The organism is Herbiconiux sp. (genome assembly GCF_004297105.1).
Taxonomy (GTDB): Bacteria; Actinomycetota; Actinomycetes; order Actinomycetales; family Microbacteriaceae; genus Herbiconiux.
In genome coordinates this window covers 564,439-620,722 of sequence record NZ_SCVE01000012.1, presented here as the reverse complement: position 1 = coordinate 620,722, position 56,284 = coordinate 564,439, and the positions used below count along the sequence as shown (strand labels likewise).

Genomic DNA, 56,284 nt, shown 5'->3' with positions numbered 1-56,284 from the left:
GGCTCCGCCACCGTGGTGGGGAGGTCGGGCGGGGTCTCGTTGATCTGAGCCATGGCGATGGCCACCTGCGACTCGCCCGTGAAGGGGCGCTTGCCGGCGAGGCACTCGTAGGCCACGATTCCGAGCGAGTAGATGTCGGTGGTGGGCGAGGCGGCCTGGCCGCTGGCCTGCTCGGGCGACAGGTACTGCACGGTGCCCATGACCTGACCCGTGGCCGTGAGGGGCACCTGGTCGGCGATACGGGCGATGCCGAAGTCGGTGATCTTCACCCGGCCATCCGGAGTGATCAGCAGGTTGCCCGGCTTGATGTCGCGGTGCACGAGACCGGCGGCGTGCGCGGCCTGCAGGGCCAGGGCGGTCTGGGCCACGATGTCGAGCACGCGGTCGGTGGAGAGAACGTGCTCGCGCTCGAGGATCGTGGAGAGCGCCTCGCCGGGCACGAGCTCCATCACGAGGTAGGCGCTGCCCTCTTCTTCGCCGTAGTCGAAGACGTTCGCGATGCCCTCGTGGTTGACGAGGGCGGCGTGCCGGGCTTCGGCGCGGAAGCGCTCGAGGAAGCCGGGGTCGCCGAGGTACTCGTCTTTCAGGATCTTGATGGCGACGGTGCGCCCGATCACGAGGTCTGTGGCTTGCCAGACCTCGCCCATGCCGCCGATCGCGATGCGATTGGACAGCTCGTACCGGCCACCGAAGGTCACCCCTGCTGTGGGTCTCATTTACTCAGCACCGCCTCTAGTACTCGTTGTGCGATCGGTGCGGCCACCTGGTTTCCCGAACCGGATTGACCCAACCCTCCGCCATTCTCCACGACCACTGCGACGGCAACCCGGGGGTTGTCTGCGGGAGCGAAACCGGTGAACCACAGGGTGTAGGGATCGCCCTCCCCGTTCTCCGCAGTACCCGTCTTACCGGCCACACTGACCCCGTCTATTCTTGCATTAGTCGCCGCGCCGCTCTCGACCGCTTCGACCATCAGCTGCGAAAGTGTCGAAGCTGTTACAGAAGTCAGCGGAGTGCTGAACTCCTTGGCCTCGAAGCTCTGCAGAACGCTCAGATCGGGCGCTCTGATCTCGTCCACCAGTGTGGGCGTCATCAGCTTTCCTCCGTTCGCGACCGCGGCGGAGAGCATCGCGATCTGGATGGGCGTGGCCACGTCGCTGCCCTGCCCGAAGGCCGACAGTGCGACCTGGGCGTCGTCGAGGCCTCGCGGATACACGCTCTGCGAGACATCCATCGGCACGGAGAGATCGGTGCCGAAGCCGAACGCCTTCGCCATGTCGCCGAGCGCGCCCTCGCCGATCTCCATGCCGAGTTCGGCCATCGGGATGTTGCAGGAGAGCACGAAGGCGGTCTGGATGGTGGTGGTGTCGCCCCCGCCGCAGGTGCCGCCGCCGGAGTTGCTCACGGTGGAATCGCTGCCGGGAAGAGGGAGACGGGCGAGGTTCGGCTCGGTGTGATCGATGCCGAGGCCGGCGTTCTGCAGCGCCGCCGCCGTGGTGACGATCTTGAACGTCGAACCGGGAGGGTTCAGGTCGTTGATGGTCTTGTTGATGAGCGGATCGCCGTCGGCCCCTAGCAGTGTCTCGTAGGTGTCGAGCACCTGCTGGCTGTCGTGCACCGCCAGGGCGTTCGGGTCGTAGTCGGGCTTAGAGACCATGGCCAGGATCTTGCCGGTGGAGGGCTCGATGGCGATCACGGCCCCTTGCTGGTCGCCGAGGGCGTCATACGCCGCCTGCTGCACCACGGGGTCGATCGTGGTCTCGATCGAGGCACCCTGCGGGTTCTGGCCCGTGACGAGGCGGTTGAGGTAGTCGAGGAATTGGGAGTTGCTCGTGCCCGAGAGGTAGTCATTCATGGCCTGCTCGAGCTGGCTCGAGCCCTGACCCAGCGTGTAGTAGCCGGTGACCGCGCTGTAGAGCGCACCCTGCGGGTAGGTGCGCTGGTACTTGAATTCGTCGGTGGTCGGCACCGATACGGCGATCGGCTGGCCGTCGACGAGGATGGGGCCGCGCTCGGTGTCGTAGCTGGCGTAGATGGTGCGGGCGTTACGGGCGTCGTCGGCGAGGTTTCCGGCCTGGAAGAACTGGATGATGGTGGTCGACACGAGCAGTGTCGCGAACATGAGGATCACGACCACGGTCACGCGTTTGAGTTCACGGGTCACGGGTCTAGATCACCAGCCTTGGCTGATTGCGCACTGTGTCCGACAGCCGGAGCAGGAGCGCCACGATGATCCAGTTCGCCACGAGCGAGGATCCGCCGGCCGCGAGGAAGGGTGTGGTGAGACCGGTGAGGGGGATGACGCGGGTGACGCCGCCGATCACGATGAAGCACTGCAGCGCCACCGTGAACGACAGGCCCACACCGAGCAGACGACCGAAATCGTCTTGCCCCGCGAAGCTGATGCGGAAGCCGCGCGCGATGAACAGAAGGTAGAGAGCCAGGATGGCGAACATCCCGGCCAGGCCGAGTTCCTCGCCGATCGACGCGATGATGTAGTCGCTCTGCGCCAGTGGCGTGATGTCGGGCCGGCCCTGACCGAGACCCGTGCCGATGAGTCCGCCGTTGGCGAGCCCGAACAGACCCTGCACCAACTGGTAGCTGCCGCCGTCGGCGTTGTAGATGTCGGGGTTGAAGGCATCGAGCCAGTTGGTGAAGCGGTCGTTGACGTAGACCAGCACCTGGCCCGCGATCACGGCGCCGGCGAGGAACAGTCCGACGCCGAGCACCACCCAGCTGGCACGACCGGTGGCCACGTAGATCATCACGACGAAGAGACCGAAGTACAGGAGCGCCGTGCCCAGGTCGCGCTGGAAGATGATGATCGACATCGACAGGGCCCACAGCACGAGGATGGGGCCGAGGTCGCGGGCGCGGGGGAACCGCATGCCGAGGACCGTGCGGCCCACCATCGAGAGGCTGTCGCGGCGCGACACGAGGTAGCCGGCGAAGAACACCGCCAGGGCGATCTTCGCCACCTCGCCGGGCTGGAACGAGAAGGCGCCGATGTGGATCCAGACGCGGGCGCCGTAGATCTCCTGTCCGATGCCGGGCAGCATCGGCAGGAGCAGCAGGATGGCGGCCACGAGCATGGCCACGTAGGTGTAGCGCTGCAGCACGCGGTGGTTGCGGATGACGAGGATCACGATGATGGCGATCGCGACGGCGAGACCCGTCCACACCACCTGGCGCACGGCCGTGCTCTCCCAGCCGGTGAGGTTCTCGGCGATGTCGATGCGGTAGATCATGGCGATGCCGATACCGTTCAGCAGCGCCGCGATGGGCAGGATGAACGGATCGGCGTTGGTGGCGACGAACCGCAGGGCGATGTGCATGCCGATCACGAGCACGGAGAGGCCCGCGCCGAGCGTGATGATGGTGCCGATGTCGGCCGCGCCGAGCGCACCGAACTGCACGAGCACCACGGCGAAGGCGTTCACGGCGCAGACGATCACGAGGAGGAAGAGCTCGAGGTTGCGGAGCTTCTGCGGTACGCGGATTCGCCGGATGCCGCGACCCGGGGTGGGTGCGGGCGCTCCGGCCTCGGCGATGGCGGCGGCGTTTCCTGACATCAGGGGGCCGTTCCGTCGGCGGGTGGTGCCGCAGGGTCGGCGGGGGTGGGAGTCGGGGTCGCGGTAGCGTCAGTGGCTCCTGTGCCGGCATCCGTGCCCGTGCTCGCGGCGGCGGAGTCGCTCAGCCGTTTGACGATCTCGAGTGCCGCGGTGACGGAGTCGGCACTGATGGTGTTCTGCACCTGGCGCTGCTCGTAGGGGGTGAGGTCGTCGGTGGCGAGATCCGTCTCCTGGAAGACGTGCGAGAGCGCGATGGGTCCGACGGTCTGCTGCACGCCCTGGTAGATGGCGACGTTGCCGTTCGAAGCGCCCACGTAGAAGCGGGTCTGGGTCCAGCGGTAGCCGGCGTAGAGTCCGGCGGCGATGAGGGCGAGAACCACGAGGGTGCCCACGAGCCAGGTGACCTTGCGGCGGCGGCTTCGGCGGCGGTCTTCCTCGATGAGCTCGTCGAGGTAGTCCTCCGAGCCGGGCTCGAAGTGGCTCGGTTCGGTGCTCGCCGGCCCGCGGGGGTGCAGGCGGAGGCCCGGGATGCGCGACGTGCGACGGCCCACCGGCTGTTCGAAGGCGATCGGCTGCGCCGCCGATCCGACGACCACCGGCTCGACCTTCGGCTCGTCGAACGACTGGTGCACATCCACGACGACGACGGTGACGTTGTCGGGCGCCCCGTGGTCGAGGCTCTCCTTGATGAGGGAATTGGCCGCATCTCGCGGAGCGATCGAGTTCTTCAGGATCTTCTCGATGTCGTCGTGCTCGACGACACCCGAGAGGCCGTCGGAGCAGAGCATCCAGCGGTCGCCGGGTCGCGTGTCCATCACCTGGAGGTCGACCTCGGGTGCGGCGTCGACGTCGCCGAGCACCCGCATGAGCACGGAGCGCCGCGGGTGGGTCTTCGCCTCTTCGGGCGTGATCCGGCCGGAGTCGACGAGGCGCTGCACGAAGGTGTGGTCGATGGTGATCTGCGTGAGCACCTCGTCGCGCAGGCGATAGACCCGGGAATCGCCGATGTGTGCGAGCGCGACGCTCTGGCCCACCCGCACCAGCGCACTGAGCGTCGTGCCCATGCCGGTGAGCTCCGGATGCTCGTACACCGTCTCCGTGAGCACGGCGTTCGCGGCCACGATGGCCTCCTGCAAGGCGAACTCCGCGTCGACCGCGGAGTTGTACTGCCCGTCGATCTCCGCCAGGCGCTTCAGGGCGAGGGCGCTGGCGACGTCGCCGCCGGCGTGGCCGCCCATGCCGTCGGCGACCGCGAAGAGCGTCTCACCGGCGTAGCCCGAGTCCTGGTTGTTGGAGCGGATCTTGCCGACGTGGGAGACGGCCGCGCTCACGGTCACGATGGCCACAGGCTACCGTCGCAGCTCGAAGCTCGTGGCGCCGATTCGGATCGTGGTGTTCAGCGGAATGTGAACGGGTGCGGTGACGCGGTTGCCGTCGAGGAATGTGCCGTTCGTGGAGTCGAGGTCTTGGATGACCCATTCGTCGCCCCAGATCATGAGGCGGGCGTGGTGGGTGGAGGTGTAGTCGTCGCGGATGACGACGCTCGAGTCGGAGGAGCGGCCGATCGTGAGGGGCTCGGTGCCGAGGGGGATCTCGCTGCCCGATTTGGTGCCGGACGTGATGACGAGTCGGCTCGCGTTGGCGGTGGTGGCGCGGGGTGGCCCGCTGAGCTCGGTGCCGGGGGCGGGGACGAAGGTGGGCACCTTCGGGGCTGGGGGCGGAGGGGCGGCTGGGGCTGCGCCCCCGGCTGCGGCGGTGCCGGCCGCGGCGGCGGCGGCCATGGCGGCGGGGTTCGCGCCCGGGGAGGCCGCTGCGCCGGCGCCGGCGCCTGCGCCTGCGCCTGCTGTCGCGGGAGCGCCATCCTTCAGCTTGCGCACGCGCTGGCCGAACAGATCGGACCGCATCGCGTACACGACGATGAAGATGAACACCCAGAGCAGCGCCAGGAACGCCAGCTGCAGGATGAGGAGGGTCAGTTCGCTCATGTCGCCGCCTACCGCCAGAATCCGCCGGGATCGAGCGGTGGGCGACCGCCTTGACCCTCGACCTGTCCGTACGCCTGGTTCGACTGGTTCGGCGCGGGGGGCTGCGCGGACGCACGGCGGCTCGAGGATGAGGAGGGGGTGGACTGCGGCACGATCCGGAACACGATGTTGGTTCGGCCGATCTGGATGACGGAGTCGGGCTCGAGGTTGGCCCGTTGGAAGGCGCGGCCGTTCAGCTGGGAGCCGTTCGTGGAGCCGAGATCGCGGGCCTGGGCGTGCGATCCGTCCCAGAGGATCTCGACGTGCTTGCGGCTGGTGCCGGTGTCGTCGATGGTGATGTCGGCATCGCTGCCGCGACCGATGACGGTGCGGGACTTGGTGATGGGGTGACGCGTGCCCGCGACATCCAGAACCGGGGTCCAGGTGACTTCGCTCTTGATGTTGGAGGAGTCGATCTGCACGACGCCCGTGGTGAGCTTCGTGTCGTTCACGAGGTCGATGGTGACGCCGCCCGCGAACTGGAAGCCTTGCTGCGAGGCGTGCTGCTGCACGATCTGGTTCAGGTCGTCGATGAGGGTCGGACCGATGCCCGTCATGCGCTGGTAGTCGCTCGGAGCGAGCAGCACGCGGAAGCTGTTGGGTACGAGGATGCGGTCGCGCGAGACGACGGCAGCCTTCGTGTCGAGTTCGCGCTTCAGCGCGGAAGAGATCTCGACCGGCTGGAGCCCCGAGCGGAAGGTCTTCGCGAAAGCGCCGTTGACGGCGCGCTCGAGACCTTTCTCGAAGTTGTCCAGTATTCCCACGTCTCTCCGTTCCCTTTCTCACAGCACCCGTCGGCTCATCGTGCAGGGGGAGTCGGCGTGGTGTCGTTCGAGGCTTCGCGCAGGCGGCGCGTGCTCATTAAGGCGTGAATGCTAGGTAGATGTTACTTGCCTTGCGTGTTAATGCACTCTCAGGGGCATCGCCCGGCGTGGATCTCGAACTGTGCTAATCTCTCCTAGTTCGCGCGAGTGGCGGAATTGGCAGACGCGCTGGCTTCAGGTGCCAGTGCCCGCAAGGGCGTGGGGGTTCAAGTCCCCCCTCGCGCACGAACGATCGGTGCCGGTCAGTCGGGATTCTCTCCCGAGGGGCCGGCATTCGTCGTTTCCGGCATTGTTCTCAGTTGCGGATGAACCGGACGAGCGCTGCGGTGAGCTCGTCTTTCACCGTGGTGTCACTCACGGTTGACGTGCCATCTCCGGGTTGCATTCCGTAGTCGCCGAACTGCGCGTGGTTCGCGCCCTCGATCACCACGAACTCGGTGTCGGCGGGCAGGTCGGCCTTGGACGCCTCGATCTTCGCCGGCGTGCTGAGGCCGTCGTTGCTCGCCGAGATCGAGAGCACGGGTTTGCCCAGGTCGGCGATGTCGCCGGCGCAGTAGGAGCCGAACAAGATGAGCCCGCTGACGGCGTCGTCGCTCGCGTACTGGCACGCCTTCACGCCGCCGAGCGAGTGGCCGCCCACGAACCAATCGGTGACATCGGGCGCGAGGGCTGTGAAGGCACTGAACGGACGGAACTCGAAGATGGCGAAGTTCAGCACAGGGCGCACGATCACCACGGTGGTGCCCGCCTCGACGAGGCCGCTCAGCTTGTCGGCGTAGGCCAGCGGATCGACCTTCGCTCCGGCGAGGAACACCAGTCCGGTTCCCGTGGAATCGCCGGTGGGAGTCATCACCACGTCGCCGTAGCTCCAGCTGGTGTGCACCGCGGAATCGGCGGCGACCTGCTGCACGGGATCGCGCTCGGCGGGGTAGGTGATCTGAGCCATCACGACGAAGCCGACGACCACCAGTACCACTACGCTGAGGCCGGCCACCAGGGCCACGCCCGCCCGCGGGTGCCGCCGCCGCGGGCGACGCGGCGCTGCCGCCTGCCGTGGCATCGGGGTCTCCTCAGGATGGGTCATGCTCGACCTTAACCCGCTCCGGCGCGCTCGCCATCAGATCGCTCCTCCTCGCTCGGCGGGCGGCGTGGGAGGAGGCTGAGCCCTGCGCTCGACGTACCGTGTTGCGGTTCTCGCCGACGAGACGGCGGCCACCTTCGTGTCGACGAAGCCGCGGGACCGCATGATCTGGCGGATGGCGCCGTCGCCGATCCAGGCGCCGCGGCCCTTGCGGTGAACCAACCAGAGAGACGCGCCGGGCGGCAGTTCTTCGAGCGCGCTGTCGAGATCGCGCTCGTCGTCGACTTCGGCGATGGCGATGAGGCTCGACACGTCGGGCTCGCGGCCGAAGGCGTCGCCGTCGCGCGCGCCCGGATCGGAGTGTGGCGAGGCGGAGGTTGGCCGGGTCGGGGTCGCCGCGACATCCGTGATCGCCAGGTGGAGTTCGGGATCGGTGACGTGACCGATGAGGTGAGGTGGGTTGTGGGCGGAGAGCCCCAGCTTCTCGGCGAGGGTCGGAGGCGGTGTCAGGATCTTCTCGGCCCAGCGGCGGGCGACGGCGGGTGGCAGTTCGATCTCGATCCGCTCGTCGGCGGCGCGCACCCGGAGGAGGTCAGCGGTGGCCGAGACCTCCTGCAGCTCGCCGAGGGCATAGCGTCGCCGGAGCGGACCGCGAAGGATCAGTTCGGTCGGCTCGAGCAGCACATGCACATCGTCGGCGCTCTCGAGCGTGCGCCCTGCGGCGTCGGTGATGGTGACCGGTGCGGTCGTCTCTCGTCCCATGCAGAGAGTATGGAATGGGCGACGGCGTGTTGTCACCCGGTCGTGGGCTGTGGTGGAGAACTGCTGCCGGGCGGGCAGGTGTGCAGGAGAGGTCAGGGCTGGGTGTCACTCGTGCGCGCCGCGGAGGTCGTAGCGGGCGAGGGCGTCGGCATCCGTGGCCAGGGTGGCGGCGCGGCGGGCGCCGTCGAGGGCTGCCACGGGGTCGGACTCCTGCTCGGCCAGCTCGAGTTCGCGGCGGGCGGCGGCCAGGCGGGTGCGCGCATCCGGACCCACCCGGCCCCGGCCGCTGCCGATCGCGTCGTCGGCGGTGCCGATGTGGCTCCGGGCGATCGCGGTGGCGCCCACGAGGGCGTGGCGCGCGGAGTCGAGGCGTTGTTGCGCGCTGCGGGCGACGGCGAGCGTCGCGTCGAGGGCGGCGGATGCCGCGTCGAGGGCGTCGATGTCGGCGATCGGGTCGCCGGGGGTGCTCTCGGAGGTGATGCGCCCGATCAACTGTTCGAGCTGGCTCTGGCCGGCGACGATGCGGGCGACGGCGTCGGCGTCTTCGACCCGTGCGCGCAGGTGGGTCGCCTCGGCGAGGCGGGTGCGCGCGGCGTCGAGTGCCGACATCCGGGTTGCTTCGGCTGTCGCGAGGGAATCGCGGGCGCGGGCTATGGCGTCGAGTCGGGCTCGGCCCTCGCGCACGGCGGCATCGGCCTGCTGCACCGACCGGGCTATCGGAGTGATGGCGCTGTTCGCGAGATCGGACTCAGCGGCGGCGAGGGCGCTGTCGGCCCGGTCGAAGAGCTCCTCGGCGCTGTCGGGATTGTCGACGACCGCCGTGAGGGCCGTGGGCCGATAGCGGGCGGACAGGGTCTCGAGGGTGGCGCGGGCATCCGGGAGCTGGGCGCGCGCGGCATCGATGGCCGTTCGCACGCGGCGGATCTCCTGCGGCGCAGTGGATTCGAGCCGGCGGCGCTCGCCGAGTGCCCTGGTCTGGGCGGTCACGAGCGCGAGGGCTGAATCGCTGAGAGCGAGGATGCGCTTGCTCCAGTCGCGTTGCTGCTGCTCGGTGTCGGGAACGGCGTCGTCGAGGCGCTGCTTCAGAGCGAAAGCCTCGGATGCCCGCTGCCGAGCCGTTGCCAGCGCCGCCTCGAATTCGAGGGCGCTCTGTTCGCCGAACTCGGCGCGGGCGAACTGGGCCTCGTCGTCGCCTGCGCGGATGGCGTCGTCCATCTGCACGAGCTGGATGTTGGCGCGCTTGACGAGATCGGGGAGGCTCTCGCGGAGCGGGGCGCCGCCGATCGCGGGTGCGGGGTTCGTTGCGCCGCCGACGAGTCGTCCTGACCGGCGGGATCGGCGGCGGATCACGGTCGCGCCGCCGATGAGGCCGACGAGGACGAGGCCGAAGACGATCGCGCTCGGAATGAGGGAGAAGTCACCCATGGGGATCATCGTACGGATCTCGGGTGTGGGATTCGTGGGGGGTGGTTGGTGAGTACTAATTGCTCATAACGCCTGCGCGATGATGCACGGCACTGTGGGCGGCATGTCATCTCTCCGCAATCGTTCTGTACTGGGTGCCGCTGTGGCGTTCGTTCTGGCTCTCGTGTGTGTCGGCGTGGTTGCGGGGCCGGCCTCCGCAACGCCGGGCGACCCGGTGTCATTCGATGTCGTGGGGAGCACCGACTTCATCGCGCAGACCGGCACCACGTCTACTGAGACGATCACGTTCGTCAACGACGGGACTGATCCGATCAAGTTCCCGGCTCGGCCCGCCTTCACATCACCGCTCGCTTTGATCGCCTTCTCCGGATTCTCGGGAGAGACGATTCTTCCCGGATCCTCTGCGTCGCTTGTCGTCGCGTTCACGGCCGGTTCTCCCGGGGTGGTGGAGGTGCCGACGAACGTCCTCGTCACGGCAGAAGATGGCAGCAACCGCCATCTCGTGCAGGTGATCTTCAAGACGGAATCGACCGTCGGTCCTCCGCTCCATTTCGTGATCGACCCCACGACCTTGGACTTCGGTTCGGTCATGGTGGGTGCATCCGCATCGAAGAGTCTCTCCGTTCGCAATGATGGTGCAGTGCCTCTCAATCTGTGCGTGGCCGACATCATGTTCTACGACATCGTGGGCACCGAACTGCCCGACTTCACGATCACCTCGTCGTCGCTGGGAGGTGGATGCGGCTACGTCTCCGTCGGAGCGCAGGCGACCTTCTCGGTGACCTATTCTCCGACGGCGAAGACCGATGCCTTCCGCGGGCTCGTGGCGGTGACGGCGCGTTACATTCCGGGTGAAGACGTGGCCGACACGCTGTCGATCGATGGCGTGATCGCTGCAGCGGCGGTCGATCCTGTGGTCGTGCCGACACCCACTCCGACGACCGCGGTGCCTGCCGCTCCTGCGGCGAAGCCCGCGGGTGTGGGGGCGGCCGCGTCCGCCACTGCGCGGCAGCTGGCGCACACCGGGGCTGAGCCTGCGTTCATGATCGGGTTCGGCACGCTGACGCTCGCGTTGGGTGGGGTTGCGCTGTCGATCGCGCGGAGTGCTCGCCGCAAGGCGCGTCGGGGCTGATTCTCGCCGAGGGCCCGGCAGGAAGCGGGCCGATGGTCGGCGGGGAGTCGAGCGGGGCATCCGGAACATCCGGGTGCCCCGTCTTGCGTTCGGAGAGCGCCAGTGCGGTCGGCCCTCGGAGCGCTGGAAGCGGACGGCATCGTCCATCTGCACCAGCTGGATGTTCGCGCGGATGACGAGATCGGGGAGGCTTTCGCGGAGCTGGGTGCCGCCGATAACGAGTCGGAACGAGGGAGAAGTCACCCATCGCTTAGCCGCAGGGATCTCGAGTGGGGATTCGTGGGTGGTGGGGATTGAGTAGGGATTGCTCATAACGGGGGCTCGTGGTTTCGCGAGACCGTTGGCGCTATGTCCTCACGAATCCGTCTCGTCTTCAGCGTTCTGGCAGCGCTCACAACCGCTCTGATAGGGGTGGGTCTCGCGGCCGGGCCTGCCTCGGCAGCGCCGGGAGATCCGCTGTCCTTCCATGTCGATGGAAGCGAATTCGTGGCGCAGACAGGCACGGCCGTTACGCAGGTCGTACGGCTGACCAACGACGGAACCGATCCGCTTGTCTTCCCTGCGCCGCCCACTTTCATCGCGCCCCTGCATCTCGATTCCTGGACAGGCATGACCGGTGAGACCATCCTCCCGGGCGCGGCGGCCACGCTCACCCTCACTTACACGGCGGGTGCCCCGGGGCGCACCGGGGAGTCCGTCTTCTTCACCATGACCGCGGTGGATGGCAGCCATGTCCAGAACGCCAGCCTGCACATCGGCTTGGAATCCACGTCGACCTCCCCACTCCACTTCACGCTCGATCCCGTGACTCTGGACTTCGGGGCGGTGACAGTTGGCGCATCGGCGACCAAGACGCTGACCGTCAGCAATGATGGTTCGGTGCCGCTGTACTTGTGTACCGCTGACGTGATGTTCTACGACATCGTCGGCACCGAACTGCCCAACTTCCAGGTTACGTCGTCGTCGTTGGGTGCATCGTGTGGCTACGTCCCCGCCGACGAGCAGGCGACTTTCGGCGTGACATTCGCCCCACTGGCCAAGACCGATGCCTTCCGTGGACTCGTCGCGGTGACAGCGCGTTACATCCCCGGTGAAGATGTCGCCGACACTCTCACAGTCGACGGGGTGATCGCGGCGGCGGCCCTCGACCCGGTGGTCGTTCCCACGCCGACGCCCACGCCCACGACTGCGGCGCCCGCGACACCGGCGGTGAAGCCTGCCGCTAGTGCTGCGGCGGCCGCTACCACGCCGCAGTTGGCGCACACCGGGGCCGGGCCTGCGTTCGCGGTCGGGTTCGGCACGCTGACGCTCGCGCTGGGTGGGGTTGCGCTGTCGATCGCGCGGAGCGCTCGCCGCAAGGCGCGTCGGGGCTGATTCTCGCCGAGGGCCCGGCAGGAAGCGGGCCGATGGTCGGCGGGGAGTCGAGCGGGGCATCCGGAACATCCGGGTGCCCCGTCTTGCGTTCGGGAGGGGCCAGAGTACCCGAGCTCGAGCGCTCGGAGGGCTAGAGGAGCTTCTCGCGGAGTTGGTCGACCGAGTGCACGATGGCGATGGCGCCCGAGGCTTCAGCAGGGGACCCGTAGCCCCACTCGACCATGATCGCCGGCACGCCGTGGTGGGCGGCGCCCTCGATGTCGTGGGAGCGGTCGCCCACCATCACGAGGTTCGAGAGGTCGATGCTCTGCTCGCGCAGGCGGCGGAGTGTCTCCTCGACGACATCCTTCTTGGCGCTGCGGGTCTCGTCTTCCGACGAACCGCAGATCACCGTGAAGCACTCGGTCACGCCGAGGTGCTCGATGATCCGGATCGCCTGCGACTCGCCCTTCGACGTGGCCAACGCAAGCGGTACCGCGGCCGCGTGAAGGGCACGGATCAGACCGAGCATTCCCGGGTACACCACTGAATCATCCGCTGGGCCCTCCGAAGCAGCCAGGGCGCGGTACACGCCCAGAGCCTCCTTGGCCTCCTCCTCGTTCATGTCGGCCACATCGCGGAAACCGTCGAGGATCGGTGGGCCGACGAAGGCCAGGAGTTCGGTCGGAGCCGGGATCGGCCGACCCATCGCCTCAAGCGTGCGCGACAGCCGGCCGATGATGCCGGGGGCGGAGTCGGTGATCGTTCCGTCGAGATCGAAGAGGATGCAGGACCAGGGCTTGACAGGGCTGTGGCGAGTCACTCGAACAATCCTAGGGTCGGGGGTGCCATCGCCTGAAACGCGGTGGGCCGGGCTGGATGCTGGACGGACATGCGGAGATACCAAGTCGGAATAGACTCACTCGATCATGCTCGCCTTCGCCGCCCGACGACTCAGCGCGATCGCCACCGTCGTCCTCCTGATCGGCGCGGCCATCGTGGTGCTCACCGGCATCCTCCCCTCCGCCGACTTCGGCGCGCTCGTCGCGCGGGTGAGCCCGGTTCTCGGCTTCGTCGTGGCCATCACGATCGTGGCCGAACTGGCCAGCGCCGCCGGAGTGTTCACGCTCCTCGCCGAGCGGATGGCGGGTTGGGGACGGGGGCGCGTCGTGGCGCTCTGGTTGCTCGTTCTCCTGCTGGCGGTTGTCAGCACCGCGTTCCTCTCGCTCGACACCACCGCTGTGCTCGTCACGCCCGTTGTCGTGCTGCTGGCGTTGCACGTCGGGGTCTCGCCGATCCCGTTCGCGCTCGCCACGGTGTGGCTGGCCAACACGGCATCGCTCTTCCTCCCGGTGTCGAACCTCACGAACCTGCTCGCGGCGGACTCGTTCGGCGGGAGTGGCTCCGCTGCCGACTTCCTCGCCGTGACCTGGGCCCCGGCGCTCGTCGGTGTCGTCGTGAGCGCGGGCATCCTGACGTTCGTGTTCCGCCGATCCCTCCGCGGGGCCTACGACACCCCCGAGCGCACACCGATCGCGGATCGGCCGCTGCTCATCTACTCGGCCGTGGTGGTCGCCATCCTGCTGCCTCTGCTCGTCTCGGGCATCGAGGTGTGGATCGTCGCGGCGGGCGCGGCCGTGCTCCTCATCGGGGCATTCCTGGTGCGCGACCGCTCCGCCTTGCGGCCCACGCTCATCCCCTGGCAGGCGATCGGCATCGCGTTCGGCCTCTTCGTGCTGGTCGAGGCCGCCCACGCCCACGGACTCGAGAATCTTCTCGCTGCGGTCTCCGGATCGGGCGACGACCCTCTCAGCCTCCTCCACCTCGCCGCCGTCGGCGCTCTCGGCGCCAACGCGATCAACAACCTCCCCGCGTACCTCGTGCTGGAACCCCTCGCCGGAGACCCTCTCCGTCTCACCGCACTGCTGATCGGCGTGAACCTCGGCCCTCTCGTCACCCCGTGGGCCTCGCTCGCCACACTGCTCTGGCATCAGCGGATGACGGCGCTCGGGGTCACGATCTCCTGGCCGCGATTCATGGGGCTCGGCGTCGTAGCGGTCGTCGTGATCGTGCCGCTTGCGACGATCGCGCTCGCGGTCACGGCGGGCGCGCACTAGCAGCAGGGTCGGAATCCCCGTCAAACCGGGCATCTTGCGGCTGATCTTGACGCCTCGGCGGATGCGCGGGCGCGGGCGCAGGGGATCGCGACGCTGACGGCGGCGTGCGGGTGTGCCCGTGGCGTCAGGCCACGAAGTCGCGCTTCACGATCTGCGCCAGACTCCCGGCGTCGAACTGCACGGCGGCGAAGTCGGCGGTGTGGATGAGAGCCAGCGCATCCTTCGCGGGAAGGAACATCGCCTTCGCCGCCGCCCGCTGCTCCTTCGGCACCGCGAGCCGGAACTCGGTGAGCGAGGTGAACAGCGGCAGCACGAGCTGGCCGTCGGTGGAGAGCAGGGTGCGCACCTGGGGGTCGGCCGCATCCGTTGTTCCTGTGATGTCGACCACGAGTCCGCCCGTTCGCATCGCCCCGAGGAGGGCATCGAGGGTGGCGCGATTGGGAAGGGCCGCGAAGGTCTCGAGCGCCTTGCGCAGGGGTCTGTTCGAGTAGGTCTTGGGGAATGCGGGTGCGCGACTGGCCACGCCTCCAGCCTAGGCGGCTCAGGATGCGCGTGCCGAGCGCGCCTGCTGCGGCCGCCGCGTGCCAGGTTGCCACAAGTTGTGGCAACTCGGTGCTTGGGGCGGCACTTTGTGGCAAGTCGGTGAGGGTGTGTGCCAGTGGTTCGGGTCACTTGCCACATGTTGTGGCAATTGGGTGTTTAGGGCGGCACTTTGTGGCGAGTCGTTTGGCGGGTGTGCCGGTGGTTCGGGTCACTTGCCACAAGTTGTGGCAACGGGGTGTTTGGGGCGGCGGTTCGTGGCGAGTCGGCGCGGGTGGGTGCCAGTGGTTCGGGTACTTGCCACATGTTGTGGCAATTGGGTGTTTGGGGCGGCACTTTGTGGCGAGTCGGTTGGCGGGTGTGCCGGTGGCTCGGGTCACTTGCCACAAGTTGTGGCAACGGGGTGTTTGGGGCCGCGGTTTGTGGCAAGTCGGTGAGGGTGTGTGCCAGTGGCTCGGGTCAGTTGCCACAAGTTGTGGCAACTCGGTGCTTGGGGCGGCGGTTTGTGGCCGGTCGGGGAGAGGCCGCGACGCGGTGGGGATCAGAACAGGCGCGAATCCGCGTCGTCGAGGCCGCGCATCGCGTCGTAGTCGAGCACGAGGCAGCGGATGCCGCGATCCTCGGCCAGGGTGCGGGCCTGCGGCTTGATCTCCTGCGCCGCGAACACACCCTGCACCGGAGTCAGGTGCGGATCCCGGTTCATCAGCTCCAGGTAGCGCGTGAGCTGCTCGACGCCGTCGATGTCGCCGCGACGCTTGATCTCGACGGCCACTGCGGCCCCGGCCGCATCCCGCGCGAGGATGTCGACCGGCCCGATCGCGGTCATGTACTCCCGCCGAACCAGCGTGTGCCCGTCGCCGAGAAGGGTGATCTGCTCGGCGAGCAGCTTCTGCAGGTGGGCCTCGACACCGTCTTTGACGAGCCCCGGGTCGATGCCGAGCTCGTGCGAGGAGTCGTGCAGCACCTCGTGGATCGACACGACGAGCACGTCGTCGGTCTTCTTCTGCGTGACCTTCCAGAGCTCGGTGATACCGGCCTCGACCTGGTCGGCATCCGGTTCGAGCACCGTGAGCGTGCACGGCGGGCTCATCCAGTTGAGCGGCTTGTACGAACCGCCGTCGGAGTGCACCAGGATGCTGCCGTCGTTCTTCAGCATCAGCAGACGTTGCGCGAGCGGCAGGTGGGCACTGAGCCGGCCGGCGTAGTCGACGGAACAGGTGGCAATGACGAGACGCACCAGTAGAGCGTAGCGCCGCGGGCACGACGGGTGGTGCGGGGGCGCTCGACCTGACTGAGCTCGCGCGCTCGGCGTTCGAGTTGCCAGAAAGTGTGGGCTGCACGTCCGAGTTGCCACATCTTGTGGCAACTCGAGGGGCTGTTGTGGCTACTCGGGTGGGCGGGTCGCAGGGGCTGCTGGGAGGGGGAGGCGGTTACTCGGGGTGGGTGGGCTGCTCGGGGCGGGGGGGGGGCGGTTACTCGCGGGCGGCCGGAACGGCGGGGCGTCGCATCCGCTCACGGGCCGCCGGCGACGCGAGGCCGGCCACCACGACGAGCACCAGCACCACGAGCAGCGCGTTCAGGATGCCGAAGGCGTGGCCGAGCACCCCGAGCACCGGCGGGCCCACGAGGAACGCGGCGTAGCCGATGATGGCCACCATGCTCACGCGGGCAGCCGAGAGCTTCGGGTTGTCGGCGTCGGCCGCGGCCGACATGCCGACCGGGAAGCCGAGGGAGCAGCCCAGACCCCAGAGGATTGCGCCCACGACGGCGAGCCAGAACACGGGGGCGAAGATGAACGCCAGCAGACCGATGACGGTGAGCGCGGCTCCGGCCCGCAGCACCGGGACGCGGCCGAAGCGGTCGAGGAGGGGGCCACCGACCACGCGCCCGACCGTCATCGCGACGGTGAAGACGCCGAAGACGAGGGCGCCGACGGTGTTGTCCTGGCCGTGGCCGTCGACCATGGCGAGTGCCAACCAGTCGTTCGAGGAACCTTCGGCGAATGCCATTCCGAGCACGATGAGGCCGATCGCGATGAGGCGGGGGTCTTTCCAGACGGCAAGGCTCTCCCGCATCCGCTGGCCGACGGAGGGCTTCGGGTCGGCCGAGGCCGCGTTCCCCGCCTCGGCGCGGGCGCTCTCATCCGACTCGGCCTCGGCGCCCTCGGGCACGAAGCGGATGGCGATGAGCGCGCTCACCACCACGAGAACCGAGATCACCGCGAGATGCACCGCGACGTCGATCTCGAGGAACGAGGCCAGTGCTCCGAGCGCTGCGCCCGCCACCGTGCCGAAGCTGAAGAAGGCGTGCATGAGCGGCAGGAGGGTCTTGCCGATGGCGCGTTCGGCGGCGGCACCCTCGACGTTCTGGATGACGTCGACGCAGCCGTTGCCGAGCCCGAAGAGGAACAGTCCGATGGCGACGACCGCGGGCGACACGATGACCGTCGCGCCTAGACCGACGATCGCGAGCCCGATCGCCGCCGCCACGAGAGTGACGACGATGCCCGCGCGAGCGCCGATGCGGTTGATGAGCGGGGGAGACAGGATGAGGCCGAGCACGGCGCCGGCCGACATGGCGAAGATGAGGGCACCGATCTGGGCGGTGTCGACGCCGAGGCTGTCGCGGATCGAGGGGATGCGTGCCACCCAGCTGGCAATGCTCAGGCCGCTGAGCGCGAAGATCGCGAAGATCGCATTGCGCCACGCGTGGAGCTGCGGGCGGGTGAGGGTGGAGGTCATGGCGGGGATCCGGTCGATCGTGGATGGGCGGGGCGTGGGTCGGCGTCGTGTGATGCGGGCGAGAAAGCTCTGAGGTCGAATCGATTCGATCGAAACGATTCGACTACGCTACCGAACATGAGCGCCCCGGAGCAAGCACGTGCCACGTTGCTCGACGTCGCCGAGCGGGCGGGGGTGTCGCGATCCACGGCATCACTCGCGTTCAGCGGGGCGGGCCCCGTCTCGGAGGCGACGCGCGAGCGGGTGATGGCCGCGGCATCCGACCTCGGCTACGGCGGCCCCGACCCGCGGGCTCGATCGCTCCGGCAGGGCCGATCCGGGGTCGTGGGCATCGTGTTCGACGAGAGCCTGCTCAACGCGTTCCGTGACCCCGTGAACGTGCAGACCCTCGACGGCATCGCCGAAGGCCTGGGCCTCGACAGCAACGGCCTGCTCCTGCTTACCGAGACCGGTGCCGTGGGCACGGGCATCCAGTCGGCGGCGATCGACGCGGCCGTGCTGATGGGATGCACCCCCGTCTTCGACCGTGTCGTCGACTCGCTCGGCCGCCGCGGCGTACCGATCGTGTCGATCGAGGGTGGAGCGCGCGACGGCGTCGTGGATGTGGGGCTCGACAACGCGGCCGCATCCGAGACCCTGGCGCGTCACCTTCACGACCTCGGCCACCGCAGCGTGGGTGTCGTGACGCTGGGCACGGATGTCTCGCGCACCATCGGTCTCATCACGCCCGAACGGGAGGCCGGCATCACCGCGGCGGTGACCGCTGATCGGCTGGAGGGTGTGCGGCGGGTGTTCCCGGATGCGGTGGCCTACTCCGCGGGCTTCAACCTCGTCGACGACGGGGTGCGGGCGGGACGCGAACTCTTCGCGGCAGCGGATGCGGCGGTCGCGGCGGCGCTGCCTGATTCGCCCGCCTCGGACGCAGCCGGCGGGGAGGGTGCCACGACCGTGCTCGCGGCGCACCCCACGGCGATCATCGCGCAGAGCGACCTGCTCGCGGTCGGTGTGCTGCAGGTGGCCGCCGAGCGCGGACTGCGCGTGCCCGACGATCTCAGCGTCACCGGATTCGACGGCGTGCGCATCGACGGCCTCGCCGGAGTCGACCTCACCACCATGCGCCAGCCCGCCGCGGAGAAGGGCCGCGCCGCGGGCCTCGCCGTGACCGAGTTGCTCGCGGGCCGTCCCGTCGCGTCCGCGCACTTCGAGTGCGAGTTCCACATCGGAGACACCACGGGGGCGGCGTCGACCGCTCGCTAGCATCCCGCCGTACCTCGATCGCGGTGGCCGAGGGGTCCGGCGGGAGCGTGGGAACGCGGGAGAATGGGGGGATGCTGCTCACTGTGCTCGGAACCGCGACTCCTTACCCGCGACCGGGCAATGCCTGCTCCGGCTACCTGCTGCAGAGCGGAGCGGGCGGTGCGCACGGCGCGGGGGCTGCCGGCGGGGAAGCGGGCGCAACCGGCGCGGGTGCGGCGCCCGCGCAGCCGGAGCGCCTCACCACGATCTGGATCGACGCCGGAACCGGCACGCTCGCCGAGCTCCAGCGCCACACGACCCTCCCCGAGCTCGACGCCATCTGGATCTCCCACCGCCACGCCGACCACTCCGCCGATCTCCTCGTGGCCTACTATGCGCTCCGGTTCGCCGAGCTGCGGCCGGCGCATCCGATTCCTCTGTTCGGTCCCGAGGGGCTGCTCGAGCGACTCGGGGCCTTCCTCGGCCCGAACTCGGTCGACGAGTTGCCGCGGGTGTTCGACTTCCGCCCACTGAGCGGGTTCGGCGAGGCCCGCGTCGGGCCACTCGCGCTCTCGTGGGGCCCGGTGCAGCACGGTGTGCCCGCGTTCGGGCTCACCGTCGATGAAGGCCTGCGCCGCTTCGCCTACTCGGGCGACTCCGCCCCCTGCCTCTCGCTCGAGGAGATCGCCGAGAACGCCGACCTGCTGCTGGTCGAGGCGGGCTACGCGACATCCGAGGCCGCCGGCACGGATGCACCCGCTCACCACACCCCCGAAGACACCGGCCGCACGGCCACCACGTCGGGCGCACGCCACCTCGTGCTCACCCACATCGCCGACACCGTGTCACCGGCCGAGGCGCGCGCCCGAGCATCCGCGTGCTACGACGGCCCGATCACCGTCGCCGAGCCGGGCGCCCGCATCCCGATCTGACGGCCAGCGCCGCCCGGGTGTCGACGGATGTCGCGGGCAATGACGGATTAAGGCTCCGTCGTGCTCCGCTGCACGCCGAATTCTCCGTCGATCCGGGAGGGGCCGTGCGGAGGAGGGGGTCAGGTGGCCGGGGCGCCCGTCACGATCCACCGCGATCCGCGCGCCCTCAGCCCCAGCGTGAGCGCCCGCGCCCCGATGTACCCGAAGCCGAACGCCGCCCAGAGCCAGAGCAGCCCGGCCACCCCGGAGGGCTGCAGCACCGCCACCGCGGCGAGCAGCGGCGCATACATCGCGAGGTTCACGATCCCCGTCAACGCGAGATATCGAGCATCACCCGCTCCGATCAGCACCCCGTCGAGCACGAACACGAACCCGGCCAGTGGAATCCCCGCCGCCATCAGCAGCAGAGTCGCCGACACCGCCTGCTGCACCTCGGGCGACGGGCTGAACACCGGCCCCGCGAACGGTGCCAGAACGGCGAGCACCGCGCCGAGCACCACGCCCGACAACAGGCCCCAGCGGATGAGCCGTCGGGTCACCGCGTGCACACGGGGCACATCCGATGCGCCGAGGCCGTGCCCCACCAGTGCCTGCCCCGCGATCGCGAGCGCGTCGAGCATGAACGCCGACGTCGTGAAGATCGTCATCGCGATCTGGAACGCGGCCAGCTGCGTCACGCCGAGCGACGACGCCACCACCACCGAGGCCAGGAGGGCCGCCCGCAGTGACGCGGTGCGCACGAACAGCCACCCTCCGGCGGTGGCCGCGCCCGAGACGCCGTCGAGGGCGGGCCGCAGCGAGATGCGCTGGGCACGGGCGGCCCGCACCGCGATCACCACGTACACCGCCGCCATCCCCCACTGGGCGAGAACCGTGCCGATCGCAGAACCCGCGATCCCCCACCCGGCGCCGTAGATCAGCACGGCATTGAGGAGTGCGTTGGCCGCGAATCCGGTCACCGCCACCACGAGGGGGGTGCGGGTGTCCTGCAGTCCGCGCAACAGGCCGGTGGCCGCGATCACCACGAGCATCGCGGGCAGCCCGATCAGCGAGAGCGTGAGGTACGTCGTGGCCTCCGCCTCCACGGCCGGTGTCGATCCGAACAGCCGGATGACGGCTCCCGCGAGCGGCCACGCCACGAGAGCCAGCACGATCCCCACACCGAGCGCGAGCCACATCCCGTCGATGCCGGCTTTGACGGCACCCGGGGTGTCACCGGCGCCGAGTCGGCGGGCGACCGCGGGGGTGGTCGCGTAGGCGAGGAAGATGAGCAGCCCCACGATGGTCTGCAGAACGGCGCTCGCGATGCCCAGGCCGGCCAGCGGATCCTCGCCGAGATGACCCACGAGAGCGGTGTCGGTGAGGAGGAAGAGCGGCTCGGCGACGAGCGCCCCCAGCGCCGGAACCGAGAGGCGAAGGATGTCGCGATCGATCGTCAGCACCTGCTCAGCCTAGAACGGTGGTGCGGTGACTCGGCCGACTGGTAACGTGCGAATCGTCGACCCGGATGCGCTGTCCCGCAGCCGCAGAGCCGACCTGAACACGAGAGGCCGAGATGGCTGAATTCACCTATGGTCCGGTCGAGCTGATCCTCGTGGGGTTCGAGGGCGAGCGCCCCGGGCCCGAGATCGTGCAGGCCTTCGAAGAGGTCATCGATTCCGGCGCCGTGCGCCTGCTCGATCTGCTCTTCGTCACGAAGTCGCCCGAGGGCGACCTGGAGGTGCTCGAACTCGAAGACGCCGGAGACGCGATCGGCTTCGGCGAACTCGTGCTCGAGGCCACGGGACTGGCCTCGGTCGACGACGTGGAGGAGCTCGCCGCCGATATCCCCGCCGGTTCCTCGGCCGCACTGCTCGTGGTGGAGCTGGTGTGGGCGAAGTCGCTCGCGTCGAAGCTCGCCGCCGGCCGTGGCGCCGTTATCAGCACGGAGCGCATCCCGGCGCCCGTGGTCAACGAGGTTCTCGCGCTCATCGCCGAGTAGCTGCCTCGACGACACCCGCGCGGCATCCGTCGCACCCCCGCATCACCCCGAGACGTACCCAGAGGAGTTATGAAATGCCCGGATTCAGAAGAATGGGCCGACCCGGCCTCCTCGGCCTCGCCGCCCGCACCGCCGTGGTGGCCGGAACCGCAAGTGCGGTGAGCGGCGGCATGCAGCGCCGCCAGCAGCAGAAGTCGCAGGAAGAGCAGCAGCAGGAGGCCTGGGCCGCCCAGCAGCAGCAGGCGCAGATCGACGCGGCTGCGGCCGCGGCCGTCGCGGCGCAGACCCCCGCGGCTCCGGTGGCCCCGCCCCTGGTCGCGCCGGCGCAGGCGGGCCCGGCCGGTGGGGTGGACATCATCGCCGAGCTCCAGAAACTCGCCGCGCTCAAGGAGCAGGGCATCCTCACCGACGACGAGTTCACGGCGGCCAAGGCCAAGCTGCTCGCCTGACGCGAGCGACCACCCGCCCGACCGCGCCCGCCGCAGCTACGGGCGGTAGGCGCTGACGTCGCAAGTGTGGATGGCGCTCGCATCCGTGAGGATCCGGTAGTCGTAGGACGCGCAGTCGCGGAAGGTGGCGATGCTCACCTTCCGGCTGGATCTCTCCAGCACGCCTTTGGATGGCCCGTCCGAGCCGATGCCTGCCCGGTGCACCATCCATTCGATGTCCTCGGCCTCCTCGGCCAGGTAGCGCATGACGGCTTCGTTGTCTCTGTGCTGTCCGAGATGCCTGCGGGCCACGGTGCTCCTGATCGCCCGCAGAATCGGCGGCAGCGCGCGATCCGGCGGGGAGCTCAGACCGCCCGCTTGATACAGGAACCGCTTGACACCCTGGCGTCGCATGGCCGGCACGAGCTGACGCACGAAGGCGGTGTTGATCTCCTGCGATTTCTGCAGGCGCGCATTGCCCAGGAGCGAGACCACGAAGTCGGAGCCGTGCACGAGACGGTCGAGGTCGATCGGGTCGGTGATCGATCCCCGGTGGATCTCGAGATGCGGGGTGGCGGGGTCGAGCGTGCCGGGGTCGCGTACCAGAACCCTGACGCGGTGACCCTCGTTCAGTGCCAGCGAGGTGAAGTGCCGGCCCGTTCGGCCGGTCGCGCCGAAGACGAGAAAGGTCTTCTGAACCATCACGATGTCTGTACCTCCGGATCGATGGTGACGATGAGCTTGGCCGCGGAGACGCCCGCGCGGAGCTCGGCCAGCGCCCCGGGTATCTGCGAGAGGCCGACGCCGGAGAGTCGCGGCTCAGGTGCCGGCCGGAATCGCCCGGAGGCCAGTGCCTCGGGGAGGAAGTCGCGGAAGATGGCCGGACCGACCGGCGACACCACGGGGGTTCCGCCCCAGATGCTGGTCACCCGGATGCCGCGGGTTCGCTCCAGGAGTGCCCGCAACCGCGTGATCGGATCGGGGTAGGCGGATGCGATCCGCTTGTCTCCCTCGGTGCCGCGGACGACGCGGAGCGCATGCGTCAGGGAGCCGCTCCCGATGGCGATCGTGCCCGCGAGCTGACGACCACCCACGGCGTCGATGACCTCGAGGTGCACGTCGCGGTCGCGGTAGTCGAAGACCGCCTCCGCTCCGAGCGACCGCACGAGGTCGTGGTTGTGGCGCCCGGCGGTCGCGACGACGGCGTAGCCGCTGGCCCGCGCGAGCTGGACGGCGTTGGTTCCGACGCTGGTGGATGCTCCCCACACCAGCACGACCTCGTCGCGGACAGGCGGCGTGGAACCCGGGAACGGCAACGCGAGCTGATCCTCTTCGTACAGTCCCGCGGCGGCCGTCGAGAGCGCCAGCGGGAGAACCGAAGCCCGCTCGAAGGACACGGCGTCGGGGATCCCGGTGCACACGCGCTCCAAGACCGTGACGTAGCGCTGGAACCCGCCCTCCGAGGGGGTGTTGCGGGGTCGCTCCTGGCCGGCCGCGAAGCCCACGACCCGATCGCCGATGCGGAATCGCGTCACACCCTCGCCCACAGCGGCGATCTCACCGGCGACATCGGTGCCGATCACCGTCGGATACCGCACCCACGGCGTGACCAGGCGGCGGAACGGGGCGGGGATCGCATCGACCGGGTTGACCGCCACCGATCGCACCCGCACGACGACCTGGCCCGGCCCCGGTGACGGCCGGCCGGCCTCTCGCACCTCGAACCGACCCCGGGCGTCGAGCCACAGCGCTTCGTTGCCGCCGCTCACGGTCGCACACCCGCAGGGGGTGGGTAGGTGCTGGTTCGCGTGGTCATCTCGGACTCCTCATCGTCATGACAGGTCGTGTCGTCACGATAAGTATGACACGACGTGTCATCAACTAGACTGGATGTCATGCGATGGGCGCCGGACTCACGCGCTCGCCTTCAGCGGGCGGCCTTCGAGCTGTTCGCCGAACAGGGGTACTCGGCGACGACGGTTCCCCAGATAACCGCCAGGGCCGGCCTGACGACGAGAACGTTCTTCCGGTACTTCGCCGACAAGCGCGAGGTGATCTTCGGTGGGAACGAGATACCGGAGCGGGCTGCCCGGCTGATCGCCGAGGCCCCCGCGGATCTCGAGCCGATGGAAGTCGTACGGCTCGTGCTCGATCGTGTCGCGACGGAGCAGTTCGCGGGCCAAGGAGAGCAGACGGCCGCGCTCCGGGCGATCATCCACGCGAACGACTCGTTGCGTGACCGGGATGCCCGCAAGCGGGATGACCTCGTGCGCGCGGCTCGCGCCGCATTCATCGAGCGGGGAGTGCCCTCACTCCGGGCCGGCGTGGTCGCCGAGCTCGGGGCTCTGCTCTTCCATACCGCCCTCGAGGAGTGGGCGACCGACCACGAGTCACGCTCGATGACCGTCGTCCTCGACCAGGTCATGGCGCTGCTGGACGCGGAGACGCACGCGTAGCGCGGTGGCGGGTATCCACTCGGCGCACGTGATTAGAGTTGGCGTGTGACTGCATCCGGAATCGACACGACCGCACTCGACCCGACCATCCGCGCACAGGACGACCTGTTCCGCCACGTCAATGGCAAATGGATCGCGGCGACCCCGATCCCCGACGACAAGGCGCGCTGGGGCTCCTTCTACCAGCTCGCCGAAGAGGCCGAGAAGGCCGTGCGCGTGATCATCGAGGAGGCGCAGACCGCGCCCGAGGGCACCGAGGCCCGGAAGTTCGGCGACCTGTTCACGAGCTTCATGGACGAGAAGCGCATCGACGAACTCGGTGCCGCCCCCGTCGCCCCTCAGCTCGCCCTGATCGACACGATCGACGACGTGGTGTCGCTCGCCCGCATCCTGGGCCGCCTCGAGCGCGAAGGCGTCTCGGGCCTCCTGCGTCTCTTCGTCGACAACGACCCGGGCAACCCCGAGCGCTACCTCGTGTTCGTGGAGCAGGGCGGCATCTCGTTGCCGGATGAGAGCTACTTCCGCGATGAGAAGTTCGCGCCCATCCGCGAGGCCTACCTCGCCCACATCCAGCGGATGTTCGAACTCGCGGGTCTCGATGACGCCCCCGTGCGTGCCCAGCGCGTGTTCGACCTCGAGACGCTGATCGCGACGTCGCACTGGGACAACGTGCGCACCCGCGATGCGCAGGCCACCTACAACCTCGTGTCGTGGGGCGAGTTCCTCGACCTCGCGGGCGACCTGGCGAACGTGCCCGCGGCGGCGGCCGTGGAGACCAGTCCCGGTGCCGGTGCCGACGCGAGCATCGAGGATGACGACGATGACGCGGATGTCTCGCTCTTCGAGATCTGGAAGAACGCGCTCGACGCCCCCGACGGGGTCTTCGACGAACTCGTGGTGCGCGAACCCAGTTTCATCACGGGGCTCGCGGAGGCACTCACATCCGTTCCCCTCGAGAGCTGGAAGGACTGGCTCTCCTGGAAGGTCGTGCACGGCTGGGCGCCCTACCTCTCGAGCGGTTTCGTCGAGGAGAACTTCGACTTCTACGCGCGCACCCTCACCGGCACGCCGAGCATGCGCGAGCGGTGGAAGCGCGGCGTCTCGTTCACCGAGGGCGCGATGGGCGAGGCCATCGGCCGCATCTACGTCGAGCAGCACTTCCCGCCGACGGCGAAGGCCGCCATGGACGTTCTGGTCGACAATCTCATCGAGGCCTACCGCGAGTCGATCTCGACCCTCGACTGGATGAGCCCGGCCACCCGCGAGCGCGCCCTCGAGAAGCTGGGCAAGTTCACGCCGAAGATCGGTTTCCCCGAGAAGTGGCGCGACTACTCCTCGCTCGTGGTCGACCCCGCCGACCTCATCGCGAACGTGCGGGCCACGAGCGAGTTCGAGTTCCAGCGCGAGCTCGGCAAGATCGGCAAGCCGCTCGACCGCGACGAGTGGTTCATGACCCCGCAGACCATCAATGCGTACTACAACCCCGGCTTCAACGAGATCGTCTTCCCCGCCGCCATCCTGCAGTTCCCGTTCTTCGACGAGACGAGGGATGCCGCCGCCAACTACGGTGCCATCGGCGCCGTGATCGGGCACGAGATCGGCCACGGCTTCGACGACCAGGGCTCCCGCTTCGACGGCGACGGCCGGCTCACCGACTGGTGGACGGCCGACGACCGGGAGGCGTTCGACAAGCTCACCTCCTCCCTCATCGCCCAGTACGACGCCCTCGCTCCTGCTCAGGTTCCGGACCACCACGTGAACGGTGCGCTCACCATCGGCGAGAACATCGGCGATCTCGGAGGCCTCGGAATCGCGTGGAAGGCGTACCTGCTCTCGCTGCGTGACGCATCCGGAACCGTGGTCGAGCCCCCCGTGATCGACGGGCTCAGCGGCGCCCAGCGCTTCTTCCTCTCCTGGGCTCAGGCCTGGCAGCAGAAGTCGCGCGACGAGGAGGTCATCCGTCTGCTGTCGATCGACCCGCACTCGCCGAACGAGTTCCGCTGCAACCAGATCGTGCGCAACATCGACGAGTTCTACGATGCCTTCGACGTGACTTCATCAGACAGTCTCTGGTTGAACCCAGGTGAACGTGTGACCATCTGGTAGTAGCCCGTTGGCTGCTGCCTGGGCGAATGCGGGACGAGCCGCGCTTCAGGCAGCGCCCGGCTGAAGGAGGACACCCGAGCATGGCCGATTCCATCCGGCGCCGCGCCCGCAGTGAGCGCGAGGAGATCGCCCCGCGCGGGCGGCGATCGGATGCCACGGCCGACGATGGTGTGATCTTCCGCAAAGGCTTCGCCTCGCTGACCGAACTGGCGCTGTCGGGCGTGCAGGTCACGGCCTGTGCGATCGATGTGGCATCCGGACGGGTGCTGTTCTCGGTCGACGATCATCTGTCGGTGCCGACGGCCTCGATCGGCAAGGTGCTGCTGCTCATCGAGGTGGCGGCACGCATCTCGGCGCGGGATGGCGCGTCGGCTTCGGGAGGATCGGGCTCACCCTCGGCCCGCACGGCCCGGGCCGCCCCCGGTGCCGAGGCGCTCAGCATCCTGAACCGCACCGCTCAGGACTCGGTCGGTGACTCCGGTCTCTGGCAGCACCTGCAGGTGCCCGCGCTGCCCGTGGCCGATCTCGCCGCGCTCATCGGGGCCACGAGCGACAACCTCGCCACGAACGTGCTGCTGCGCCGTATCGGCCTCGACGCCGTGCGGTCGCGCGCCGAGTCGCTCGGCCTCCGCCGCACCCTGCTCCTCGACATCGTTCGCGATGTGCGGGGCCCGGATGATGCGCCTCAGCTCTCGGTGGGATCGGCGCGCGAGCTCGCGGGCCTGTTCCGGCAGCTCGCCCGCGGCGAGGTGGTCGACGAGACGACCTCGCGTCTCGTGAGCGGCTGGCTGGGGCTGGGCGCCGACCTCTCGATGGTCGCGGGCGCGTTCGGGCTCGACCCGCTGGCGCACACGGGGGAAGACCACGGGCTCTCGCTCTTCAACAAGACGGGAACGGATGCGGGGGTGCGCTCGGAGGCGGGCGTGGTGACGGGCCCCCGCGCGGGTGTCTCCTATGCGGTGACCATGCGCTTCAACGACACCGGCTTGCCGGCTCGCCTCTCGGTGCTCGACGCGATGCGCACGCTTGGCACCGACTTCCTGGAGTACGTCTACTAGAGCAGAGCGTGCCTGCCGACGTGCCACACCGTGTGGCAGGTCGACGTCGGAAGCCGCATGACGTGGCAACTCGATGGGCCTGAACGCGGGGGCGGGCCCACTTGGCCTCGCCCGTGCGATCAGGGGTGGCCGATGGCGTCGCGGCGCAGCATCCGGAGCGCCTCGCCCACTGCCGGGATGCCGGCGGCGCCGGGGCGGGTGACGGCCACGATCCAGCGATGGTCGCCGGCAGCCGTGGGCCGGGCGGTGACGCCCGCGGGAACGGGTGAGGCCGCGATCGCGAGGGCCGGCACCAGAGCCACGCCGAGGCCCGCCGCCACCATGCTCATCACGGCCACGAAATTGTCGGTCTCGAAGCCGATCGACGGGGCGAAGCCGCTCGTGGCGCAGGAGTCGAGCAGGTGGCTGCGGCAGCGCGGACAGCCCGCGATCCAGTTCTCGTGCCGGAGGGCCGAGAGGGCGATCGGGGCCGCGGTGGCGGCATCCGTCGGCAGCGAGCTCGTCGCGGAGAGAACCGGATGGCCGTCGGGCACCAGCACGAGCACCTCGTCGCGAACGAGTTCGTGCACCTCGAGCCCGTCGGCGCTCGCCGCGAAGGGGTCTTTGCGGTCGGCCGGGTAGTGGAATGCGATCGCGAGGTCGCTGACCCCGTCGCGCACCGCCGTGATGGCCTCTGGCGGCTCGGCCTCGAGATAGGTGAAGCGAACGCCGGCGTGCTCGGCGGCCATCGACTTCAGCAGGCGGGGCACGATCGTGGACGAGGCCGACGGAAACGCGGCGAGCCGCACCCGGCCGGCGCGCAGCCCGGCGAGGTCGGCGAGTTCGCCCGCGGTCGACTCGAGTCCGGCGAGCACGGTGGTGGCGTGCCGGGCGACGACGGCACCGGCATCCGTCAACCGGATGCCCCGCCCCGCGCGTGTGACGAGCGGCATGCCGATGCGCGACTCGACCTTCTTCAGGTGCTGGCTCACCGCCGGCTGGCTGAGGCCGAGGACCGCCGCTGCGCGCGTGATCGACCCGTACTCGGCGATGGCGGCGACGACCCGCAGGGTGGAGGAGTCGAGGTCGAACGCGCTGCCGAGCGGGGTGAGCGTCATGAGCACGAGTGTACGCCGCCCATAAGTGCAGATTATGGAATTCATCGAACACTGGTCGTAGTCGAATGGAAGACGGCGCGAGACCATGGAGGCATGACTCCGATCGATGCGCCTGCCCGAAGGGAGGCCGCCGTGCTGCCTCCGCAGCCGGCCCCGTTGGCGCTGGCAGACCTGCGCGACCACTTCTCGGTGCGCCCCGGATACCTCTCGGCCTGCATGATCGGTGTTCCTCCGCGCGAGACGGCCGCCGCGCTCACGGCCGACCTGGCCGACTGGAGTGCGGGGCACCGCGATCCCGGCGTCTACGGAGATGCGGTCGAGCGCTCTCGGAGCGCTTTCGCGCAGGTGTGTTCCATCCCGGTGTCGCAAGTGGCCGTCGGGTCGCAGGTGTCGGTCTTCGCGTCGATGATCGCCGGGTCGCTGCCCGAGGGAGCCGAAGTGCTGGTGGTGGACGGCGACTTCAGCTCGATGGTCTTCCCGTTCCTGGTGCAGGAGCAGCGCGGTCGCATCGCGGTGCGGTGCGTGCCGCTCGCGGAGCTCGCCGAGAGCATCCGCCCCTCGACCACGCTGGTGTCGTTCTCCCTCGTGCAGTCGGCGACCGGGGAGATCGCGGATGCCGATGCCATCGTGGGGGCTGCCGAGCGGTGCGGTGCGGCCACCTTCGTCGACACGACGCAGGCCGTGGGCTGGCTGCCCGTGGACGCCGGCCGGTTCGACGCCACCGTGTGCCATGCCTACAAGTGGCTGTGCTCGCCGCGGGGAACGGCTTTCCTCACGGTACAGCCCGCATTCGCCGAGGGGCTCGTGCCGTCGGCGGCGAACTGGTACGCGGGCGATGACGTGTGGGGATCGTGTTACGGGCCGGGCATGCAGCTCGCCACGACGGCGCGGCGCTTCGACGTGTCGCCCGCGTGGCAGGCCTGGCTCGGCACGGCGCCTGCGCTCGAACTGTTCGCGTCGGCCGACATCGAGGCGGTGCGGGAGCACGCGGTCGGGCTGGCGAACGCGCTGCGGCGGCGGCTCGGCGAGCCCGAGAGCGCCAGCGCGATCGTGACCTGGCCGGATGCCGACGGGTCGGGCATCGCGGCCCTCACCGCGGCGGGCGTCGCGGCCTCGGCCCGGTCGGGCCGGGCTCGTGTGGCGTTCCACCTGTGGAACGACGCCTCCGACGTCGAGCTCGTCTGCGCCGCGCTCGGCCTCGACGTGGTCTAGCTGTGTTCGATCTGAGCACGACCGACCCGGTAGAGGCCCGCGGTTTCGCTCAGATCGGACACACCGAGACGACGAGGTCGAGACGGCGGGCGCTCAGTCGATGAGGTCGAGCTCACGCAGCCGGTGGAGGGTCTCGGCGCCCGCCGGGGGGCATCGGTGCGTGTCGGCCGAGGTGACCCAGTGCACGGCGTCGACCTCGCTGGAGGGGAGCGGGGCATCCGGTGTGGTGGCGGCGAAGAGCTGCATCTCGACCTGCCGGCCCTCGGGCTCACCGTGCGCCTGGGTGGTGACGACGAAGAGCGGCGTGACGCTCGCGGGGTCGAGCGCGATGCTCACCTCCTCGTGCGCCTCGCGGATGACGGCCTCCACCGCCGTCTCACCCGCATCGATCTTGCCCCCGGGCATGAAGTGCACGTCGCGCCCGCGCGCCGTGACCATCAGCACACGCCGATCGCGCACGAGCGCGAGTGCGGCCACCCGGATGGGCGGGAGCGCCAGGGCGGGTTCGGGGCCGCTCACGCGGCTAGGCCCCGGCGCGGCGGTAGTCGTCGAGGGCGACGGCGTCGGAGCCATCCGCTGCCCGCTCGGCCTGCGCGCCCGCGACCTCGGCCGCGTCGGCACCGAGTCCGAAAAGGGTCTCGACTGCGGCGAACACCTCGTCGGCCCGGCCGTCACGAGCGAGCTCACGTGCACGCACGGAGGGAGAGTGAAGGATGACGCCCACGAGGTGCCGCAGCGCCCGCTGCGTCTCCTCGGCGTCGCCGCGCGAGCGCGAGCGATCGATCTCGGCGTCGAGCAGGTCGAACAGGTGCGAGCGCAGCGCCACGACGGCGGGGGTGACGGCGGCTTCGGCCTTGCCCGCGCGGTACTCGGCCGCGGCCTGGTCGACCAGGGCACGGGCATCCGACTCGGCGTTCAGCTCGTCGAGCGGGGCGTGCAGGCTGATGGTCTCGAGGTCGAGCAGCTCGGTGCCGGCGACGGACGCGACCGCGGGGTCGACGTTGCGCGGCAGGCCGAGGTCGATGACGAGTCGGCGCTCGACCGCACCCGGCAGGCCGGCGGCCGACACGAGGTGTTCGGGGCCGAGCACGACGGTCTCGGCGGTGGAGCAGGTGATCACGACGTCGGCGCCGGCGAGAGCGTGCACGTAGTCGGGGCCGGCGACGGGCACCAGGTTCTGCTTGGCGGCGAACACGACCGCGCGGCCCGAGGGCGAGAAGACGCGGATGTCGTCGGCTCCCCGATCGCGCAGGTTGGCCAGCGTGACGCGTGCGTACTGCCCGGTGCCCACGAGCAGGATGCGCGCCGCCGACCAGTCGGTGACCCGGCTCTCGGCGAGGTCGAGCGCGAGGCGGGCGAGCGAGCGGCCGGCACCGCCGAGACCCGTCTTCGTCTTGACACCGCGCGAAGTGTGCGAGGCACGCTGGAAGAGGCGCTCCAGGTCGGATGACGTGGTGCCCTCGATGCGCGCCGTGCTGAGCGCCCGCTTCACCTGGCCCGCGATCTCGTCTTCGCCCACCACCACCGACTCGAGGCCCGACGACACCGCGAACAGGTGGTCGGCCACGGTGTCTCCGCAGAGAACCGTGAGGCTGTCGCGCAGTTCGTCGATGTCGGTTCCGGATGCTTCGCTGAACGATTCGGCCGCCTGCTCCACTGCCAGCGTGAGGCCGGCGGTGAGCGGCTCGTCGACGTCGAGGTAGGCCTCGAAGCGGTTGCAGGTGGCCAGAACCACCGCGCCCTGCACGAAATCGCTCTCGGTCACCAGCGACTTGGCCACGGTCGAGGTGCCGATCGACAGCTTCTCGAGAAGGTCGAAGCTCGCGTTCCGATGGTTCGCGGTCAGGCAGATCAGCACTGCATCAGTGTACGCCCGTCGATGGGGTGCTTCCTCGGAGCGTTCTCAGTCCCACAGGACGGTGGGGTTGGCTGACGCCATGTCGACCGACGGCGAGCCGAGCGACGGGCCGAAGAGCACGGAGCAGCTGCCGGTGGCGCCGTCGGAGGTGGTGCACTGGCCGGAGATCTCGACCCCGCCGATGTAGTCGCCCTGCGCGAGCGTGGGGTTGTCGTAGCTCAGGGTCGGCTCCACCGAGTCGAGCGAGGCCGACCCGTCAGCCGTGAGCGTGCGGGTGATCGAGCCGTCGGCCATCTGGGTTCCGTCGGAGAGGGTGGCGGGGATGGCGAGGCCGCAGCCGGCGTCGAGCGTCTTCTGCGCGAGGCAGGCCTCGGCGGAGGCGCGGACCAGGGCGCGGAACTGCTGCAGCGCGGCATCCGTGAGCGTCGGCTCGATGTCGCTGGTGTCGCCCGACGTGTAGGGGTCGGTGACCAGCACGACGGTCTCGCCCGTCAGGGTGAAGTTCGGCAGCGTGGTGGCGAGCTCGTAGGCGCCCGGGAACACCTCGACCTCGTCGCCGTCGACTGCTTCGCCGTTGACGGTGAGGCCGAGCCCGTCGAACTTCGCGGTGCTGAGGTAGCCGGTGCCGCCCGAGATCTCCCACGAGCCGTCGTCGTCGTAGTCGGTGACGCTGAAGTCGGTGGTGACGGGGGTGTCGCCGAGCAGGTAGCTGGCCGTCACATCGGCCGAACCGCTCGTGCCGGTGGAGTCGAGCACCTCGATGCCCGTGATCGGGGCGAGTTCGTTGGAGGCGGCGAGAACGGTGTCGGTGAGCAGGGTGTCGTCGGACGGCGGGCTGCTGAGGTAGCCGAGCGCGGTCTCGGAGTCGGACTCCGACAGAGCGGTGAGGTAGGCCGAGACGGCATCGGACGGGGATCCGCCGGCCGCAGGGCCGGTTCCGCCCCCTCCGCCGGCCGAGGCGAAGATGCGACCCACCACGAGGGCGATCACGACGATGATGACGATCACGAGGGCGACCGCTCCGCCGATGATGCCGATGATGGCGCCGGTGCTCAGGCCCTTCTTCTTAGGCGCGCCGGGGCCACCGGGGCCACCGGGGCCGCCGGGCTGGGCGCCCGGGTACGGCTGGCCGGGGTAGGGCTGGCCCGGATACTGCGGGGCCGGGTAGGGCTGTGCCGGATACGGCCCGTTCGCCGGGGCGCCGGGGTACGGCGGCTGGCCGCCGGGGTAGGGGGCGGTGGGCTGCGCGTCGGGAACCGCCTGGCCGGTCGAGGGCGTGGCCGGGTAGCCGGGCGTGGAGGGAGCGGGTGGCGCATCCGGGGTCACCGGTGCGGGCTGCGCGAACGGCTGGTCGGGCGCGGGCGGCGCGGTCGGTGGCACCGGCTGCTCGGGGCTCGATGGAGGCCCCTGCTCGTCGTTCGGCCCCTGTGGTGTCTGACGGTCGTCGCTCATGGTGCGCCCCCTGTTGTCGTCACCTGTATATCACGGACCCCAGTTAGGGGGCCAACTCCTCTTGCGCCGCGACACCAGCCCAGATCGCGTGCAGCCGTGTTCCGTAGGATGTGGCGGTGACTCTGCCCGCGAATCATCCGCTCTCCGACGGCCGCACCGCCGACTCCGCCCTCGTCACCACCTACCGCGGAACCCGCGGCCCCGTGACCCCGGTGTGGTTCATGCGGCAGGCCGGCCGCTCGCTGCCCGAGTACCGGGAGCTGCGCGTCGGCACCCGGATGCTCGACGCGTGCCTCGATCCCGCGATGGCGAGCGAGATCACGCTGCAGCCCGTTCGGCGGCACGGGGTGGATGCGGGCATCTTCTTCAGCGACATCGTCATCCCGCTGAAGCTGGCGGGCGTCGACGTCGACATCGTTCCCGGGCGCGGGCCGGTGCTCGCCCACCCCGTGCGCACCCTCGCCGACGTGCAGGCGCTGCCGGATGCGGCGGGGGCCGACTTCTCGGCCGTCGAAGCCGGGGTGGCGCTCACCGTCGCCCAGCTCGGCAGCACTCCTCTCATCGGCTTCGCCGGTGCCCCGTTCACGCTGGCCGCCTACCTCGTGGAGGGCGGACCGTCGAAAGACCACATCCGGGCGCGGACGCTCATGCACTCCGATCCCGAGGCGTGGGCCGCCCTCCTCGGCTGGGCCGCCGAGGTGACCGGCCGGTTCCTGCGCGCGCAGGTTCTCGCGGGCACGAGCGCCGCGCAGCTCTTCGACTCGTGGGTGGGCTCGCTGTCGAAGGCCGACTACGTGGAGCGGGTCGCTCCCTTCTCCCAGCAGGCGCTCGCGCACATCCGGGATCTCGATGTACCCGTGGTGCACTTCGGCGTCGGCAGCGGGGAGGTGCTGAAGCCGATGCACGACATCGGGGTCGACGTGATGGGCGTCGACTGGCGCCTGCCGCTGGATGTCGCGTCGCAACGCCTCGGCGGAGGCGTGACCCTGCAGGGCAACATCGACCCGGCGCTGCTCGCGGCGCCCTGGCCGGTGCTCGAGACCCACGTGCTCGATGTGCTGCGGCGCGGTCGTTCGGCGCCCGCGCACGTGCTGAACCTGGGGCACGGCGTTCCGCCCGAGACCGACCCTGCGGTGCTCACCCGCATCGTGGAGCTCGTGCACGCGCAGACCACGGAGGATGCCCGCGATGACGTCGCCTGACGAGACCGCCGGTCGTTCCGCCGGCGTCGACGTGATCGTGATCGGCGGCGGCGTCGCCGGTCTCGTGGCGGCGCGGCAGCTCGCTCACCTCGGCCACGCGGTGGTGGTGCTGGAGGCGCGCGACTCCGTGGGTGGTTTTGTGGCGAGCCGCGAGGTGGCGGGGGTGCGGGTCGATACCGGAGCCGAGAGCTTCGCCACCCGCAAGGGCACTGTCGCCGCGCTCGCCGCGGAGGTGGGCCTCGCCGACGACATCGTCGCCCCGAATCCGGTCGGCGCCTGGGTGATGTGGAACGGCGGATGCGCGCCCCTCCCCGCCTCGGGACTGCTCGGCATCCCCGGCGTGCCCCTCGCCGACGACGTGCGCCGGATCATCGGGTGGAAGGGTGTGCTGCGCGCGTACGGCGATCGGCTCATGCCGCTCCTCCGTGTGCGCAAGGAGACCGATCTCGGTGACATCGTGCGGCGCCGGATGGGAGCCCGCGTGCTCGAGCGGCTCGTCACGCCGGTGGTCGCGGGCGTGCACTCCGCGGATCCCTCCGTCGTCGACGTGCACACCGTCGCCCCGGGCCTCACCCAGGCGATGACCACGCAGGGGTCGCTGTCGGGGGCTGTGATGGCGCTGCGCGAGCAGGCACCCGCCGGCTCCGCGGTGCAGGGCATCGCGGGCGGCATGCACCGACTCGTCGAGGCGCTCGAGGCCGACTGCCGCTACTACGACGTGCAGTTCCGCACGGCGGCGCGCGTGACGGCGCTGGCACCACACCGCGACGCGGGCGGCTGGACCGTCGAGGTGACGCCGGAGCCGGATGCCGGGGATGCGACGTCGGGTGCTGTGGTGTCCGGTGCTGGGGCGCCGGGTGCTGGGGCGCCGGGTGGCGCGCCCCAGACCCTCACCGCCCGCGCCGTCGTGGTGGCCACCGACTTCCGCCCCGGGCTCGCCCTGCTCGAGGAGGCGGGTGTCGTCGAGGGTGGGGATCGCACCGCCGACCCCGACGAGGCGGCCGACGAGGTCGGCGGTGCGGGGGCGTGGCCCGAGCCCGCATCCGTCGTCATCGCCACGGTCGTGCTCGACGAAGCGCGGCTCGACGCCCACCCGCGCGGCACCGGCGTGCTGGTCGCACCGGGAACGCCCGGTGTGCGGGCGAAGGCGCTCACCCACTCGAGTGCCAAGTGGGCCTGGCTCGCCGAGTCGCTGCCGGCTCACCGGCACGTGGTGCGGCTGTCCTATGGGCGCCGTGACGGGCATCCGGATGGCGCGGTGCGCAGCGGCGCCCCCGGGCCTGAGTCGCAGGAGCCCGGGGAGGCCCCCTTCATGCCCGATCAGGAGACCGTGCTGCGCGACGCGAGCACTCTGCTCGGCGTGCCCCTCTCGTCGGCCGACGTGGTCGGCTTCGCCGTGACTCCGTGGACCGACTCCCTCGCCTTCGCCACCGTCGGTCACCGCGCGCGGGTGCGCCGGATGCTCGCCGCCGTCGAGCGGATCCCCGGCCTCGACGCCGTGGGCGCGTGGGTGTCGGGAACCGGGCTCGCCGCCACGGTGGAGCACGCGCGGAGCACAGCCTCGGCCCTCGCCGCCGAGCTGCGCGGCGACCGCCGGCTGCCGCTCGATTAGCAGGCGTTCAGCTGCCCCGGCCCCGGCCATGCGACCTCAAGGTGAGGGGACTACGCTGGGAAGAACCCTGTACACACGATCGATACGGAGTTCGTAATGCGCGGAAAGTTCATCTTCGTGGTCGGGCTGGCCACGGGCTACGTGCTCGGTACACGCGCCGGGCGCGAGCGCTACGAGCAGATCAAGGCGGGTGCCGAGAAGGTCTGGAACATCCCGGCTGTTCAGTCGGGCGTGCAGTCTGTTCAGAGTTTCGCGGGGTCGCGCGTAGACCAGGTGAAGGCCGATCTGTCGCAGAAGGCGCGCAATGCGCTCGGCGCTCTCATCGGCCGCGAGCCCCTCTCCAGCCCTCAGCAGGCGCGCGGCGGGTCGACGAAGGCGGCAGCGACGCGGTCTGCCACCACGACGAAGGCAGCCCCGAAAGCCGCTCCGAAGAAGCCCGCGGCCAAGCCGGCGGCATCGAAGCCCGCGGCATCGAAGCCTGCGGCCTCCGCCGCATCCGAGTCCGACGAATAACAAGGAGCCGCACGCTGTGACCGAAGAACGCGACAAGCGCGCACGCCGTTCCCTGGCCTCTCTCTTCGCCGAGGTGCCCACCCTCGTCGTGCAGCTCCTCAAAGACGAGATCGAGAACCTCAAACGCGAACTCACGTCGCGTCTGGCGAAGCTCGGCATCGGCATCGGCCTGTTCGTGGCGGCCGCTCTGTTCGCGTTCTTCGCGCTTGCGACGCTGATCGCCGCGGCCGTTCTCGGAATCGCCACGGTCCTGCCCGCCTGGCTCGCCGCACTGATCGTGGCGGTGGCACTGCTTCTGCTCGCGGTCATCCTGGTGCTGGTGGGGGTCTCCTCGGTCAAGAAGGGCGTTCCGCCCATCCCCGAAGACGCCATCACGAGCATCAAGAAAGACATCAACGTCGTCAAGGGATTGGGTCGGTCATGAGCGACGCACAGAAGGTCACCCCCGAAGCCCCTCAGCGCTCGCAGGCCCAGCTGCACGCCGACATCGAGAAGACCAGGGCCGATCTGCGCGCCACCCTCGACGCCATCGAGTTCAAGCTGAACCTGCCGAAGCAGGCCCGGCACGCCGCCCATCGGGTGGCCGGCCGAGTGCGGCGGTTCAGAGCACAGAACCCGGTGGGCTTCGCCGTAGGGGTAGCGGCGGCCGTGGTCGCCGTGGGCGGGGCCGCCTTCCTGGGCTTCCGCTCCGCCGCCAAGAAGTAGCCCGGCGACCGACCGGTCCGCAGCCGCGGTTCAGAACCACCCGCACCGACAACGAAGAAGGATCATGACTGACGACCCGACAGTCGACACGAACACCGAATACACCGCCCGCGACGTCGAGGACTCCGAAGAGGTTCCGGCGCTCGGGTACACGCTCTGGGCGGTCCTGCGCCGCAACCCCGCGCTGCCGTTGGCCGTCGACGGCAGCGATGCTCCGGATGCGCTGGCCGAGATCGACCAGGCCATCGAGTCCATCGAGGCCGAAGACGTGATGGTGCGTGGCATCTATGACGTGTCGGGGCTCCGCGCCGACGCCGACATCATGGTGTGGATGCACGGCAGCGTGCCCGAGACGCTCCAGTGGGCGCTGCGGCAGCTCCGCCGCACCCGGGTCTTCACCCCGCTGCTCCCGGTCTGGAACGCCATGGGCGTGCACCGCGACGCCGAGTTCTCTGCCAGCCACCTGCCCGCGTTCATGCGCGGCAAGGAGCCGGCCGCCTGGCTGACGGTGTATCCGTTCGTGCGCTCGTACGAGTGGTACATCCTGCCCGAAGACGAACGGCGCGCGATGCTCGCCGACCACGGTCGCAAGGGGGCCCAGTACCGCTCGGTGCTCGCCAACACGGTGGCCTCCTTCGCGCTCGGCGACTACGAGTGGATCCTCGCCCTCGAAGACGACGAGCTCACCAACCTGGTCGACCTGATGCGTCACCTCCGGCAGACGGAGGCGCGCCTGCACGTGCGCGAGGAGGTGCCGTTCTTCACGGGGCGGCGCATCGAGATCGCCGAGATCCTCGAGGTGCTGCAGTGAGCGACCCCACGACCTCTGCCCCCGAGTCGCCCGTCGTGGTGCTCGGGGCCAGCCCCGCCGCCGTGAGCGGCCCGGAGCACGTCACCGAGCCGGTGGCCTACGACGCCATCCTGTTGGCCTCCTTCGGCGGGCCGGAGGGACAGGACGACGTCATCCCCTTCCTCCGCAACGTCACCCGCGGCCGGGGCATCCCCGACGAGCGGCTCGAGGAGGTGGCCCACCACTACCGCGCGTTCGGCGGCGTGAGCCCCATCAATGCACAGAACCGCCAGCTGAAGCTCGCCCTCGAGGCCGAGATCGCGTCGCGCGGCATCGACCTGCCCGTGCTGTGGGGCAACCGCAACTGGGACCCGTACCTCCGGGATGCACTCACCGAGGCGCACGAGCGCGGCTACCGGTCGCTGATCGCCGTGGCCACGAGCGCCTACAGCTCGTACTCGAGCTGCCGGCAGTACCGCGAAGACTTCGCGATCGCCCTCGACGAGACAGGTCTCGCGGGTGAGATCACCATCGACAAGGTGCGGCAGTTCTTCGACCACCCCGGATTCGTGCAGCCGTTCGTGACCGGGCTCGTGGCGGCACTCGAGCAGATCCAGCAGACGTTCGAGGGCATCGATCTCACGCGCGAGGTGGAGGTGCTGTTCACCACGCACTCCATCCCCAGCGCCGACGCCGAGCGCTCGGGCCCCGCGTTCCGGGGCTTCGGACCGGACGGCGCCTACGCGGCCCAGCACAAGGCCGTGGCCGAGGTCGTGATGTTCGCGGCGACGGCGGGTGTGGAACTCGCGGATGCCGCGGGCGCGCTCGCTTCGGGAGGAGCATCCGAGATCGGGGCCACGATCGACATCCCGTGGCAGCTCGTGTACCAGTCGCGCTCGGGCCCGCCGACGCAGCCCTGGCTGGAGCCCGACATCAACGACGCCATCGCCGAACTGCCCGCGCGCGGCGTGAAAGCCGTGGTGATCGTGCCGCTCGGCTTCGTGAGCGACCACATGGAGGTGATGTGGGACCTCGACAACGAGGCGCTCACCACCTGCGCCGAGCACGGCCTGTTCGGCCTGCGCACACCGACGCCCGGCGTCGACCCCGCCTACGTCACCGGTCTCGTCGACCTCGTTCTCGAGCGCCGCGACGGCACCCCGACGGCCGATCGCCCGGCGGTCACCGGCCTCGGCCCGTGGTACGACGTGTGCCGCCCCGGATGCTGCGAGAACGTGCGGCTCGGGTTCAAGCCCGCCCTCTCCGGAATCGCCCCCTGAGCGCGGGAGGATCCGACGTGACGAGAACCCTCCGAGTCGCCACTCGCGGAAGCGCTCTGGCGCGCGCGCAGACGGGGCACGTCGTGGCGGCGCTCCGGGAGGCCACCGGCGTGGAGATCGAGACCGTCATCATCACCTCCGAGGGCGATCGCTCCACGGAGTCGCTCGCGAGCCTCGGGGGCACGGGTGTGTTCGCGAGCGCTCTGCGCGAAGCGCTTTTGGCCGGCGACTGCGATCTCATCGTGCACTCGCTGAAAGACCTGCCCACCGCGCCCTACGAGGGACTCGTGATCGGCGCCGTGCCCGAGCGCGAAGATCCGCGTGATGCGCTCTGCACCCGCGACGGTCTCACTCTCGACGAGCTGCCGGAGGGCGCTCGGGTGGGCACCGGGTCGCCGCGGCGGGTGGCGCAGTTGCTCGCGTTGCGGCCCGATCTCGAGATCGTCGACATCCGGGGCAACGTCGACACCCGACTGGGCCGGGTTCGCGAGGGCGATCTGCATGCCGTGGTGCTCGCGTCCGCAGGGCTCGCCAGGCTGGGTAGGCTAGACGAAGCATCCGAACTCTTCGCGCTCGACATCTGGCCGACTGCACCGGGTCAGGGTGCGCTCGCGATCGAGACCCGAGAGGGAGACAGCATTCCCGAGCTTCTGAGCATCGAACACACGCCCACGCGCACGGCCGTTCTGGCCGAGCGCTCGGTGCTCGCTGCCCTCGAGGCCGGGTGCGCGGCTCCCATCGGTGCCACGGCGGTCGTCACCGGCGACTCGCTCGCCCTGTCGGCCACGGTGTACCAGGCCGACGGGGAGGCGGAACTCGGATGCGAGCGCAGCGCCGATCTCCTGGGTGACGACCACCTCGTGGCCGAGCTGCTCGGACAGGCCGTGGCGACCCAACTTCTCGAAGACGGCGCCGCCGAGCTGGCTCCGGTGGGTCCGGCCGCCGAGCTCCGCGACGACAACTGGCCTGGTGGTACGGAATGACCGCGTGGTCGCAACGTCCGCTCGGGGGGTGGCGCATCCTGGTGCCGCGCGGTGGCCCGTGGGGTCATGGGGTCGCGGCCGACCTGAGGGCGGTCGGCGCGAAGCCGATCGTGGCGCCCATGATCAACTTCGCAGCCACGGATGACTCGGAGACCCTCGAGCGAGCGCTCGCCGCCCTGGCTGCCGGCTCGTTCGATTGGCTCACCATGACGAGCGCGACCACGGTCGACGTGCTGACCGCACACCAGGCGGTGGTGCCGCCCGAGACGCACATCGCGGCGGTCGGCGAGACCACGGCGGCGGCGCTCACCGCGGCCGGTTACAAGGTCGACCTCGTGCCGCCGGAAGACAATTCGGCGAAGGGCCTGCTGCGTGAGCTCAAGCGCTTCGAGCAGTTCGGGCCCGAACTGCGCGTGCTGACGCTGCGCAGCGACATCGCGAAGCCGGTGCTCACGCAGGGGCTCATCGCGCGGGGGCACACGGTCGAATCGGTCGTGGCGTACCGCACCATCGGGGTCGAGGTGGATCCGCAGATCAGGGCCGATATCGCTGCGGGTGCGATCGACGCGGTGTTCGTGACATCCGGATCGGTGGCGGAGCAGGTGCAGCGACAGCTGGGCCCCGTGCCGGAATCGACGCTGGTGGCGGCGATCGGTCCGCGCACCGCGGAAGACGCTCGCGCCTACGGGCTGCGCGTCGACGTGATCGCGAAGGGCCGCTCGTCGGAGTCGCTCATCAACGCGGTCATCGAGGTCGCGAACGCCCGTCGCGCCGACTGACGCCGCCCCTCACTCCCCCAGTTGCCACACGATGTGGCAACTCCCTCCTGCAGGCAACACTTGGCGGCAAGTGGCTGTGTCCGCGGGGCGGCTTGAGCGGGTGGGGTGGGCGCCGCCGCGGGCGGCGGGTTGCCACAACTTGTGGCAACTGATGGCCGGGGGCAACAGTTTGTGGCAAGTCGGAGGCGGGTACCGGCCGGGCGGGCCGGCGCCCTCAGCGCGGCCAGACCGGACGGAACTGGATGCTGATGCGCGGGCCGACGGCCTGCTTGGTCTTCAGGATGGCGTGCTCATGCGTGCGCTGGCAGCTGCCGCCCATCACCACGAGGTCGCCGTGCCCCACCGGGAAGCGCATCGTCTCACCACCGCCCTTCGGACGAACGGAGAGCGTGCGTGCCGCGCCCACCGACACGATCGCCACCATGGTGTCGCGATCGATGGCGCGCCCCACGCGGTCGCCGTGCCAGGCGACACTGTCGTCGCCCGTGCGGTAGAAGCAGAGGCCGGCGGTGGAGAACACCTGGCCCGGTGGGCGCCCGTAGAAGTCGTTGAGCGCATCCTGTGCCCGGGTGAGAACGAGGTCGGGGTACAGGCTGCCCGCGCCGAAGTGCGACACCAGTCGAGGCACGTCGACCACCCGGTCGTACATCTCGCGCTGGTCGGCGTGCCAGGGAACGTCGAGCGCGAGCCGTTCGAACAGGGCATCGGAGTTGCTCACCCAGCCGGGCCGGAGGTCGACCCACGCACCGGCCCCGAGCTCGGTGCGCTGCACCTCACCCGCGAGCGACTCGAGCCCGGGATCGGCATCGAGGTCGTCGAAGAGCGAGCTCTGGAAGTCGATGTTCATGGCACCACCCTAGCCCGAGTTTCGAAAGTATGTTCGATCGCGACGATCGCCTGACCCGGCGGCCTGCTATTCGTAGTGCTCGAGCCAGCGGGTGAGGATCGGCTCGAGGGCAGCTCGGTCGGCCGGGGAGAGTGCGGCGACGAGCCGATGCTCGTTGGCCATGTGGTCGGTGAAAGCGGCATCGATCGTGCGGAGCCCGGGCGGCGTGAGTGCGACGATGCGTCGGCGGCCGTCGCCCACGGCGGCGCGGCGCTCGACGAGCCCGGCCGAAGCCAGGCGGTCGATGCGCTTCGTCATGGCGCCCGTGGTCACCATGGTGTGCTCCGCCAGTTCGCCGGGTGCCCGCTCGTACGGGGCGCCCGCCCGCCGCAGCGTGGCGAGCACGTCGAACTCGCCCTCGCCGAGGCCGTGGTGGGCATAGACGGCCACGAGCTCCTCGGTGAGGTGTCCAGCCAAGCGGTGGAGGCGGCCGATCAGGCCCTGCGGCGAGACGTCGAGGTCGGGTCGCTCCCGAGCCCACTCCGACTGGATGCGCGAGACGTGGTCGGGATTCATGGCCATGAGTCCACAATAGCTTCCTCGGAAGGTATAGTAGCTTCCATGGAAGGCAAATGGCGTTGGGTGCTCATCACCGCGATCGCCCCTGTGGCGTGGGGGTCGAACTACTTCGTCACCCGCCAGTTCCTCCCTCTCGACAGCCCGCTCTGGGGCGCCGCGCTTCGCGCTCTCCCGGCAGGCATCATCCTCCTGCTCCTCGCCCGCCGGATGCCCCGCGGTTCCTGGTGGTGGAAGTCCCTCGTGCTCGGCGCCCTCAATGTCGGTGCCTTCTTCGTTCTCATCTACGTGGCCTCGCAGCTGCTCCCCTCGAGTGTGGCCTCGACCATCATGGCGACCTCGGCCGGCGTGCTGATGCTGCTGGCGTGGCCCCTGCTGCGCGAGAGGCCCGCACTGCTTCCCGTCGTGGGTGCGATCGTCGGTTTCGCCGGTGTGTGCGTGATGCTTCTCGGCGGCGGCGCGGCCATCGACCCCTGGGGAGTGGCCGCCTCGCTCGCCGCGATGCTCCTCTCGTCGACCGGCTTCGTGCTGACGAAGCGGTGGGCCGCGGCTCCGGATGGGGCATCCGCTCCCTCCACCATCGCGCTCACGTCGTGGCAACTCGTCGCCGGTGGACTGCTCCTGGTGCCGTTCGCCGTGCTGATCGAGGGCCCGCCGCCCGCTCTCGACGGCCCGGCGCTCGCCGGTTTCGCCTACGTCTCGGTGGTCGCGACCGCGCTCGCCTTCGTGGCCTGGTTCACCGGGCTCCGTCACCTGCCGGCCGGATCCGTGGGGCTGATCGGCCTGCTCAACCCGGTCACGGGGGTGCTGCTCGGCGTGCTCGTCGCCGCCGAGCCGTTCGGGCCGCGCCAGCTGGTCGGCACGGCCCTGGTGATCGTGGGTGTGCTGCTCGGGCAGCGGCGGCGCACGCACACCACGACCTAAACTGGAGGTCATGACATCCGGCTCCTTTCCCGAGATCCGACCGAGGCGCCTCCGCCGCACCCCCGCGATGCGCCGCCTGGTGGCCGAGACCCGCATCGATGCTGCTCAGCTGATCCTGCCGCTCTTCGTGCGCGACGACATCGTCGAGCCGCTCCCGCTCCAGTCGATGCCCGGCGTGGTGCAGCACACCTTCGACAGCCTGCGCGCCGCGGTGGTGGAAGCGGCCGAGGTGGGTCTGGGCGGCGTGATGCTCTTCGGAGTGCCGGCCGACGACGTGAAGGATGCTGCCGGCACCGCCGCCACCGACCCCGATGGCGTGCTGAACGCCGCGACACGCGTCGTGGCCGCCGAGGTGGGCGATGCCCTCGTCGTTCAGACCGACCTCTGCCTCGACGAGTTCACCGATCACGGCCACTGCGGGGTGCTCGCCCCCGACGGCTCCGTCGACAACGACGCCACCCTGGTGCGCTACCGCGACATGGCGGTCGAACAGGCTCGCGCCGGCTCCCAGCTGCTCGGCCTCTCCGGCATGATGGACGGTCAGGTGGCCGCCGTGCGCGCCGCCCTCGACGCCGACGGGTTCCAGGATGTCGCCCTGCTCGCCTATGCGGCGAAATACGCGAGCGCCTTCTACGGCCCCTTCCGCGAGGCGGTCGGCTCGACCCTCCGCGGCGACCGTAAGACCTACCAGCTCGACCCCGCCAACCGGCGCGAGGGTCTCCGGGAGGCCGTGCTCGACGTCGAGGAGGGCGCCGACATCGTCATGGTCAAGCCGGCGATGAGCTACCTCGACCTCCTGGCTGACGTCTCCGCCACTGTTCCCGTGCCGGTGTGGGCCTATCAGGTCTCCGGCGAGTACGCCATGATCGAGGCCGCAGGAGCCAACGGCTGGATCGACCGCGACCGCGCCGTTCTCGAGTCGGTGCTCGGCATCCGCCGCGCCGGCGCCGAGGCCGTTCTCACCTACTGGGCCACCGAGCTCGCCCGCACCCTGAAGGGGCTGTGATGACCCGCACCACCAACGCCGCCGAGTTCGACCGAGCCCAGCGCTCCATCCCGGGCGGAGTCAACTCGCCCGTGCGGGCGTTCCGATCGGTGGGCGGCACGCCCCGTTTCCTCGTGTCGGCGCGCGGGCCCTACGTCACCGACTCCGAGGGGGTGGAGTACGTCGACCTGGTGTCGTCGTGGGGTCCGGCGATCCTGGGGCACGCGCATCCGGAGGTCGTCGCCGCGGTTCAGGATGCCGCCTCCCGGGGTCTCTCGTTCGGCGCCACCACCCCGGCCGAGACCGACCTGGCCGAGCTCGTTCGGGAGCGCGTGGTGGCCGGTGGCGTGCATCCGATCGAGAAGCTGCGGCTCGTCTCGACGGGCACGGAGGCCACCATGACGGCCATCCGCCTCGCCCGCGGTTTCACCGGCCGCGACGTGCTCGTGAAGTTCGCCGGGCACTACCACGGCCACTCCGACTCGCTGCTCGCCGAGGCCGGCTCGGGCCTCGCCACTCTCGCCCTGCCCGCTTCCGCGGGTGTGCCGGCGGATGTCGCAGCCCTCACCATCGTGCTGCCCTACAACGACCTCGGCGCCGTGCGCGAGCTCTTCGCCAGCCGCGGCGACGCCATCGCGGCGATCATCGTGGAGGCCGCCCCCGCCAACATGGGCGTGGTTCCCCCCGCTCCCGGCTTCAACGCCGCGCTCGCCGACATCGCGCACGCGCACGGCTCCCTGCTGATCGTCGATGAGGTGCTGACCGGCTTCCGTGTCGGCCCGGCGGGCTGGTGGGGGCTCGAGAATGCGGGATCCCCCGTCGCCGAAGTGCACCAGGATGCCCCCGATGCACGTCACGTGCCCGCCTACGTGCCCGACCTCGTGACGTTCGGCAAGGTCGTGGGCGGTGGCATGCCCTTGGCCGCGCTCGGCGGTCGCGCCGACGTGATGGATCACCTCGCACCGCTCGGCCCCGTCTACCAGGCCGGAACGCTCTCGGGCAATCCGGTGGCGGTGGCCGCCGGGCTCACGACGCTGCGCCTGGCCGACGCATCGGTCTACGCAGCGCTCGATGCGACGGCCGCCACCGTCTCGGAGGCGGTGTCGAACGCACTGTCGGGCGCGGGGGTCGAGCACAGTGTGCAGCGCGCGGGCAACCTCTTCAGCTTCACCTTCGGGTCATCCGTCGCCCCGCGCGACTACCGCGATGTGCAGGCGCAGGAGGGCTACCGGTACGCGCCGTTCTTCCACGCGATGCTCGACGCGGGCGTTTCGCTTCCGCCCTCGGTGTACGAGGCGTGGTTCGTCTCGGCGGCGCACGACGAGGCGGCCCTGGCCCGCATCCTCGAGGCACTCCCGGCCGCGGCCGCAGCGGCTGCCGCAGCCCGGCCCGCCGACTGAGGATGCGGCCTTCGGTGTAGATTCCCGAATCGTTATATACGTCTCGGGGCCAAACCCTGCCGTTCTTCAGGCAAGCCACGGCAGGATAGAGCCATGGCCGTTCTCTTCGTCCACACCGATCGCCTCGAGATCCGTCTGACGCGCGCCGAGAAGATGCTCTCGTTCCGCCGCACCGACATCGTGGTGCCTTTGGAGAGCATTCGTTCGGCCGCCCTCACCGACGATCCGTGGGTGTGGGTGCGCGGCATCCGGGCCCCTGGTGCGGCGATTCCGCTCACGCTCGCCGTGGGCACCTGGAAGTTCCACGACGGCAAAGACTTCCTGCTCGTGAAGGGCACCCGCACGTCGGTGGTGATCGACCTCGACGGGCAGGAGTTCTCGCGCCTCATCATCACCACGGCGCACTCAATCGAGCTCTTGCGCGCCCTGCGCCTGCCTCCCACCGAGGGCACGGAGATCATCGACTCCTGAACCTCGCGGAGGGGCAGGGTGTGTCAGGAGACGTCGCGCCGCCAGCTCGTGAAGTACCCGATCGCCGTGGCCACCGCCGCGATCGCCGCGAGCACGAGCGCACCCTGCCACCACTCGAGCTGCGTGCCGCCGCCCGACGTGAGTGTGAAGATGCTCGATCCCACCAGGGCATCGGATGCGGCACCCGGCAGGAACTTGCCGATCGCCGCCGACCAGTCGGTGATGCTCGCGCCGAACCGCAACAGCGGTTCGAGGAACTGGGTGAATGCGAGCACGATCACGATCGCCGCGATCTGGCTCGGCACGAGCGCGCCGAGCCCGACGCCGATGGCGGCCCAGAGAGCCATGGCGAGGATCGAGCGGCCCACGAACGCCCAGGTGTCGGGCGAGCCGAGTTGAGGATCGATGCCGAACGCGCCGAGCACGGCAGCACCCGCTCCCATCGAGGCCACGAGCGCGAGCACACCGAACATCGCCCCGGCCAGCACGAGGGCGGTCATCTTGCCGGCGAGCACGGTGCCGCGGCGCGGTGTGGCGAGGAAGGTCGGAGTGAGTGACTGGAAGCGGAACTCGCTCGTCACCGCGAGGGCCCCGAGCAGAACCGGGAAGACGTAGCCGACGGATGTCGCGAAGCTGTAGATGAGGGGCGGGAGCTGCGCATCCGACAGCACGGGTGCACCCGCCTGCGTGCCGACGCCCGACAGGATGGCGGCGAGCCCGCCTGCGCAGAGTGCGACGTAGCCCACCATGATGACGGCCAGAACCCACCACAGCCGCGTGCTGGTGAGCTTCGTGATCTCCGAGCGGAGAGAGGCGACGATGTTCACAGGGCCCCCTCCTCTCCCACGAGCGTGAGGAACGATTCCTCGAGCCCGGTGCGTTTCTGCGAGAGCGCGGTGAGCGGGATGCCGGCGTCGAAGGCGAGGCGCCCGATGGCGGCGGCGTCGGCGTTCTCGACGAGCACTCCGGAGCGGAGATTCGCCACCTCGAATCCGGCAGAACGGATGACTTCGGCCAGTCTCTCGCGGTCGTCGGCGTTCACCTGCACCTGCTTCGAATCGGAGACGTCAAGACTCGAGAGCTCTCCGCGGTGCACCAGTTTGCCGTGCGAGATGATGATGACGTCGTCGACGGTCTGTTGCACCTCGCTCAGGAGGTGGGAGCTGATCAGCACCGTGCGTCCTTCGGCGGCCATGCCGCGCAGGAGCAGGCGGATCCACTTGATGCCCTCAGGGTCGAGGCCGTTGATGGGTTCGTCGAGCACGAGCACGCTCGGGTCACCGAGCAGGGCGAACGCGAGCCCGAGGCGCTGCCGCATGCCGAGCGAATACCCGCCCACCCGGCGTGCTCCGTAGGCGCCCAGTCCCACTTTCTCGAGCGCGGCATCCGGAGCGGTCGAGGGCAGGCCGGCCGCCTGCGCGTAGACCGCGAGATGATTGCGTGCCGAACGGCCGGGGTGGAAGCTCGCGGCCTCGAGCGACGCGCCCACCGTGGTGAGCGGCGAACCGAGGCGCCCGTAGGTGGTGCCACCGAACGTCGCGGTGCCCGACGTGGGGGTGACGAGGCCGAGCAGCATGCGCAGACTGGTGGTCTTACCGGCTCCGTTGGGGCCGAGAAAGCCCGTGACCTGCCCCGGCTCGACGGTGAAGCTCAGGTCGGAGACCGCGTCGACGGCGCCGAACGACTTCGTCACGTGGGCGAATTCGATGGGTACGCCGGTGGGCATTTCTCACTGTCCTATCGGTGTCCGGGGGTGGAACATGCGGGTTCGCCGCGTATGTCCAGCCTAGGGTGGTGGTCGGACGTTGTCACGAGCGAGAGAGAGGATGCGACGAGATGGCCGATGCCGGCACCGACGACGCTCTCGAAGACGCCGGGTTCGTCGAGCACATCCGCCGCCGTACCTTCCGCGGTTCCGTCGGCCTGGTGGTCGACAGTCTCTTCTTCCTCTTCGGCACGGTCTCAACCGGCTGGCTCGCCTTCCTGGTGGTGACGGAGTCGTTCGCGCGGGGGTGGCAGCAGCTCTGGTTCCTCCTCATCTTCTGGGTGGTGGTGGCGTACCTGCTGCTGCCCCGGGTGCACAGCATCCTGACCCTGTTCTACGTTCCGGACTACTTCATCGGCCGCGCCCGCACCCGCGAGGGCCTCCTCGGCGACCCCATCAACATCGCGCTTCGCGGCTCGGAGGAGCAGATCCACGAGGCAATGGTGCGAGCCGGCTGGCACCGGGCCGACGACATGGGGCTCACCTCCGCCCTGCGCACCGTTCGTGGCACGCTGCTGCGCCGCAGCTATCCGGGCGCCCCGGTGTCGCGGCTCTACCTCTTCGGCAACGTGCAGGACTTCACCTACCAGCAGGAGGTGTCGGGCAACCCCTCGAAGCGGCACCACGTGCGGTTCTGGCGCTGCCCGAAGGGATGGCTGCTGCCCGGCGGGCACAAGGCCGACTGGCTGGCCGCCGGCACGTATGACCGCAGCATCGGTATCTCCTTCTTCACGCTCCAGGTCACGCACCGCATCGACAAGGAGACCGACAAGGAGCGCGACCACATCGTGACCACCTTGGTGGAGGGCAACGACGACGCCCGGGTCAAGCTGATCCGCAACTTCTCCACCGGGTATCACCACGTGAACGGCGGGGGCGACGCCATCATCACCGACGGCGACCTGCCCGTGGTCGACCTCCGCCGCGTCAGCACCTGGGACGTCGAGGGCTCCGGCCGCCCCACCGTCGCCGAGCAGCCTGTGGCACCGACGCCGTCCGCCGTGTTCACGGAGTCGCCCATCGCCGGCACCCGCCGGCCCACGTCGCTCTACCTCGGGGTGCTCCTCATGGTGCTGCGTGTTCTCGCGGCGCTCGCCGCCGCAGCGGTGGTGGCCTTCTCGATCGGCGACGGCCAGCTCGACTTCCGGGCCTTCACGGGCGCCCTGACTCCGGATGACGCGCGCTATCTCACCTCGCTCGTCACCGCCATCTTCGTCACCATCGCCCTCCTCATCAGCGCGTTGTATTCGGTGCTCGCCTATCTCATCTACCACGGGCACAACTGGGCCCGGTTCGCCGCGATGGGCATCAGCTCGGCCGCCATCCTGGTGACAGCGGTCGACTTCATCAACGGCGGCCCGCAGATCACTCTGCAGACCAACCTGGGTGGCCTCTCGTTCGACGTGCTGGTGCTCCTGGCCCTCTCGGGAACGGATGCGCGCCGCTTCTCTCACCAGCGCGCTCTCGCCCGCAGGCTCGCCCGCGTGGGCCGCCGCAATGCCCGCCGCCTCCCGGCGTTGGGCTCAGGTGAGAGTCTGGGTACCGGGCGGTAGATCACCTCCGGCGTACAGCGTCAGCGCCGACTCCTGCAGTGCGGTGAGTGCCACCCGCTGAGGCCACGGCCCATACGAGATCCGCGCGATACCGAGCTCCTGGTAGCGCTGAGGGCTGAGCGCACCGGGAACCCCGATCACGCTCACCTTGAGCCATCCGATCCCCTCCACCAGTCGCTCGGCGAGGTGCTCATCGATGAGGCCGGGCACGAAGATGCACGTGGCGCCTGCGTCGAGATACGCGCGCCCCCGCTCGATGGCGTCGTCGACCGCCTCCTCCAGAGGCCGGTCGCCGCGGCGGAGCAGCGCATCCGTTCGCGCATTCAGCACGAAGCGCACGCCCTCCGCCTCGGCGGCCTTCATGACCTCGGCCACGTTCTCGACCGACTCGATGTGCGGCCGCATCTGGTCTTCGATGTTCGCGCCCACCACGCCGACGCCGATGGCGCGGCGCACGGTCTCGCCGGCATCGCCGTAGCCGCCCTCGAGGTCTGCCGACACCGGGAGTGACGTGGCGAGCGCGATGCGGCCGACGGCCTCGATCATCAGGTCGAGTGGGATGTGCTCCCCGTCTTCGTAGCCGTAGGAGGCGGCGATGCCGTGACTCGCTGTGGCCAGCGCCTTCGTCTCGGGCAGATCGGCGATGACCTGGGCACTCGCCACATCCCAGACGTTCACGAGCGTGAGGATCTCGGGAGCGGTGTGCAGACCGAGCAGATCATCGGCTCGGTCGTGCACGAGTTCATGGCTCGGATGCGCGACCCGCGGGTCGGAGGGATCGGGGGCGTCGTGAGAAGAAGGCTGGCTCATGGGGCGAGCCTACGTCTACCGCGCGAGCGGTCAACCTCCCGTGGAGGGATCGGTTCAGGAATGCTCAGGGCAGAAGATTGTGGAGGAGAGGTTGCAGTCGGGGCACACGACGAGCTGCGCACGGCAGGAGGCATCGGCGCAGTTCTGCAGCGACGACGTCGAGGCATCGCACACCATGCAGTGCCCCAGCACGGCGGCGTCGGGGGAGAAGGCGATCGAGCCGCGCCGGTCGAAGACGTAGAGCGACCCCTCCCAGAGTCCCTTGTCGCCGTATTCCTCGCCGTACCGCACGATGCCGCCCTCGAGCTGGAACACCCGCTCGAATCCCCGTGCCGCCATCAGCGACGACAGCACCTCACAGCGGATGCCGCCGGTGCAATAGGTCACCACCGGCTTCGACTTGAGGTGGTCGTACCGGCCGCTGTCGAGCTCGCGCACGAAGTCGCGGGTGGTGGCCACATCGGGCACCACCGCGCCTCGGAAGCGGCCGATCTCGGCCTCGAAGGCGTTGCGGCCGTCGAAGAACACGAGCTCATCGCCCTCGGCCTCGGTCTGCTCGACCAGGGCGTGCAGCTCCCGCGGGCTCAACCGCGTGCCGCCCCCGACGACTCCTGAGGCGTCGACCTTCAGCTCGCCGGGCGCCCCGAAGCTCACGATCTCGTCGCGCACCTTCACACTGAGCCGCGGGAAATCGGTGCTCGCGCGGTAGACGGTGTGCACGGATGCCGGCTCCTCCTCGAGTGCCGTGCCCTCGCTCCACTTCGCATCGAGGTCGCGGAAGGGCGCGAACTCGCGGGTCTTGCGCAGGTAGCGCTTCACGGCGTCGAGCTCGCCGCCGAGCGTGCCGTTGATGCCATCGGCCGAGATCAGGATGCGACCGCGCAACCCGAGCGATTCGCACAGGTCGCGCTGCCAGAGCCGCACGGCCTGCGGATCGGCCACGGGCGTGAAGACGTAGTAGAGGATGATCTTCGGGATGGCCACCCGGCGATTTTAGTGGCCGGTGCTGCGTGATCCGCGCGCGTCGAGCATCCGGAGTCGTAGGAGTCCGCAGTACAGATACGGATCTGCTCGGAGGATGTCTACGATCAGGCTCGTGCACTTCTTCTTCAGAACGCTGTTCCAGCGCCTCCGCTCCCCCTTCCGTTCGCGGGTCGGGATGTGGGATGTGGCAACCACCCCGTTCCGGGTGCTGCCCACCGACCTCGACGTGCTGCGGCACATGAACAACGGCGTGTACCTGTCCCTGCTCGACATCGGCCGGCTCGACCTGATGCTGCGCAGCGGCATGTGGGCGGTGCTGAGCGCGCAGGGTTGGTACCCGGTGGTGGTGTCGGAGACCATCAGCTTCCGGCGGTCGCTGCAGCTCTGGCAGCGTTTCGACATCGAGACGCGGGTGCTCGGGTTCGACGAGAAGGCCATCTACGTCGAGCAGCGTTTCACGGTCGCCGGCGAGGTGTATTCGCAGGCCTTCATCCGTGCACGGTTCCTCAAGAAGTCGGGTGGCGTCGTGAGCGTGGCCGAGCTCACCGAGCTCGCCGGTGTCGCGCCCGACGGGCGGAGCCTGCCCTCGTGGGTGTCGGAGTGGGGCGCCTCCGCCCAGCTGCCGCCGAGCAAGGCGAGCGCGCCCAGCGTGTGGGAGTGAGGGGCCGCGGGTCAGCCGCGGTCGAGGTCGTCGTCGAGCACGGCCATGGCCGCACTGTGGCCGCCCAGACCGGAGACCGCGCCGCCACGGCGTGAGCCCGATCCGCAGATCAGGATGCGCTCGTGCGCCGTCGCGACACCCCAGCGCTCGGCGGCCGTGCCGCGGGGCTCATCGTCGTCGAGGAACGGCCAGCTCAGCGGGCCGTGGAAGATGTTGCCCCCGGGCATGCCGAGGGTGCGCTCGAGGTCGGCGGTGGTCTTCGTCTCGATGCAGGGGGCGCCGTTCGCATCGGTGAGGAGCAGGTCGGAGATCGGCTCCGCGAGCACGCTGTCGAGCGACGCGACGATGGCGGTCTGGAGCGCCGCCGCATCGGCGACTCCCTCGGCCACCAGGCGGTGCGGCACGTGCAGTCCGAACACCGTGAGCGTCTGGGCGCCCGTCTCCTGCAGCTCGGGCGACAGGATGCTCGGATCGGTGAGCGAATGGCAATAGATCTCCGCGGGGAGAGGATGCGGGATTCTCCCGTCGGCGGCCTGCTCGTGCGCGCGCTCGAGCTGGCTGGCGAGCTCATTGATGTGGAACGTGCCGCCGAACGCCGCGGCCGGTTCGACCGACGGGTCCCGGAGCCGGGGAAGCCGCTTCAGGAGCATGTTCACCTTGACCTGAGCACCCTCGGGAGCATCGGATGCGGCGTATTCCGCTGAGGGAATGTCGCGATCGCCGAGGAGACCCGCCAGCACGGTCGGAGCGACGTTCGCCAGGAGACGGGTGGCCGTGAGCGCTCTCGTGACGCCATCGGAGTCGCGGAAGTCGACTCGGCCCTCCGGGGTGACCGCGACGACTTCCACGCCGGTGCGGATGTCCACACCCGCTTCCCGTGCCGCTCGCGCGAGCTCACCGGTGACGGCGCCCATGCCGCCGACGGGCACATCCCAGTCCCCGGTGCCGCGGCCGATCACGTGATACAGGAAGCAGATGTTCTGGATCAGTGAGGGGTCGTCGAGCGAGGCGAAGGTGCCGATGAGGGAGTCGGTGGCCACGACCCCTCGCACGAGGTCATCGGCGAACCGCTCGCGAATCATCGCGCCGATGGGCCGCTCGACCAGGTCGGCCCAGAGTGCGTCGTCGGCCAGCATCCGCTTCACCTCCGAGCGGGTGGGCAGCGGTTCGGTGACGGTGGGCCAGAGCGCGGCGGCCACACGGAGCAGGTCGGCACCGAGGGCGTCGAAGGCGAGCGCATCGGAGGAGGAGCCGAGCGCATCGAAGGAGGCTCGGGTCGCGTCCGGGTCGTCATTGTCGATCAGGAGGCCGAGATCGCTGCCGGGGAGGGGGGTGTAGCTCGAATACCGGCGACGGCGGAGTTCGATCGTGAGACCGAGCTCGTCGACGATCTTCTGCGGGAGGAGACTCACGAGGTAGGAGTAGCGGGAGAGCTTCGCATCCATTCCCTCGAACGCATATGTGGAGACCGCGGCGCCCCCGACATCCTCCAGCCGTTCGAGCAGACAGACCCTGCGGCCGGCCCGGGCGAGGTAGGCCGCGGCGACCAGGCCGTTGTGTCCTCCACCGATGACGATGACGTCGAAGTCATCCACAGCTCGCATGCCTTGAGCCTAATGCGGCGTGTCACGATCTATTGTCGAAGCATGTCCGAGCCCCTCGTCACCCCTCCCGCCGCCTCCGCAGACCTGGGGCGCGAGGCGGTCGAGCTGGCACGCCGGTGGCTCGACGAGAGCCGGAGCGCGGCGGTCGATCCCTCGGCGGCCCGGCTGGCCGGCGTGCTGAAAGACCCCGACGGCCTCGGCTTCACGGTCGGCTTCGTCGACGGCGTCGCCCGTCCCGAAGACCTCACGGTCGCGGCCCGCAATCTCGGGCTGCTCGCGAAGCGGGTTCCGCGGTTCCTGCCGTGGTACCTGCGCTCGGCGGTGCAGGCCGGCGGAGTGGTCGGCGAGGCGCTGCCAGGCGTCGTGGTGCCGATTGCGCGGCGAGTGCTCCGGTCGATGGTGGGGCACCTGATCGTCGACGCCCGGCCCGCGAAGTTCGGGCCAGCGGTCGCGGCCCTGCGCGCCCGCTCGGGGCAGGGTGGCGTGCGGCTCAACATCAATCTGCTCGGTGAGGCGGTGCTCGGCGACCGGGAGGCGGGCAATCGGCTCGAGGGCACGCGCGAGCTGCTGCAGCGTGACGATGTCGACTACGTGTCGGTGAAGGTCTCGTCGATCGCAGCCGATCTCTCGATGTGGGGGTTCGAGCAGACGGTCGAACGCGTCGCGCAGAGCCTCATCCCGCTCTATCGCGTCGCGGCGCGCAAGGGGCTGGTGGGCGACGATGGTCCGCGCAAGTTCATCAACCTCGACATGGAGGAGTATCGAGACCTCGACCTCACCATCGCGGTGTTCAAGCGCGTGCTCGACGAGCCCGACTTCCTTGACTTCGAGGGCGGCATCGTGCTTCAGGCCTATCTTCCCGACGCGCTCGGGGCACTCCAGGGCTTGCAGGTGTGGGCGGCAGAGCGGCGTTCCCGAGGCGGCGCGCCCATCAAGGTGCGTGTGGTGAAGGGTGCCAACCTCGCTCTCGAGCGCGTCGACTCGGCGCTGCACGACTGGCCGCTGGCCACCTATGGGGCGAAGGTCGATACCGACACCAACTACAAGCGTGTGCTCGACTGGGCGCTGCGCCCCGAGCACACCGATGCGGTGCGCATCGGAGTCGCCGGCCACAACCTCTTCGACATCGCGTGGGCGTGGCTCCTCGCGGGTCAGCGTGGTGTCACGGATGCCGTCGACTTCGAGATGCTGCTCGGCATGGCCACGGCGCAGGCCGACGCCGTGCGGGCCACGGTCGGCCGGCTGGTGCTCTACACACCGGTGGTCGCGCCCGCCGAGTTCGATGTGGCCATCGGCTACCTCGTGCGGCGCCTCGAGGAGAACGCCAGCGACGAGAACTTCATGTCGTCGGTGTTCGACCTGGCATCGGATCCGGCGGCATTCGCCACCGAGCGCGACCGCTTCCTGCTCTCGCTCGCGGGGCTCGGAGCAACCGAGGAGGAGGCGGCCGTGCAGGGCGCCGACGCCCCGGCGCCCCTGCCGAACCGACGGCAAGACCGGCTCAGCGGCGACATCGAGCCCGCCACCGCCGCCTTCCACAACGCGGCCGACACCGATCCATCCCTTCTCGCGAACCGGGTGTGGGGTGCGCGCATCCTGGCCCGGGTTCCCGGTTCGGCACTCGGCCTCGCCACCATCGAGGCGGCGCGCGTCGACCAGGAGGCCGCCCTCGAGGCCATCGTGCAGGGCGCCATCATCGCGGGCCGGGCGTGGGGGGCGCGGCCCGCCTCCGATCGCGCCGGATTCATCCGCCGGGCGGGCTATGCGCTGGAGTCCAACCGCGACCGCCTCGTCGAGGTCATGGCCGCCGAGACCGGCAAGACGATCGACCAGGGCGACCCCGAGGTGAGCGAGGCCATCGACTTCGCGAACTACTACGCGCACACCGCGGTCGAACTCGATGCGGTCGAAGGCGCCGTGTTCGAGCCGTCGACACTCACCGTCGTCGCACCGCCGTGGAACTTCCCGGTGGCGATTCCCGCAGGTTCGGTGCTCGCGGCCCTCGCGGCGGGCAGTGCCGTGATCATCAAGCCCGCTCCGCAGGCGAAGCGCTCTGCCGCGGTGCTGGCCGAGGCCCTGTGGGAGTCGGGCATCCCCCGCGAACTGCTCGTGCTCGTCGACGTCGATGAGGGCGACCTGGGCCGGCGCCTGATGTCGGATGCCCGGGTCGACCGCCTCATCCTCACCGGCGCATACGACACCGCGGCCCTGTTCCGCTCCTGGCGGCCCGATCTGCCGCTCCTCGCCGAGACGAGCGGCAAGAACGCCATCGTCGTCACCCCGAGCGCCGACCTCGATCTCGCGGTGGCGGATGTCGTGAAGAGCGCGTTCGGGCACGCCGGGCAGAAGTGCTCCGCAGCGAGTCTCGTCATCCTGGTGGGCTCGGTGGCGCAGTCGAAGCGGTTCGCGCGGCAGCTCGTCGACGCGGTCACGTCGCTCCGCGTGGGGTACCCGGATGACCCGTCGGTGCAGAT

At 69.8% G+C, this 56,284-nt stretch carries 54 protein-coding genes and 1 tRNA gene (2 of these 55 running past the window's edge); 28 read left to right on the top strand and 27 right to left on the bottom strand.

The window, feature by feature from the left end:
* The 6 genes in view from EPO52_RS09310 to EPO52_RS09285 are tightly spaced (at most 8 nt apart) and all read right to left on the bottom strand, a layout consistent with a single transcriptional unit that may run on beyond the window.
* A protein-coding gene (locus EPO52_RS09310) for a serine/threonine-protein kinase (RefSeq protein WP_290805106.1) crosses the window boundary here: on the bottom strand, positions 1-716 show its 5' portion. Its footprint begins 1,015 nt before the window's first position; only the first 716 of its 1,731 coding nucleotides appear in the window; the start codon lies at positions 714-716; its stop codon lies off the left edge, out of view.
* Positions 713-2,164, bottom strand: a complete 1,452-nt coding sequence (locus tag EPO52_RS09305; protein ID WP_290805104.1) for a penicillin-binding protein 2 — start codon at positions 2,162-2,164, stop codon at positions 713-715. Before EPO52_RS09305 ends, EPO52_RS09310 begins: the two co-directional genes overlap by 4 nt.
* Positions 2,165-2,168: 4 nt before the next feature.
* A complete protein-coding gene (locus tag EPO52_RS09300; protein ID WP_290805101.1) occupies positions 2,169-3,572 on the bottom strand; it encodes an FtsW/RodA/SpoVE family cell cycle protein in 1,404 nt (467 codons plus the stop codon).
* Positions 3,572-4,918: a PP2C family serine/threonine-protein phosphatase gene (locus EPO52_RS09295; RefSeq protein WP_290805099.1), complete on the bottom strand. Its 1,347-nt coding sequence runs from the start codon at positions 4,916-4,918 to the stop codon at positions 3,572-3,574. Before EPO52_RS09295 ends, EPO52_RS09300 begins: the two co-directional genes overlap by 1 nt.
* A gap of 3 nt (positions 4,919-4,921) precedes the next feature.
* On the bottom strand, positions 4,922-5,557 hold the full coding sequence (locus EPO52_RS09290; protein ID WP_290805096.1) for an FHA domain-containing protein: 636 nt from the start codon (positions 5,555-5,557) through the stop codon (positions 4,922-4,924).
* An 8-nt stretch (positions 5,558-5,565) separates the two neighbouring features.
* Positions 5,566-6,360 (bottom strand): DUF3662 and FHA domain-containing protein, encoded by a 795-nt coding sequence (locus EPO52_RS09285; protein WP_290805093.1) that lies wholly within the window; start codon positions 6,358-6,360, stop codon positions 5,566-5,568.
* 201 nt (positions 6,361-6,561) lie between these two features.
* Here EPO52_RS09285 and EPO52_RS09280 point away from each other — a divergent pair.
* Positions 6,562-6,645 (top strand) — tRNA-Leu (locus EPO52_RS09280).
* A 70-nt stretch (positions 6,646-6,715) separates the two neighbouring features.
* Here EPO52_RS09280 and EPO52_RS09275 read toward each other — a convergent pair.
* The 3 genes from EPO52_RS09275 to EPO52_RS09265 form a co-directional block, all read right to left on the bottom strand.
* Positions 6,716-7,504 carry an alpha/beta hydrolase gene (locus tag EPO52_RS09275; protein ID WP_290805091.1) on the bottom strand — a complete coding sequence of 263 codons (789 nt, stop codon included), beginning with the start codon at positions 7,502-7,504 and terminating at the stop codon, positions 6,716-6,718.
* A 33-nt stretch (positions 7,505-7,537) separates the two neighbouring features.
* Positions 7,538-8,263, bottom strand: a complete 726-nt coding sequence (locus tag EPO52_RS09270; RefSeq protein WP_290805089.1) for a hypothetical protein — start codon at positions 8,261-8,263, stop codon at positions 7,538-7,540.
* 105 nt (positions 8,264-8,368) lie between these two features.
* Positions 8,369-9,688 carry a hypothetical protein gene (locus EPO52_RS09265; protein ID WP_290805086.1) on the bottom strand — a complete coding sequence of 440 codons (1,320 nt, stop codon included), beginning with the start codon at positions 9,686-9,688 and terminating at the stop codon, positions 8,369-8,371.
* A 103-nt stretch (positions 9,689-9,791) separates the two neighbouring features.
* Here EPO52_RS09265 and EPO52_RS09260 point away from each other — a divergent pair, with 103 nt between their 5' ends.
* Entirely contained in the window at positions 9,792-10,820 is a 1,029-nt protein-coding gene (locus tag EPO52_RS09260; RefSeq protein ID WP_290805083.1) for a choice-of-anchor D domain-containing protein, read from the top strand.
* 348 nt (positions 10,821-11,168) lie between these two features.
* On the top strand, positions 11,169-12,194 hold the full coding sequence (locus EPO52_RS09255; protein WP_290805080.1) for a choice-of-anchor D domain-containing protein: 1,026 nt from the start codon (positions 11,169-11,171) through the stop codon (positions 12,192-12,194).
* 130 nt (positions 12,195-12,324) lie between these two features.
* Here the strand turns inward: EPO52_RS09255 and EPO52_RS09250 are convergent, their stop codons facing one another.
* Positions 12,325-12,996: an HAD hydrolase-like protein gene (locus EPO52_RS09250; protein WP_290805078.1), complete on the bottom strand. Its 672-nt coding sequence runs from the start codon at positions 12,994-12,996 to the stop codon at positions 12,325-12,327.
* Positions 12,997-13,102: 106 nt separating this feature from the next.
* Here EPO52_RS09250 and EPO52_RS09245 point away from each other — a divergent pair, with 106 nt between their 5' ends.
* Complete coding sequence (locus EPO52_RS09245) at positions 13,103-14,290, top strand: SLC13 family permease (protein WP_290805075.1); 1,188 nt, start codon at positions 13,103-13,105, stop codon at positions 14,288-14,290.
* Between the two features lie 124 nt (positions 14,291-14,414).
* On the opposite strand, the gene EPO52_RS09240 is transcribed toward EPO52_RS09245, so the two are convergent.
* From EPO52_RS09240 to EPO52_RS09230, 3 genes are all read right to left on the bottom strand, one after another.
* Positions 14,415-14,813, bottom strand: coding sequence for an SseB family protein (locus tag EPO52_RS09240; RefSeq protein WP_290805072.1), 399 nt, complete (start codon positions 14,811-14,813; stop codon positions 14,415-14,417).
* Positions 14,814-15,371: 558 nt separating this feature from the next.
* Entirely contained in the window at positions 15,372-16,067 is a 696-nt protein-coding gene (nucS, locus tag EPO52_RS09235) for an endonuclease NucS (RefSeq protein WP_290805069.1), read from the bottom strand.
* 235 nt (positions 16,068-16,302) lie between these two features.
* Positions 16,303-17,625, bottom strand: a complete 1,323-nt coding sequence (locus tag EPO52_RS09230) for an MFS transporter (protein ID WP_363340078.1) — start codon at positions 17,623-17,625, stop codon at positions 16,303-16,305.
* A gap of 63 nt (positions 17,626-17,688) precedes the next feature.
* Between EPO52_RS09230 and EPO52_RS09225 the strand changes: the two genes are divergently transcribed.
* Positions 17,689-18,828: a LacI family DNA-binding transcriptional regulator gene (locus EPO52_RS09225; protein WP_290805064.1), complete on the top strand. Its 1,140-nt coding sequence runs from the start codon at positions 17,689-17,691 to the stop codon at positions 18,826-18,828.
* 71 nt (positions 18,829-18,899) lie between these two features.
* A complete protein-coding gene (locus EPO52_RS09220) occupies positions 18,900-19,739 on the top strand; it encodes an MBL fold metallo-hydrolase (RefSeq protein WP_290805061.1) in 840 nt (279 codons plus the stop codon).
* Between the two features lie 119 nt (positions 19,740-19,858).
* On the opposite strand, the gene EPO52_RS09215 is transcribed toward EPO52_RS09220, so the two are convergent.
* Positions 19,859-21,181: an MATE family efflux transporter gene (locus EPO52_RS09215; RefSeq protein ID WP_290805058.1), complete on the bottom strand. Its 1,323-nt coding sequence runs from the start codon at positions 21,179-21,181 to the stop codon at positions 19,859-19,861.
* Between the two features lie 113 nt (positions 21,182-21,294).
* Here EPO52_RS09215 and EPO52_RS09210 point away from each other — a divergent pair, with 113 nt between their 5' ends.
* Both EPO52_RS09210 and EPO52_RS09205 read left to right on the top strand, forming a co-directional pair.
* Positions 21,295-21,720 (top strand): DUF6325 family protein, encoded by a 426-nt coding sequence (locus EPO52_RS09210; RefSeq protein WP_290805055.1) that lies wholly within the window; start codon positions 21,295-21,297, stop codon positions 21,718-21,720.
* Positions 21,721-21,794: 74 nt separating this feature from the next.
* A complete protein-coding gene (locus EPO52_RS09205) occupies positions 21,795-22,169 on the top strand; it encodes an SHOCT domain-containing protein (RefSeq protein WP_290805053.1) in 375 nt (124 codons plus the stop codon).
* 36 nt (positions 22,170-22,205) lie between these two features.
* Here the strand turns inward: EPO52_RS09205 and EPO52_RS09200 are convergent, their stop codons facing one another.
* The gene (locus EPO52_RS09200) at positions 22,206-22,850 is read right to left on the bottom strand and encodes an NAD(P)H-binding protein (RefSeq protein WP_290805050.1); all 645 of its coding nucleotides are present in this window, start codon (positions 22,848-22,850) and stop codon (positions 22,206-22,208) included.
* On the bottom strand, positions 22,850-23,917 hold the full coding sequence (locus EPO52_RS09195; protein ID WP_290805047.1) for a zinc-binding alcohol dehydrogenase family protein: 1,068 nt from the start codon (positions 23,915-23,917) through the stop codon (positions 22,850-22,852). Before EPO52_RS09195 ends, EPO52_RS09200 begins: the two co-directional genes overlap by 1 nt.
* Positions 23,918-24,043: 126 nt before the next feature.
* Here EPO52_RS09195 and EPO52_RS09190 point away from each other — a divergent pair, with 126 nt between their 5' ends.
* The 3 genes from EPO52_RS09190 to EPO52_RS09180 all read left to right on the top strand — a co-directional run bounded on the left by EPO52_RS09190 (position 24,044) and on the right by EPO52_RS09180 (position 27,768).
* Positions 24,044-24,604 carry a TetR family transcriptional regulator gene (locus EPO52_RS09190; protein ID WP_290805044.1) on the top strand — a complete coding sequence of 187 codons (561 nt, stop codon included), beginning with the start codon at positions 24,044-24,046 and terminating at the stop codon, positions 24,602-24,604.
* A gap of 45 nt (positions 24,605-24,649) precedes the next feature.
* A complete protein-coding gene (locus EPO52_RS09185; RefSeq protein WP_290805041.1) occupies positions 24,650-26,710 on the top strand; it encodes a M13-type metalloendopeptidase in 2,061 nt (686 codons plus the stop codon).
* Between the two features lie 80 nt (positions 26,711-26,790).
* Positions 26,791-27,768 carry a serine hydrolase gene (locus tag EPO52_RS09180; protein WP_290805038.1) on the top strand — a complete coding sequence of 326 codons (978 nt, stop codon included), beginning with the start codon at positions 26,791-26,793 and terminating at the stop codon, positions 27,766-27,768.
* 119 nt (positions 27,769-27,887) lie between these two features.
* Here EPO52_RS09180 and EPO52_RS09175 read toward each other — a convergent pair whose 3' ends face one another.
* On the bottom strand, positions 27,888-28,865 hold the full coding sequence (locus EPO52_RS09175; RefSeq protein WP_290805035.1) for a LysR family transcriptional regulator: 978 nt from the start codon (positions 28,863-28,865) through the stop codon (positions 27,888-27,890).
* 93 nt (positions 28,866-28,958) lie between these two features.
* On the opposite strand from EPO52_RS09175, the gene EPO52_RS09170 reads away from it, so the two are divergent.
* Entirely contained in the window at positions 28,959-30,077 is a 1,119-nt protein-coding gene (locus tag EPO52_RS09170) for an aminotransferase class V-fold PLP-dependent enzyme (RefSeq protein WP_290805033.1), read from the top strand.
* A 93-nt stretch (positions 30,078-30,170) separates the two neighbouring features.
* On the opposite strand, the gene EPO52_RS09165 is transcribed toward EPO52_RS09170, so the two are convergent.
* Genes EPO52_RS09165 through EPO52_RS09155 form a run of 3 tightly spaced genes read right to left on the bottom strand, consistent with a single transcriptional unit; the run spans position 30,171 to position 33,387 of the window.
* Positions 30,171-30,596, bottom strand: a complete 426-nt coding sequence (locus tag EPO52_RS09165; protein ID WP_290805030.1) for an NUDIX domain-containing protein — start codon at positions 30,594-30,596, stop codon at positions 30,171-30,173.
* Positions 30,597-30,600: 4 nt separating this feature from the next.
* A complete protein-coding gene (locus EPO52_RS09160) occupies positions 30,601-31,935 on the bottom strand; it encodes a glutamyl-tRNA reductase (RefSeq protein WP_290805027.1) in 1,335 nt (444 codons plus the stop codon).
* A 45-nt stretch (positions 31,936-31,980) separates the two neighbouring features.
* A complete protein-coding gene (locus EPO52_RS09155) occupies positions 31,981-33,387 on the bottom strand; it encodes a hypothetical protein (protein ID WP_290805025.1) in 1,407 nt (468 codons plus the stop codon).
* Positions 33,388-33,503: 116 nt separating this feature from the next.
* Between EPO52_RS09155 and hemE the strand changes: the two genes are divergently transcribed.
* The 9 genes from hemE (at position 33,504) to EPO52_RS09110 (ending at position 41,251) form a co-directional block, all read left to right on the top strand.
* Positions 33,504-34,589, top strand: a complete 1,086-nt coding sequence (hemE, locus tag EPO52_RS09150; protein ID WP_290805022.1) for a uroporphyrinogen decarboxylase — start codon at positions 33,504-33,506, stop codon at positions 34,587-34,589.
* On the top strand, positions 34,576-36,201 hold the full coding sequence (locus EPO52_RS09145; RefSeq protein ID WP_290805019.1) for an FAD-dependent oxidoreductase: 1,626 nt from the start codon (positions 34,576-34,578) through the stop codon (positions 36,199-36,201). The genes hemE and EPO52_RS09145 overlap by 14 nt, the downstream gene beginning before the upstream one ends.
* 96 nt (positions 36,202-36,297) lie before the next feature.
* Positions 36,298-36,714, top strand: coding sequence for a YtxH domain-containing protein (locus EPO52_RS09140; RefSeq protein WP_290805016.1), 417 nt, complete (start codon positions 36,298-36,300; stop codon positions 36,712-36,714).
* Between the two features lie 16 nt (positions 36,715-36,730).
* Positions 36,731-37,138, top strand: a complete 408-nt coding sequence (locus EPO52_RS09135) for a phage holin family protein (protein WP_290805014.1) — start codon at positions 36,731-36,733, stop codon at positions 37,136-37,138.
* A complete protein-coding gene (locus EPO52_RS09130) occupies positions 37,135-37,419 on the top strand; it encodes a DUF3618 domain-containing protein (RefSeq protein WP_290805011.1) in 285 nt (94 codons plus the stop codon). Before EPO52_RS09135 ends, EPO52_RS09130 begins: the two co-directional genes overlap by 4 nt.
* 64 nt (positions 37,420-37,483) lie before the next feature.
* Positions 37,484-38,230 carry a hydrogen peroxide-dependent heme synthase gene (gene hemQ, locus EPO52_RS09125; RefSeq protein WP_290805008.1) on the top strand — a complete coding sequence of 249 codons (747 nt, stop codon included), beginning with the start codon at positions 37,484-37,486 and terminating at the stop codon, positions 38,228-38,230.
* A gap of 38 nt (positions 38,231-38,268) precedes the next feature.
* Positions 38,269-39,489 (top strand): ferrochelatase, encoded by a 1,221-nt coding sequence (locus EPO52_RS09120; protein ID WP_290806177.1) that lies wholly within the window; start codon positions 38,269-38,271, stop codon positions 39,487-39,489.
* Between the two features lie 17 nt (positions 39,490-39,506).
* Positions 39,507-40,472 carry a hydroxymethylbilane synthase gene (gene hemC / locus EPO52_RS09115; RefSeq protein WP_290805005.1) on the top strand — a complete coding sequence of 322 codons (966 nt, stop codon included), beginning with the start codon at positions 39,507-39,509 and terminating at the stop codon, positions 40,470-40,472.
* Positions 40,469-41,251, top strand: coding sequence for a uroporphyrinogen-III synthase (locus EPO52_RS09110; protein ID WP_290805002.1), 783 nt, complete (start codon positions 40,469-40,471; stop codon positions 41,249-41,251). The genes hemC and EPO52_RS09110 overlap by 4 nt, the downstream gene beginning before the upstream one ends.
* Before the next feature lie 214 nt (positions 41,252-41,465).
* Here the strand turns inward: EPO52_RS09110 and EPO52_RS09105 are convergent, their stop codons facing one another.
* A complete protein-coding gene (locus EPO52_RS09105; RefSeq protein WP_290804999.1) occupies positions 41,466-42,098 on the bottom strand; it encodes an alpha-ketoglutarate-dependent dioxygenase AlkB in 633 nt (210 codons plus the stop codon).
* A 66-nt stretch (positions 42,099-42,164) separates the two neighbouring features.
* Positions 42,165-42,659: a MarR family transcriptional regulator gene (locus tag EPO52_RS09100; RefSeq protein WP_290804996.1), complete on the bottom strand. Its 495-nt coding sequence runs from the start codon at positions 42,657-42,659 to the stop codon at positions 42,165-42,167.
* Positions 42,660-42,698: 39 nt separating this feature from the next.
* On the opposite strand from EPO52_RS09100, the gene EPO52_RS09095 reads away from it, so the two are divergent.
* From EPO52_RS09095 to EPO52_RS09080, 4 genes are all read left to right on the top strand, one after another.
* On the top strand, positions 42,699-43,577 hold the full coding sequence (locus tag EPO52_RS09095; RefSeq protein WP_290804994.1) for an EamA family transporter: 879 nt from the start codon (positions 42,699-42,701) through the stop codon (positions 43,575-43,577).
* Between the two features lie 10 nt (positions 43,578-43,587).
* On the top strand, positions 43,588-44,583 hold the full coding sequence (gene hemB / locus EPO52_RS09090; RefSeq protein ID WP_290804991.1) for a porphobilinogen synthase: 996 nt from the start codon (positions 43,588-43,590) through the stop codon (positions 44,581-44,583).
* Positions 44,583-45,962 carry a glutamate-1-semialdehyde 2,1-aminomutase gene (locus tag EPO52_RS09085; RefSeq protein ID WP_290804988.1) on the top strand — a complete coding sequence of 460 codons (1,380 nt, stop codon included), beginning with the start codon at positions 44,583-44,585 and terminating at the stop codon, positions 45,960-45,962. The genes hemB and EPO52_RS09085 overlap by 1 nt, the downstream gene beginning before the upstream one ends.
* 93 nt (positions 45,963-46,055) lie before the next feature.
* On the top strand, positions 46,056-46,433 hold the full coding sequence (locus tag EPO52_RS09080; protein WP_290804986.1) for a hypothetical protein: 378 nt from the start codon (positions 46,056-46,058) through the stop codon (positions 46,431-46,433).
* A gap of 23 nt (positions 46,434-46,456) precedes the next feature.
* Here EPO52_RS09080 and EPO52_RS09075 read toward each other — a convergent pair whose 3' ends face one another.
* Both EPO52_RS09075 and EPO52_RS09070 read right to left on the bottom strand, forming a co-directional pair.
* Positions 46,457-47,260: an ABC transporter permease gene (locus tag EPO52_RS09075; RefSeq protein ID WP_290804983.1), complete on the bottom strand. Its 804-nt coding sequence runs from the start codon at positions 47,258-47,260 to the stop codon at positions 46,457-46,459.
* The gene (locus tag EPO52_RS09070) at positions 47,257-48,159 is read right to left on the bottom strand and encodes an ATP-binding cassette domain-containing protein (protein ID WP_290804980.1); all 903 of its coding nucleotides are present in this window, start codon (positions 48,157-48,159) and stop codon (positions 47,257-47,259) included. The genes EPO52_RS09075 and EPO52_RS09070 overlap by 4 nt, the downstream gene beginning before the upstream one ends.
* 110 nt (positions 48,160-48,269) lie before the next feature.
* On the opposite strand from EPO52_RS09070, the gene EPO52_RS09065 reads away from it, so the two are divergent.
* On the top strand, positions 48,270-49,751 hold the full coding sequence (locus EPO52_RS09065; protein WP_290804978.1) for an LssY C-terminal domain-containing protein: 1,482 nt from the start codon (positions 48,270-48,272) through the stop codon (positions 49,749-49,751).
* Here the strand turns inward: EPO52_RS09065 and EPO52_RS09060 are convergent.
* Together EPO52_RS09060 and EPO52_RS09055 are read right to left on the bottom strand one after the other, a co-directional pair.
* Positions 49,722-50,561 (bottom strand): isocitrate lyase/phosphoenolpyruvate mutase family protein, encoded by an 840-nt coding sequence (locus EPO52_RS09060; RefSeq protein ID WP_290804976.1) that lies wholly within the window; start codon positions 50,559-50,561, stop codon positions 49,722-49,724. The genes EPO52_RS09065 and EPO52_RS09060 overlap by 30 nt on opposite strands.
* A 54-nt stretch (positions 50,562-50,615) precedes the next feature.
* Positions 50,616-51,545, bottom strand: a complete 930-nt coding sequence (locus tag EPO52_RS09055) for a rhodanese-related sulfurtransferase (RefSeq protein ID WP_290804972.1) — start codon at positions 51,543-51,545, stop codon at positions 50,616-50,618.
* Between the two features lie 94 nt (positions 51,546-51,639).
* Between EPO52_RS09055 and EPO52_RS09050 the strand changes: the two genes are divergently transcribed.
* Positions 51,640-52,206 carry an acyl-CoA thioesterase gene (locus EPO52_RS09050; RefSeq protein ID WP_290804970.1) on the top strand — a complete coding sequence of 189 codons (567 nt, stop codon included), beginning with the start codon at positions 51,640-51,642 and terminating at the stop codon, positions 52,204-52,206.
* Positions 52,207-52,217: 11 nt separating this feature from the next.
* On the opposite strand, the gene EPO52_RS09045 is transcribed toward EPO52_RS09050, so the two are convergent.
* A complete protein-coding gene (locus EPO52_RS09045; RefSeq protein ID WP_290804967.1) occupies positions 52,218-53,810 on the bottom strand; it encodes an NAD(P)/FAD-dependent oxidoreductase in 1,593 nt (530 codons plus the stop codon).
* A 42-nt stretch (positions 53,811-53,852) separates the two neighbouring features.
* On the opposite strand from EPO52_RS09045, the gene EPO52_RS09040 reads away from it, so the two are divergent.
* Positions 53,853-56,284, top strand: partial view of a bifunctional proline dehydrogenase/L-glutamate gamma-semialdehyde dehydrogenase gene (locus EPO52_RS09040; protein WP_290804964.1) — the 5' portion only. It continues 1,087 nt past the right edge of the window; 2,432 of the gene's 3,519 nt are visible here — the first part of the coding sequence; its start codon is at positions 53,853-53,855; its stop codon lies off the right edge, out of view.

Excerpts from the sequence above, each read along its gene's own strand:
- EPO52_RS09060 (WP_290804976.1), bottom strand. The coding sequence starts at position 50,561 with ATGAGCCAGCCTTCTTCTCACGACGCCCCCGATCCCTCCGACCCGCGG.
- EPO52_RS09105 (WP_290804999.1), bottom strand. The coding sequence starts at position 42,098 with ATGAACATCGACTTCCAGAGCTCGCTCTTCGACGACCTCGATGCCGAT.
- EPO52_RS09270 (WP_290805089.1), bottom strand. The coding sequence starts at position 8,263 with ATGGGACGAGAGACGACCGCACCGGTCACCATCACCGACGCCGCAGGG.
- EPO52_RS09275 (WP_290805091.1), bottom strand. The coding sequence starts at position 7,504 with ATGACCCATCCTGAGGAGACCCCGATGCCACGGCAGGCGGCAGCGCCG.
- EPO52_RS09245 (WP_290805075.1), top strand. The coding sequence starts at position 13,103 with ATGCTCGCCTTCGCCGCCCGACGACTCAGCGCGATCGCCACCGTCGTC.
- EPO52_RS09100 (WP_290804996.1), bottom strand. The coding sequence starts at position 42,659 with ATGGCCATGAATCCCGACCACGTCTCGCGCATCCAGTCGGAGTGGGCT.
- EPO52_RS09225 (WP_290805064.1), top strand. The coding sequence starts at position 17,689 with ATGAGCGCCCCGGAGCAAGCACGTGCCACGTTGCTCGACGTCGCCGAG.
- EPO52_RS09145 (WP_290805019.1), top strand. The coding sequence starts at position 34,576 with ATGACGTCGCCTGACGAGACCGCCGGTCGTTCCGCCGGCGTCGACGTG.
- EPO52_RS09300 (WP_290805101.1), bottom strand. The coding sequence starts at position 3,572 with ATGTCAGGAAACGCCGCCGCCATCGCCGAGGCCGGAGCGCCCGCACCC.
- EPO52_RS09155 (WP_290805025.1), bottom strand. The coding sequence starts at position 33,387 with ATGAGCGACGACCGTCAGACACCACAGGGGCCGAACGACGAGCAGGGG.
- hemQ (WP_290805008.1), top strand. The coding sequence starts at position 37,484 with ATGACTGACGACCCGACAGTCGACACGAACACCGAATACACCGCCCGC.
- EPO52_RS09220 (WP_290805061.1), top strand. The coding sequence starts at position 18,900 with ATGCTGCTCACTGTGCTCGGAACCGCGACTCCTTACCCGCGACCGGGC.
- EPO52_RS09260 (WP_290805083.1), top strand. The coding sequence starts at position 9,792 with ATGTCATCTCTCCGCAATCGTTCTGTACTGGGTGCCGCTGTGGCGTTC.
- EPO52_RS09290 (WP_290805096.1), bottom strand. The coding sequence starts at position 5,557 with ATGAGCGAACTGACCCTCCTCATCCTGCAGCTGGCGTTCCTGGCGCTG.
- EPO52_RS09110 (WP_290805002.1), top strand. The coding sequence starts at position 40,469 with ATGACCGCGTGGTCGCAACGTCCGCTCGGGGGGTGGCGCATCCTGGTG.
- EPO52_RS09080 (WP_290804986.1), top strand. The coding sequence starts at position 46,056 with ATGGCCGTTCTCTTCGTCCACACCGATCGCCTCGAGATCCGTCTGACG.
- hemB (WP_290804991.1), top strand. The coding sequence starts at position 43,588 with ATGACATCCGGCTCCTTTCCCGAGATCCGACCGAGGCGCCTCCGCCGC.
- EPO52_RS09140 (WP_290805016.1), top strand. The coding sequence starts at position 36,298 with ATGCGCGGAAAGTTCATCTTCGTGGTCGGGCTGGCCACGGGCTACGTG.
- EPO52_RS09130 (WP_290805011.1), top strand. The coding sequence starts at position 37,135 with ATGAGCGACGCACAGAAGGTCACCCCCGAAGCCCCTCAGCGCTCGCAG.
- EPO52_RS09180 (WP_290805038.1), top strand. The coding sequence starts at position 26,791 with ATGGCCGATTCCATCCGGCGCCGCGCCCGCAGTGAGCGCGAGGAGATC.
- EPO52_RS09200 (WP_290805050.1), bottom strand. The coding sequence starts at position 22,850 with ATGGTTCAGAAGACCTTTCTCGTCTTCGGCGCGACCGGCCGAACGGGC.
- EPO52_RS09170 (WP_290805033.1), top strand. The coding sequence starts at position 28,959 with ATGACTCCGATCGATGCGCCTGCCCGAAGGGAGGCCGCCGTGCTGCCT.
- EPO52_RS09175 (WP_290805035.1), bottom strand. The coding sequence starts at position 28,865 with ATGACGCTCACCCCGCTCGGCAGCGCGTTCGACCTCGACTCCTCCACC.
- EPO52_RS09255 (WP_290805080.1), top strand. The coding sequence starts at position 11,169 with ATGTCCTCACGAATCCGTCTCGTCTTCAGCGTTCTGGCAGCGCTCACA.
- EPO52_RS09095 (WP_290804994.1), top strand. The coding sequence starts at position 42,699 with ATGGAAGGCAAATGGCGTTGGGTGCTCATCACCGCGATCGCCCCTGTG.
- EPO52_RS09085 (WP_290804988.1), top strand. The coding sequence starts at position 44,583 with ATGACCCGCACCACCAACGCCGCCGAGTTCGACCGAGCCCAGCGCTCC.
- EPO52_RS09205 (WP_290805053.1), top strand. The coding sequence starts at position 21,795 with ATGCCCGGATTCAGAAGAATGGGCCGACCCGGCCTCCTCGGCCTCGCC.
- EPO52_RS09045 (WP_290804967.1), bottom strand. The coding sequence starts at position 53,810 with ATGCGAGCTGTGGATGACTTCGACGTCATCGTCATCGGTGGAGGACAC.
- EPO52_RS09190 (WP_290805044.1), top strand. The coding sequence starts at position 24,044 with ATGCGATGGGCGCCGGACTCACGCGCTCGCCTTCAGCGGGCGGCCTTC.
- EPO52_RS09070 (WP_290804980.1), bottom strand. The coding sequence starts at position 48,159 with ATGCCCACCGGCGTACCCATCGAATTCGCCCACGTGACGAAGTCGTTC.
- EPO52_RS09065 (WP_290804978.1), top strand. The coding sequence starts at position 48,270 with ATGGCCGATGCCGGCACCGACGACGCTCTCGAAGACGCCGGGTTCGTC.
- EPO52_RS09210 (WP_290805055.1), top strand. The coding sequence starts at position 21,295 with ATGGCTGAATTCACCTATGGTCCGGTCGAGCTGATCCTCGTGGGGTTC.
- EPO52_RS09265 (WP_290805086.1), bottom strand. The coding sequence starts at position 9,688 with ATGGGTGACTTCTCCCTCATTCCGAGCGCGATCGTCTTCGGCCTCGTC.
- EPO52_RS09050 (WP_290804970.1), top strand. The coding sequence starts at position 51,640 with ATGTCTACGATCAGGCTCGTGCACTTCTTCTTCAGAACGCTGTTCCAG.